Origin of the sequence: Neorhizobium sp. NCHU2750 (assembly GCF_003597675.1) — a bacterium.
In the GTDB taxonomy this organism is placed as follows: Bacteria; Pseudomonadota; Alphaproteobacteria; order Rhizobiales; family Rhizobiaceae; genus Neorhizobium.
The window spans coordinates 662661-719395 of sequence record NZ_CP030828.1 but is presented as its reverse complement, the minus strand read 5'-3'; the positions used below and the strand labels follow the sequence as shown (position 1 = coordinate 719395).

Genomic DNA, 56735 nt, shown 5'->3' with positions numbered 1-56735 from the left:
CGGCGCCAGCCTGAAGCCGCTCGGCGACGCCTTCATCAAGCTGGTCAAGATGATCATCGCACCGGTGATCTTCCTGACTGTCGCAACCGGCATTGCCGGCATGTCCGACCTGAAGAAGGTCGGTCGCGTCACCGGCAAAGCGATGATCTACTTCCTGGTGTTTTCGACGCTTGCGCTCGTCGTTGGCCTCATCGTCGGCAACATCCTGCAGCCGGGCGCCGGCATGAACATCGACCCCGCCTCGCTCGACAGCAAGGCAGTCGCGGCCTATGCCAGCAAGGCACACGAGACGACCGTTACCGGCTTCCTGATGAACATCATCCCGGACACGATCATCGGCGCCTTCGCCCAGGGTGACATCCTGCAGGTCCTGTTCTTCTCCGTCCTGTTCGGCATCGCGCTCGGCATGGTCGGCGAAAAGGGCAAGCCGGTCACCGATCTTTTGACCGCGCTCACCGCACCGATCTTCCGCCTTGTCGCGATCCTGATGAAGGCTGCGCCGATCGGCGCTTTCGGCGCCATGGCATTCACCATCGGCAAGTACGGCATCGGCTCGGTCGCCAATCTCGCCTTCCTGATCCTCACCTTCTACATCACGTCGCTGCTCTTCGTGCTGGTGGTTCTGGGCGCTGTTGCCAAGTATAACGGCTTCTCGATCCTTGCGCTGCTGCGCTACATCAAGGAAGAACTGCTGCTGGTTCTCGGCACCTCTTCGTCGGAAGCCGCCCTGCCGGGCCTGATGCAGAAGATGGAGCGCGCCGGCTGCCGGCGCTCGGTTGTCGGCCTCGTCATCCCGACCGGCTACTCCTTCAACCTCGACGGCACCAATATCTACATGACGCTGGCGTCGCTGTTCATTGCCCAGGCAACCGGCATCGATCTGTCGCTCACCGACCAGATCCTGCTGCTGCTCGTTGCGATGCTGAGCTCGAAGGGCGCTGCCGGCATCACCGGAGCAGGCTTCATCACGCTTGCCGCCACACTCTCGGTCGTTCCGGCAGTACCGGTCGCCGGCATGGCGCTGATCCTCGGCATCGACCGCTTCATGTCGGAATGCCGCGCTCTGACCAACCTCGTTGGCAATGCGGTCGCGACCATCGTCGTTGCGCGCTGGGAAGGTGAACTCGACAAGGGCATGCTGGATGCCGCACTTGCTTCGGGTTCCAGCGACGGTGCTACCGGCGGACTGCAGCCGGCAGAATAAGCCTCCCAAGGCTTGGATGGGACGCAAGTCCCGCCCCAATCTGCCGCCTCCGGGCGGCAGATCTGTTTTAGCGGCAAGGCTTTGCTCAGGAAAGGCTCTTGCCGTAGCGGGAGAAGCTTTCGGCAAGTACGGTCGTGCCGGCACCGGGGCGCTGCGGCCTTTTGTAGATCCCGCCGACCACATCCGCCGGTTCTTCGAAATGATCCTTGATCCAGGGGATATATTCGAGAATTGTCGAGGCCGGGTGCCAATAGCTCAGATGCACATGTACCTGGCTCATTTCACCCGCATGCGGCACAACCGGCAAGCGATTTGCCCGCGCCAGATCGGCAACCTGGATATATTCGGTTATTCCGCCGAGCCGCGTCACATCGGGTTGTACGTAAGCCACTGCGCCGGCATTGATGAAGCTGCGGAACGCATCGACCGTATAAAGCTGCTCGCCAAGCGCGACCGGGATGGTCGACGAGCGCGCCAACAGACGATGGCTTTCCACATCATCATACCACATGGGCTCCTCGAACCAGTAGATATCGAGATCGCGCGCCCGCTCGCAGAAACGCAGGCAGGTCGGCAGGTCCCATTTCCCGTTGCCGTCAATGGCGATGCGGACATTCGGGCCCAGTCGCTTGCGCACGGCTTCAAGCCTGCCCACATCGATATTCGGATCGTCGTGACCGACCTTCAGCTTGATCCGGGTGAAGCCATCCTGCTCGACGGCACGGACAGAGCCTAAAAGCAACTCCTCCAGCGAGAATGACAGCCAGCCGATATCGGTGTTGTAGGCCTCGAGCGCTTCGGTTCTTGCCCCACCAAGGTAGGCCCAGAGCGGCAGGCCTGCCTTTTTCGCCTTGAGATCCCAGATCGCCACATCGACCGCGGCAAGCGCGAGATGGGTGATCCCTGCCCGGCCGACCCATTGCAGCGAGGGATGGCGCGCAAGCTTGGTCCAGAGGCGTTGATGCTCACTGGCATCCTCGCCGATCAGCAGAGGTGCATAGCAATCCCGGATACAGGCCGTGATCAGCCTGTCCGAGGCCAGATGTGCGTGGGTACCGGTGAAGCCGTAACCCGTCAGGCCATCCGTCGTGGTGATCGCGACCCCAACCACGCCCCAATGGGTAATGCTGTGGGTCGAGTCGGAGATCGAAGCCGATGTCAGCGGCAGGTGAAGAATGAACGGTTCAAGCGACTTGATCTTCATATTGGCTCCTCCCAATGAAGTCTCTGTTCAACTGAAATCGATGTCGCGCAGGCGCTCCAGATAGGGAAGGTCCGGAAGCGAGAGCGTGCGCGCACGACCCGCAATGCGTTCGATTGCCCGCTCGCTGGATATCCGCAGATGGCTCGCCAGCTCCTGCGCCGCATCTCCCACCTTTCCAACCAGCAGGCACTCGAAGATCTTGAAATGTTCGAGCAGAAAGGGCTCCTCGGGGGCGCCGGAAGCCTTCGGCTGATAAAGCCGGTGGTGAGCGACAAGAATTGCCTGCGGCAGACTGATCGCCTGCATCAGCGGCGGGTTCCCACAATGACCGAGCAGCTGGCTATGAAGCTGCTGCTCGATACGATCCAGTATCTCCCAATCAGCTCCCTCGCCCGCCGCGATAGCCTGCTCCAGATCGGCCATCAATTGCGGAAGCAGCCCGTCCGGCAATCTTGGCAAGGCCTGTACGAGAGCCAGCGGCTCAAGCGTCCACCGCAGTTCATAAAGCTGGGCGATGTGGGTCGCAGTCAGTGCCGGTGCCTGCCAGCGCCCAGCCTCATCCTTGCTGACGATGCCGCGTTGCTGCAGCCTTGCAACCACTTCTCTTGCAACGGTACGGCTGACACCAAAGGTTTTGGCAAGCGTTGCCTCATTGACCCTCCAGCCGGCAAAAGACGTGCGGGAGGCAATATCCAGCTCGACCTGTCGGTAGATCAGCTCCCAACTGGCAAGGAAATTCAACCGCATATCTTCTGGTTGTCGATCAGCGACGCTCGATACAGTGGGACTGCCGGAACTCAATGACCCCATCGCGGCGACGACCTGATAACCCCTCCCCTCAGCCTTGCGGACGAGGCCGAGCGCTTCGAGCTCCACCAGGGCCTGTCGAGCCGGCGCCCGGCTGATACCGAAACGGGCCGCGACGGCGGTCTCATTCAATTTCGTGGCGTTGTGCCACCCGCCAGAACGGATCTCGGACGACATCACCTGCAACGCTCTCTGGTAGAGCCTCGGTGACCGCCCGCTGGAGGCGCCACCCGCCTTGCCTGCCATGAAGCCCTCCCGAAATGCCGCACCGGGCCAAAAAAGCTGTCCCTCAAGATCTCATTCAATTGCATCCCGCAAAAAGAATGTCTAGTGTACACAAAAGACATAAATTTCGAGGGAGAGTCATGGACGCCATTCATCAAGTCGTATCATTGTCGGATCTCGATCGCTTCTGCCGTCAGATCCTGGCCGCCTGCGGCGCCAATGACGAAACATGCGAGGCGACGACAAGAGCGATGATGCATGCGACCCGCTGCGGCGTCGACAGCCATGGCGTCCGCCTGCTCGACCACTATGTCAAAGCCCTGGAAGGCGGCCGGCTCAACAAGACCCCGGTGATGAAGAAGGCCTCGGGCTTCGGTGCGGTCGAGACCCTTGACGGCGATCACGCACAGGGAGCGGTACCCGCCTACGCAGCGATGAAAAAAGCGATCGAACTTGCCCGCCAGTTCGGCATCGGTGCGGTCGGCATCCGCAACAGTTCGCATTTCGGCGCCGCCGGTGCCTATTCGGTCGAAGCAGCACGACAGGGATTGATCGGCCTGTCCTTCTGCAATTCGGATAGCTTCGTCCGGCTGCATGACGGTGCCGCGAGATTCCATGGCACCAATCCCATTTCCATGGCGGTGCCGATTGCCGGCGAAGACCCGTGGTTCCTCGACATGGCGACCAGCGCCGTGCCCTTCAACCGGGTTCTGCTTTACCGCAGCACGGGCACGACGCTTCCCGAAGGCGTCGCCTCCGACGCCGCAGGCTTGGACACCACGGATGCAAATCTCACGGAGATGCTGGCGCCAGTTGGGGCCGCCTTCGGCTTCAAGGGTGCAGCACTTGCCGGCATAGCGGAAATCTTCAGCGCCGTTCTGACCGGCATGCGGCTCAGCTTCGACATCCCGCCGATGAACGGTGAGGATATGAAAACCCCTCGGCAGCTCGGCGCCTTCGTCATGGCCATTCTGCCGGAAGCCTTCGGTGATCGGGCGACGTTCGAAGCCGGCATGAAACGCTATGTCGAAACGCTGCGAACATCTCCTGCCCGGGAAGGCGCAACCGTCATGGCGCCCGGCGACCGTGAATGGAAAGTCGCGAGCCATCGGAATGCTCACGGTGTCGAGCTCGACCCGGTCACTCGCCAAGCCTTCCATGAGCTTTCCGGGCGATACGGCGTGCCGATGCCCGCCTGATGAACCCTTGCTAAAGAACCACTTGACGAATGATAATTGGTAAGACAATTTGACCAGACGGCGCGGGAGGAGAGACGCGCCTGGAGGTTTTCATGTTTGTCGCGCTAGAACCGCGCCGGCTTTATCGTCAGGCGGCGGAACAGCTTCGCACTTTGATCCAGTCGGGAGAAATTCCGGTCGGAGAAAGGCTGCCTGCCGAGCGTGAGCTCGCGGAGCGTCTCGGCGTGTCACGGCCCACGGTACGGGAAGCACTTATCGTGCTAGAAGTCGAAGGGCTGGTACAAATCCGAATGGGGTCGGGCGTCTACGTCAACCAGAAGGCAGATGTGACCAGTGAACCGCTTCCCGCCGATGACAGCGAGGGCCCGTTCGAGATCCTTCAGGCTCGCTGTCTGATCGAAAGCGCTATTGCTGAAGAGGCTGCAAGGCGCGTGGATGCCGACAGCATCAGACATCTAAATCAGATTCTTGAGGAGATGGAAGGCGTATTGGACGATAACACTCGGGCCCTGACGCTTGACCGACTTTTCCATACGACGATTGCCGAGATGATCGGCAATTCTGCGCTGAACCGGTTCACCGGCCTGATCTACGACGAGCGCTCGTCGCCCTTCTTCAAGAAGCTCGCCAGTTATTTCGAGGGACCGCATACATGGCGCGCGGCTCTGGAGGAGCACAAAGTCATTCGTGATGCGCTGGCCACGGGAGACCCGACAGCGGCGCGAGAGGCAATGCGCATGCATCTTACGCAATCGCAGAAGAGATTCTCGGAAAGCTTCGGAGAGGAGCCAACGAGAGAGGAGTGACCTCAGCCGCGAGGAGGCGGCCGGTCAAGGGAGCAATCTGAACGCTATTCGGGAGGACAGAATGAGTTCGAGATTCAAAGCACTGCTTGGGGCAGCAGCAATCGTCGTGGCGTCGGCATTGACGGCGCATGCCACGGAAACGCTGAAATGGGCGCATGTCTACGAGACATCCGAGCCCTTCCACACGGAATCGGTGTGGGCCGCCCAGGAAATCGAAAAACGCACCAACGGCCGCTATAAGATCGACGTCTACCCGGCGTCGCAACTCGGCAAGGAAGCCGATATCAACCAGGGCCTCAAGCTCGGTACCGTCGACATCATCATCTCCGGATCGAGCTTTGCCGCCCGCGACTACAAGCCGATCGGCGTCACTTATTTCCCTTATATCTTCCGCAACCCGGAACACCTGATCGCCTATACCAAGAGTGATGTCTTCAAGCGGCTCGCAAAGGGCTATGAAGACAAGACCGGCAACGTCATCGCAGCCGTCAGCTATTACGGTACCCGCCACACGACCTCGAATACGGCGATCACGAAGTGCGCTGATTTGAAGGGCGTGAAGATGCGCGTTCCTGACGTGCCTGCCTATCTCGCCATGCCACGCGCCTGCGGTGCCAACACGACGCCGATCGCCTTTGCCGAGGTCTATCTGGCCCTCCAGAACGGCACCGTCGATGCACAGGAAAACCCGCTGACCACGATCGAAGCCAAGAAGTTCTACGAGGTTCAGAAGAACATCGTGCTGACCGGCCATATCGTCGATCACCTCAACACGGTCATCTCCAAGAGCCGCTGGGCAAGCCTCTCCGAAGAAGACCGAAAGATCTTCATCGATGTCATGCAGGAAGCCGCCGCCAAGACGACGAAGATCATCGAGGAACGTGAAAACAAGCTCGTCGACGACTTCAAAAAGAAGGGCCTCAATGTCGTCGAGGTCGACAAGGCCGACTTCGAGAAGAACGTCCTCGATAAGGTGACCTTCGAGGAGTTCGGCTACAACAAGGCCGACTGGGAAGCCATCCGCGCCATCAAGTGATCCCGTTCGGCGCGGCTGAAACAATGCCGCGCCGGCTTCTCACGAATGGGACAAGCTCATGACGACAATTCAAGAAGTTCATACTCAGGTCACGCCTGAAGAACTGGCGCATACGTTCGACGATGCGCCGGCAGTGGTCGATCTGAAGGTCTATGCTTTCGAGGACTGGATCACGCTGGCGCTCTTCTGGCTGATGACCGGCTGCGTCTTCCTTCAGTTCTTCACGCGATACGTGCTCAACGACAGCTATGCCTGGACAGAGGAAATCGCGGTCAACTGCCTGATCGGCGTGGTCTTTCTAGGCGCCGTGATGTGCGTGCGCATGTCGCGGCACATTCAGGTCGATGTGCTCTACCACTACCTTCCGGCCAGGGTGACACGCGTGCTGGCAACACTTGTCGACCTCATCCGCATCGGCTTCTTTGCTTACGGCTCATGGCTGATGTGGCGCTACATGGAAATCGTTGCCGATGAGGAAATGGTGACGATCGCCCTGCCACGCGGCATCGTTTTCTACTCGGTACTAGCCGCCTTCGTGCTGATGCTGTTCCGCTCCATCCAGGTTTTCGTCGCCAATATGCGCCGGGGTTACTCGGTACTTGAGCGACCCGAAGCCTTCCAGAGCGGAGACTGAGCCATGCTGCTACTCGTTGGATCATTTCTCCTGCTGATGCTGATCGGCGTGCCGGTTGCCGTCTCCATGGCGACGTCTTCGCTCGCCTATCTTCTCGTCTATGGCATCGCGCCCGACATCATCGCGGCGCAGCGCCTTATCGCCGGCGTCGAGAGCTTTCCGCTGCTCGCGGTGCCCTTCTTCATCCTTGCCGGCAACCTCATGAATATTGCCGGCGTGACCGGACGCATCTACTCCTTCGCCGTTGCCCTTGTCGGCTGGATGAAGGGTGGCCTTGCCCAGGTCAACATCATCGGTTCGGTGGTGTTTTCAGGCATGTCCGGCACCGCCCTCGCGGATGCCGCCGGTATCGGCACGATCGAGATCAAGGCGATGAAGGATCACGGCTATCCGATCGAGGCCGCGGTTGGCGTTACTGCCGCCTCGGCAACGCTTGGACCGATCTTCCCGCCATCGCTCCCGTTCGTCATCTACGGCATGATGGCCAATGTCTCGATCGGCGCGCTGTTCATGGCCGGCATCCTGCCGGGCGTGGTGATGACCGTTCTGATGATGATCACGGTCGCCGTGTTCGCCTTCGTCAAGCGCTGGGGGTCGGATACGCCTTTCAGCCTCAAGAACCTGTCCGGCGCATCCTTCGAGATCCTCGTCGTCATGATGGTGCCGCTCGGCATCTACCTGCTGACATTGTTCGGGCTCTCGCTCAACTTAGCGGTTGGCATAGTCCTGGTGATCCTGATCGCCTGCGACTGGTATTTCGACTTTTCCGCCGTCATGGCCTTGATGACGCCGGTCATCCTCATCGGCGGCATGACGATGGGCTGGTTCACCCCGACGGAGGCAGCCGTGGCAGCCGTGCTCTGGTCGCTCTTCCTCGGTCTCGTGCGATACCGGACAATGACTTTCAGAACGCTCGCCAAGGCCACGATGGACACTATCGAGACTACGGCCTCGGTACTCTTCATCGTCGCATCCGCCGCGGTTTTCGCCTGGCTCCTGACGGCCAGCCAGACCGCTCAGCTTCTGTCGACGGCAATCCTGTCGATCACCGACAGCAAATGGGTCTTCCTCATCCTTGTGAACTTGCTGATGCTGTTCGTCGGCTGTTTCCTCGACACGATCGCTGCGATCACCATTCTGGTGCCGATCCTTTTGCCGCTGGTGCTACAGTTTCATATCGACCCGGTGCATTTCGGGCTGATCATGACGCTGAACCTGATGATCGGGCTTCTGCATCCACCGCTCGGCATGGTGCTGTTTGTCCTGTCGCGCGTTGCCAAGCTCTCGGTCGAGCGCACGACGATGGCAATCCTGCCATGGCTGGTGCCGCTGTTCATCGCATTGCTGATCATCACCTTCGTTCCCGTCGTCACCCTTTGGCTGCCGACCGAAATGGGCTTGATCCGCTGAGAAACCCGCCTGCGCCACAAGCTGGCGCAGGCCCAATATCACAATTGAAGGCATGAACCATGTCGACGAAGATCTTTCGTCTTTTCTGCAACCGTGACCTGACGGCTAAGGGAGAGACGCCCCCCAAGCCAGCAGGACAAGAGGTCGGGCTGAAAGTGGCGCATTACCGCACAGGCGGCACAGCAGAATTGCGCGGTATCGAAGGATCCTCGAACAATAGTCAATTCGGGATGAGACGATGACCAGCCAGCTTTCTGCCGATACCCAGTTCCCGCCCACCGTACTTCGCCCTGGCTATGACCGTAATGACCTTCAGCCCGGCATCCTGCATTTCGGGCTCGGCGCATTTCACCGAGCACATCAGGGCATCTACACCCAGCGCGCACTGCAGAGCGAATTCGGGCCATGGGGCATCGTTGCGGTGAACCTGCGCTCGCCCGAGCCTGTCGAAGCGTTGGCTGCGCAAGGCGGGCTCTATTCCGTCACAGTACGCGATAGCCATGGGGAGACCAGCGAGGTGGTCGGTGTTACCATAGACTGGTTATGTGCCGCCCGTGACCGCAAGCGGGTATTGGCCTACCTCGCCAACACCTCCATTCACATCGTGACGCTCACTGTCTCCGAAAAGGCCTATGGGCTGCATCCGGCTACCGGCGGCATCGACGAGACCCACCCGGCAATCGCCAACGATATCGCCAATCCAGACGCTCCCGTTGGCGCCATAGGTTATCTGGTGGCCGGTCTTGCCGCGCGTCGCAACAGAGGTATGCGCCCGTTCACCGTGCTCTGCTGCGACAACCTCCCGTCCAACGGCAAAGTGGTGCGCAAACTGGTTCTCGAAATGGCCGAGCGGCATGATCCGCGCCTGGCGCTCTGGATCGAGACGGAAGGTGCCTTTCCATCCTCCATGGTCGACCGCATCGTTCCTGCGGCTACCGACGACACACGCCTCCGTGCCCGAAGCCTGCTTGGCGTGAACGATGCGCTGGCGCTCGACACCGAACCCTTCATGCAATGGGTAATCGAGGACGAATTCATTTCCGCCCGTCCGTCATGGGAAGCTGGCGGCGCCCTGTTCGTCAAGAACGTTGAACCCTACGAGAAGATGAAGCTCAGGCTGCTCAACGGCTCCCATACCATGATCGCCCATCTGGGCCTGCTCAAGGGGCTGGACTGTGTGCGCGACGTCATGGCTGACCCGGAATTCGTCGCCATGACGAGAGACCATATGCGGGTGGCATCGGCAACGCTCGACCCGGTGCCCGACATAGATCTCGACCACTACATGAACCAGTTGATCGAGCGGTTCAGCAACCGTGCGATCGCCCATCGCAATATCCAGATTGCCATGGATTCCAGCCAGAAACTGCCGCAGAGGATCTTCTCTCCCGCAGTCGAGGCTCTGGCCGCCGGCGATGACGGTGCAAGCTTCGCCCGCGTCGTCGGCCTCTGGATTGCCGCACTGATACGCTTCAAGGACTGCAACGATCCGCGCCGCGACGAACTGCTGTCTGCTGCGCAGGGGGCGGATCCGCAAGACTACACAGCGAGCTTCGTGGCTATCGAAGGCCTCTTTCCCCGGCCGCTCGCAACGTCGCGACCATGGCGCGACCTCGTCAACCGGGAGGTCGCAGCATGGCTGTAACATTCACGTTCAGGACACCCCCAGATAATAGCAGGAGTTCATCATGAAGGCGCTCGTCTGTACCGAGCCCGGCCGGCTTGCACTCGAGGATCGGGCCGAACCCGCCCGAGGAGAAAATGAGGTGAAGGTACGCATCCGCCATGTCGGCATATGCGGCACCGACCTTCACATCTTTGCGGGAAAACATCCATTTCTCGAATACCCTCGCGTCATGGGGCACGAGCTTTCCGGAACCGTCGCCGAAGCACCCGCCGGCAGCAGACTGAAGGCGGGGGACCCGGTCTACATTGTCCCCTATATTACCTGTGGCCACTGCCAGGCGTGCCGGAAGGGCATTACCAATGCCTGCCAGAAGATCGCGGTTCTCGGGGTCCATAGTGATGGCGGCATGGCGGAATATCTCTGCATACCGGAAAAGAATGTCATTCCGACCGGCAATATTCCGCTTGAAGACGCGGCGATGATAGAGTTCCTTGCCATCGGTGCCCATGGCGTCAAGCGCGGAGCTATCACTGCCGAAGACCGCATCCTCATCACCGGTGCCGGTCCGATCGGTATGTCGGCCATCATCTTCGCCAAGGCGCGCGGTGCCCATGTCACGGTGATGGACACGCGCAAAGACCGCCTGGCTTTTGCCGTCGACCAACTTGGGGCCGACGAGACGATCTTTGCCGACGCAGACGCTGAAAAGACCGCCGAACGAATGACCGGCGGGGAGTGGTATGATGTCGTCATCGATGCCACCGGCAATGCCGTGCCCATGCAACGTGGTTTCAACTTTCTGGCCCATGGTGCGCGTTACGTGCTGTTGTCGGTCGTCCTGCAGGACATCACCTTTTCCGACCCGGACTTCCACAAGCGCGAAGTGACGCTGATCGCCAGCCGCAATGCGCAGCCGGATGATTTCGCCGAAGTCGTACGCCAGATAGAGGCCGGCCGTGTGCCGACCCGTGCACTCAACACCCACCGCGCGCCGCTTGCCGATGCCGTGGAGCTTTTCTCCGCCTGGTCGAAGCCGGAAGCCGGCGTGATCAAGGCCATTCTGGAGGTTTGATAGATGTCGGCCAAAACCCTGAGACTGAACACCCAAGACAACATCGTGGTTACGATCGCGGATCTGCCTACGGGATCGCCCGTCGAGGGCCAGATCCTGACCTCAAGCCGCGTCCCACGCGGCCACAAGGTCGCAAGCCGCCCGATTGCCAAGGGAGAGCCCATCCGCAAGTTCGGCCAGGTCATCGGCTTTGCCTCGACCGACATTCAACCGGGCGAGTGGGTGCATGAAAAGAACGTCACGATGGGCGACGACTTCGCGCGCGACTACGCCTTCGCCTCCGAAGCCGGTCCGCCGGATGCCTTGCACCAGGGCGAAGTGCCCGCCTTCTTCGAAGGCTATCGCCGCGCCGATGGCCGCGCGGGCACCCGCAACTATATCGGCATCCTGTCATCGGTGAACTGTTCCGCCACGGTCGTGGATTATGTCGCTGACGAGATCAACCGCTCCGGCATTCTCGACGACTATCCGAATATCGACGGTGTCGTACCGCTGCCGCATGGCCAGGGCTGCGGCATGGCCGGCAAGGGCGAGGCATTCGATGTGCTGTCGCGCACCCAGTGGGGCTATGCAAGCCATCCGAACTTCGGCGCTGTCGTGCTGATCGGTCTTGGCTGCGAGGTCTTCCAGATCCCGCGGATGAAGGATACCTACAAAATAGCCGAGGGCGAACATTTCCAGTCACTGACGATCCAGGAGATCGGTGGAACACGCAAGGCAGTCGAAGCCGGCGTTGCCCGCATCAAGGAAATGCTGCCCTTCGTCGCTCGCTCGAAGCGCGAGGCCCTGCCGGCCTCCGAACTGACCCTCGCGCTGCAATGCGGCGGTTCGGACGGATATTCCGGTCTCACCGCCAACCCGGCGCTCGGCGTTGCCGCAGACATGCTGGTGCGCCAGGGCGGAACCAGCATCCTGTCCGAAACGCCGGAAATCTATGGCGCCGAGCATCTCCTCACCCGTAGGGCAGAAAGCGTCGAGGTCGGCCAGAAGATCGTCGACCTGATCCATTGGTGGGAGGAATACACGACCCGCAACGGTGGCGAGATGAACAACAACCCCTCGCCCGGAAACAAGGCCGGTGGGTTGACCACCATCCTGGAAAAATCGCTTGGCGCGGTCGCCAAGGGCGGCAACTCGACGCTGCGCGGTGTCTATCGCTATGCCGAACGGATCGACCGCAAGGGTTTCGTCTATATGGACACGCCCGGATACGATCCGGTCGCGGCCACCGGTCAGGTTGCCGGCGGTGCCAATATCCTCTGCTTCACCACCGGCCGCGGATCGGCCTATGGCTGCAAGCCGGTGCCCTCGATCAAGCTTGCCACCAACAGCCAACTCTATGCCCAGATGCCGGAAGACATGGACATCAACTGCGGCGACATCATCGATGGCGTGACGCTGGAGGAGAAGGGCAAACAGATCTTCGAAACGATCCTCGCCGTCGCATCCGGCAAGCCGTCGAAGTCCGAAGCGCTCGGCTACGGCCGCAACGAATTCGTGCCCTGGCAGATCGGCGCGGTGATGTAAGCCGCGAACGTATAGTCATCCTCGGGCTTGTCCCGAGGATCTAATCATGTAGCAGATTTTGAAACGGGGCAGGTGCTCGGGACAAGCCCGAGCATGACGACCGAGTGTGGATCAAGCCGCCTTCGGCCTTCCGAACTGATATGCTTCAATCGACTGAGGCTTCATCTCGATCGAGAATCCCGGTCGTGACGGCGGCATATAGGCGGCGTCCCTGATGATGCAGGGATCGACAAAATGTTCGTGCAGATGGTCGACATATTCGATCACCCGGCCTTCCTTCGTACCTGACACAGCGATGTAGTCGATCATCGACAGGTGCTGGACATATTCGCAAAGGCCGACGCCTCCGGCATGCGGCCAGACCGCCTTGCCGAATTTTGCCGCCATCAGCAGCACTGCAAGGACCTCGTTCAGCCCGCCCATGCGGCAAGCATCTATCTGCACGATATCGATCGCACCTTCGGCGATGAACTGCTTGAACATGATACGGTTCTGGCACATTTCGCCGGTCGCGACCTTCACCGGGGCGATCGCCTCGCGGATCTTCTTATGTCCTGCCACATCGTCGGGGCTGGTCGGCTCCTCGATGAAATAAGGCTTTGCGAAGGAGAGTGCCTTCACCCAGTCTATGGCCTGATCAACGTCCCAGACCTGGTTCGCATCGATCATCATGTAGCGATCGGGACCGATCACTTCCCGGCAAATGGTGAGCCGGCGGATATCATCTTCCAAATCACGGCCGACCTTCATCTTCACATGACTGAACCCTGCATCGACGGCTTCCTGCGCCAGGCGCCGCAGCTTATCGTCGGGGTAACCGAGCCATCCGGCGGACGTCGTGTAGCAGGCGTAACCGTCCTTCTCGAGAATGGCGATCCGTTCTGCCTTGCCGGCTTCCGCCTTGCGCAGGATATCGATCGCCTCATCTCGGGTCAGCGCATCGGTGAGATAGCGGTAATCGACGATATCGGCGATCTCTTCCGGCGACATGGTCGCAACGAATTTCCACACCGGCATGCCCGCCTCCTTGGCGAGCGCATCCCAGAGCGCATTGACCACGGCACCGGTCGCCAGATGCATGGCGCCCTTATCCGGCCCGATCCAGCGCAACTGGCTGTCGCCGGTCAGGTGCCGCCAGAATTTACCGGGGCCAGCGCGCATCTCCGACAGATCCTTGCCGACGACCAGATGACGCATCGCCTCGATTGCCATGCAGCAAATGTCGTTGCCTCGGCCGATGGTAAAGGTCAGGCCATGGCCGGAAATGCCGTCACGATCGGTTTCGAGAATGACATAGGCTGCCGAATAATCCGGATCGGGGTTCATCGCATCCGATCCGTCGAGGCTTGCCGAAGTCGGAAAGCGCAGATCAAAGACACGAAGATTGGTGATGCGGGTCATGGGCGGCCTCCTCTGCCAGTAGTTTTCATGAAATCGGCGCGCCAGCCTCCAAACCGGCGCGCCGACCAATTCTCTTAGATGTCAGCCTTGAACGTCTGCTTCTGGGTGCCGAGGCCCTCAATGCCGAGTTCGACAACATCACCGGCCTTGAGGAAGCGCGGCGGCTTCATGCCAAGACCGACGCCCGGAGGCGTGCCGGTGGAGATGACGTCGCCCGGATGCAGCGACATGAACTGGCTGAGATACGAGACGAGGAACTTGACGCCGTAGACCATGGTCTTCGACGAGCCGTTCTGCATCATCTCGCCATTGACCTTAAGCCACATGCCGAGGTTCTGCGGATCGGCAATCTCGTCCTTGGTGACGAGCCAGGGGCCGAGCGGACCGAACGTGTCGCAGGATTTGCCCTTGGTCCACTGGCCCGAACGCTCGGCCTGGAAGGCACGTTCGGAAACGTCGTTGGTGAGGCAATAGCCGGCGACGTAATCCAGCGCATCGTCCTCCGAGACATATTTCGCCGTCTTGCCGATGACGACGCCGAGTTCGACTTCCCAGTCGGTCTTTTCAGAACCGCGCGGGATGACGACGTCGTCGTTCGGACCGACGATAGCCGAGGATGCCTTCATGAAGATGATCGGCTCCGGCGGAACCGTCGCGCCGGTTTCGGCGGCGTGGTCGGAATAGTTCAGGCCGATGCAGATGAACTTGCCGGTGCCGGCAACGCAGGGGCCAAGGCGTGGCGAACCTTCAACCAGCGGCAGGCTTTTCATATCGATGGCACCCAGCTTGGCGAGCGCATCGGGGGCGAGAGCCGCACCGGAAAGATCGGAAACATGTGCGGAGAGATCGCGGATCTGGCCGTCGGCATCCACGATTGCGGGCTTTTCAGCACCGGGCGCGCCATAACGCAGGAATTTCATCAGTATAGTCCTCTCAATTCAAACTTTGCTTGCCAAAATGGTTCAGATCGACCAGCCGCCGTCAATGCCGACTGCCTGACCCGTCGTATAGGTAGCGCCTGCGAGATAGACGGCGAGTTCCGCGATTTCCTCCGGGGCACCGAGGCGCCCCATCGGCTGACGTGCGATAAAGGCGGCGCGGGCTTCGTCATAATTGCCCTGGGCACGCATGCGGCCTTCGAGCGACGGGCTTTCGACCGTGCCCGGGCAAATCGCGTTGCAACGAATGCCGCGCGTCACATAATCCGCCGCGATCGATTTGGTCAGCCCGATCACTGCAGCCTTGCTCGTGCCGTAGGCGCAGCGGTTCGGCACGCCCTTGGAACTCGAGGCAATCGACGCCATGTTGATGATCGTACCGTCACCGCGCTCCAGCATACCCGGCAGGACCGCCTTGATGGTGCGCACCATGGCACGCACATTGAGATCGAAGGCGAAGTCCAGGTCCTTGTCCGCCATTTCAAGCACAGAGCCCGAATGGACGACACCGGCGCAATTGAACAGTACGTCGACGGCGCCGATCCTCTCGAAAAATGCTGTCACCGACGAGCTGTCGAGCACGTCAAGCTTGGCGGTCTCGATATTCACGGTCCCGTTCAAGGTTGCGAGCGCTTCTTCGTTGATATCGGTTGCCCAGACCTTGGCACCGGCGGCGGCATAGGCCAAGGCGCTGGCTCGCCCAATTCCCTGACCGGCAGCGGTCACCACGACCACCTTGCCTCCTAGCTTACCTGTCATGTCTTCTCCCTTTCAGTCGAGATGGAACACCTCATCCATCGATGCCCACCATTCCCCATCCTTTCGCGTTGCGAAAGGCCTTTGGCAAGGAATACAGTACGACCACCATTCCTGGTTCTTTTCGCTCGCCGCCATTTTCGCCATATCGGCAGCAAAATCAGTGCCGTGATATTCCCAATAACCGAATAGAAGGTTTTCGGGTTCGCGGAGATAGATCGAGTAGTTGCGGATATTGCAGCGCGATATAAGGTCGAGAATTTCCGGCCAGACAGCCGAATGCAACCGTTTGTAGGCTTCCACCTGACCGGGCTCGACACCGATCACCATTCCCATTCTTTGCATGTCCGACTACCCTTCCTTGAGGCGATAGACGCGCAACGCGTTGCCACCAAACACGAAATCGTGATCAGCCTCGGGCACGATCTGCCGGCATTGCGCGATCCAGCCTGCGTAACTGCCAGCGAGATTGACAACCGGCCAGTCGCTCCCCCAGATGAGGCGCTCGCGCCCGAATAATTCCAGCAGGGTTTCGGCATAGGGGCGAACCGCTTCCGCGCGCTGCTCACCGGCCTCGGTCAGCATGCCGGACAGTTTGCAGCATACATTCGGAAGTTCAGCGAGCCGCAGCATCTCGTGTCGCCAATCACGATAGTGGCCACCCGCGATCCGCGGTTTCGCGCCGTGGTCGATGACGATAGAAAGGCCCGGATGGCGGCGCGCAAAGGCGTGAAGTGCTGAAAGATGGGGTTCCAGCACGAGCGCATCGAAAACAAGGCGATGCGCCATCATTGCTTCCACCGCCGGTTCCAGAGCCGGATCGTCGATCCAGTCTGGATCGGCAATATCCTGCAACATCGGCCTCAGCCCCTTCAGCTTCGGCGACTTCGCAAGATCTGCAATCACCCTCGGCGCATCATCCGCCTTCATCTCGACCCAGCCGACGACACCCAGAATGGTTTCGCTCGCTTCGGCGAGACCGAGCATGAAACGGGTGTCCTCGACGCTCGGCAACGATTGCACGAGAACGGTGCCGGCCACTCCCGCCGCAGCAGTTTCCGGTGCCAGATCGTGCGGAAGGAAATCGCGGTGAATGGCAGCAAGTTCCGGCGGGGGCCAACCACCCTGCCGGTCCTTCATCAGCCAGAAATGCTGGTGGGCGTCGATGATCATCGTGTCAACCGCCAGCAACCGATGCGTCGGCCGAGATCACGCCCTTGTCCTTCAGACGCGCCCAAAAGGAGGCCGGGATATCCTGTTCGAACCAATCGACATTGGCCTTGATCTGCTCGGCATTGCGTGCGCCGGAAACAACGGTGACGACGGCCGGATGCAGCGCCGGAAAGGCGAGCGCTGCCGCCTGCATGGCGACACCTTCTGCTTCACAGGCTGCCTCAATCTCGCCGACGCGGGCGAGAATATCAGCGGGGGCTTCGGCATAATTGAACTTGCGGTTACCGGCCAGAAGTCCGGAATTGAAGGCGCCCGCCACGACGATGCCGACACCTTCGCGGTAACAGCGGTCCAGTAGCGGTAGGCTTTCCTGCTCCAGGAGCGTATAGCGACCGGCCAGCATCGAGACGTCGATGTCGCATTCATCCATGGCATCGGCGATGGCCTGCCATTCATTGACGCCAAGGCCGATCGCCTTGACCATGCCGCTGACCCGCAACTCTCCAAGCGCCCGGAAACCACCACCCTTCGTCAATTGGTCCCAGTAATGCTGGTGACGGTCGCCATGGGTGGCGCGGCCGATATCGTGGACATAAAGCACGTCCGGTTTGAAGATGCCGAGACGCTGCCGGCTTGCCTCAAAGGAACGCATGATCGCATCATAACTGTAATCGTAATGCGGCCGGAACGGCAGCGGCGCGACATAGGCATCCTCTTCCGGCCCGACCGTTTCATCCGGCACCATGATACGACCGACCTTGGTGCTCAGTACATAGTCGTTGCGCGCACGATCCGTGACCATCGTGCCAAGCCGGCGCTCCGATCGGGTATATCCATAGAAGGGCGCCGTATCGAAATAGCGGATGCCAGCATCCCAGGCGGCCTCGAAGGCGCCAAAGGATTCCTGATAGCTGGTCAGCCGATAGAGATTGCCCATCTGGGCGCAACCGAGCCCCATGAGCGTGAACGAGACGTCGCGATTGCGCAGCTTGCGCCTGTCCGAAACCTTCATGATGTCTTGAAATCCTGATCGTGCTCGAAATGAAGCGCGCGGGCGGTTCTCGCCCGCGCACCTGTCTTGTCAGTAGAGAACGTTCTTGGCTTCCGGCTTGTCGATATTGTCCTTGGTCACTACGACGACACCGGTGTCGACGGTCTTCTCGACCTTCTTCTTGGCGATGATGGAAAGAAGCGTCTGGATGCCCTTTTCGCCCATCTGATAGGAGCCCTGCACGACCGTTGCATCGAGGGTTCCGTCCTTGACGAATTCCTGCAGGTCCTGGTTTCCGTCGAAGCCGATTGCGACGATCTTGCCAGCCTTACCGGCCTGCTTGATGGCACGCCCCATGCCGATTGCAGTCGGTTCATTGGCACCGAAAATGCCTTTGAGGTCGCTGTTGGCAGCCAGAACGTCGGTCGTCTGGTTGAGAGCCGTTGCCATCTGCGACTGCGAATAATAGGGGCCGACGATCTCAAGCTTGGAGTGGGCCTTGATGTAGTCGGTGAAGCCGCCAACACGGCCGATTTCGGAACCTGCACCAGCGACATAGGACATGACAGCGATCTTGCCGGTGGTGCCGACCTTGTCGATCAGCGCCTTGGCCGCCAGTTCGCCAGCCTTGTGGTTGTCGGTAGCAAGGAAGGACTGGTAATATTTGTCGGCACCACTGGCGAGCTGACTGTCGATGACGACGACAGGGATACGGGCTTCCCACGCCTTCTTCACCGCCGGCACCAGCGCATCCGGGTCGGACGGTGCTAGCAGAATGGCGGAAACCTTTCGGTTGACGGCGTTTTCGACCATGTTGACCTCGTCGGCGATGGCGGATTCCGCCGCCGGGCCCTGGAACGTCATTGTCTGCTCGCCCTTGGCGGCGCCGATCGCAGCTTCCGCACCCTTCTGCACATTCTGCCAGTAGGTCGAATTGACCGTCTTGACGATGACGGCGATTTCGCCCGCCGATGCGGCGGATGCCCCGGCGAAGGCCAGTGCCGACGCCATCAGGACCGTTGCAAGTCTACGCATGTCTTTCCTCCTCGAATGACCCTGAAGGGTCCGTTTAAAGGGAAGGCTCCTCCCCCTCCCGTGGCTTCCATGGTAAGGTCCGGCCCCCGGCCGTTCCCTTGTCCTCAGCGGCGGTTGCGCAGCTGGTCGATCCAGACGGTGACCAGAATGACGAGGCCGATGATGATCTGCTGGGTGAAGGCTGAGACGCCGTTCATATTCAATCCGTTGCGCAATATGCCGATGACGAAGGCGCCGATCATCGTGCCGGAAATCGTGCCGACGCCACCAATCAGCGAGGTGCCGCCGATGACGGCACTGGCGATCGCATCGAGCTCGTAGGCAACACCCTCGTTCGGCTGAGCAGTGACGAGGCGGGACATCAGCACGCAGCCGGTCAGGCCAGCAAGCGTTCCGGATACGACATAGGTGAATGCCGTCACCCGCGTGACATTGACGCCGGACAGTCGCGCCGCATCGGAATTCGAGCCGATGGCGTAGATGTAGCGCCCTAGCACCGTGCGGTTCAGCACGAAGGCCGCGATGATGCCGATGACGATCATCAGCACGACCGGATATGGAATACCGGGAAAGGTAACGACCGGAAAACCCTGATCATCGAGCGACTCGATGCGGAAAAGAGAGCCGTTGCCCAGCTCGCCAAAGGCTTCGCCCAGCCCGGAAACAGCCCGCGCACCGGTGATTTCCAGCGCAACGCCGCGGGCAATCAGCATCATCCCAAGCGTTGCGATGAAGGGCGGCAGCTTCAACTGGGTGACCACGAGCCCGTTGATAAGGCCACAGAGCGAGCCGGTCAGAATACCGAGCAGCATGCCGACCCAGATCGGCAATTGCAGGTCCTTGACGGCGAGTGCCGCAACCACGCCGGCAAGCGCCAGAACCGACCCCACCGACAGATCGATACCGCCGGTGATGATCACATACGTGGCGCCAATGCCCAGAAAGGCGATCGAGGTCACCTGCAAGGCGATCGTCATTCCGTTGCCGACCGTCATGAAGGCACTGCTGGTCACCGAAAATATTACCGCCAGCACGACCAGACTGCCGAGGGCCGCAAATTTCTGGATGATATCCTTCTGCCGTTCGCTCAGGCGACGTCGCTGGCCTGCGGAAGCCTGGCCGGAAGCCGGAGCCGGCTGCTGCACCGGTTTTTCACTGGTCATGTCGGCCATTCTCAAATTCCCTGTTCGCTATGCCGGCCGCTGCCGGATGCGTAATGCATAATTTCTTCCTGGGAGGTCGCGCGCGTCGAAAGCGTCGCAGTGATCCGCCCGCCATGAAAGACGGCGATACGGTCGGACATGCCGAGCACTTCCGGCAGTTCCGAGCTGATCAGCACGATGCCGATGCCGCGGGCCGCAAGCTCGTCCATGATCTGGTAGATGGCGAATTTGGCGCCGACATCGATGCCGCGCGTCGGCTCGTCGAAAAACATGATGCGCGGCTCGCGGAACAGCCATTTGCCGATGATGATCTTCTGCTGGTTGCCGCCGGAGAGCAGACGCACCGGCTGGCTGAGGCTCGGCGTGCGGATATTGAGGAGATCGACATAGCGTTGACCGGCTGCGCGATGGCGCTTGCGATCGATCACGCCGGCACCGTTGCTCACGGCATCCATCCGCGCCATGACCAGGTTGGCATCGACCGGCATCTTCACCGCCAGCCCCTGCGCCTTCCGATCTTCCGACAGATAGGCGATCCCGGCCTCGATGGCGCTGCGCGGATCCGTGATCTTCAACTCGTTGCCGTCAAGCGTGATCGTACCCCCATCGAGCGGGTCTGCGCCAAAGATGGCGCGCGCCACTTCCGTGCGCCCTGCCCCCATCAATCCAGCGAACCCGAGAATTTCGCCGCGTCGGATCTCGAAACCGATATCGGAGAACACGCCGCGTCTGGTCAGACCGGTTGCCGAGAAAATGATCTCGGAGCCGGGCATCCGCGTCGGTTCGGGAAATTTGTCCTCCAGCGAGCGCCCCACCATGCGGGCAACAATGTCATCGACGGTAAGGGCAGCAAAGTCATCGGTGGAGATGTAGCGCCCGTCGCGCAGCACGGTGACGCGATCGACGATCTCCTGCATCTCATCCAGCCGGTGCGAGATATAGATGATGCCGGTGCCCTGCCCCTTCAGATCGCGGATCACCTTGAACAGAAGCTGCGCCTCCTGCTCGGTCAGCGAAGAGGTCGGCTCATCCATGATAAGCACGGTCGCATCGAGCGACAGCGCCTTGGCGATCTCCACCATCTGACACTGGGCCACCGAAAGCGTCCGGACCTGCACATTCGGATCGATGTCGACGCCGAGCCTGTCGAGACAGCGTTTGGCATCGGCAAGCAGGCGTTTCCGGTCGACCAGAAAGCCGCGCCGCGGCTCGCGGGCGAGATAGATGTTTTCCGCCACCGTTAAATGCGGAACGAGATTGAGTTCCTGGTGGATGATGGCAATGCCGGCGGCTTCCGACTGGAGCGTCGAGGCAAACTGTACCGGCTCACCCTTGAAGGTGATCGATCCGGAATTCGGCTGATAGACACCACTGATGATCTTCATCAGCGTCGACTTGCCGGCACCATTCTCACCGCAGACGGCATGAACTTCACCCGCACGCAGATCGAAACTGACGCCCGACAGCGCCTTGACGCCCGGAAATTCCTTGGACACGCCTTCCAGCTTCAACAACACTGCAGGCGCAGTGCTTCCGGCAAAGCCGACAGGTTGCGGCATTCCTCCCATCGCGATCTCCTCTTCGCGCAAGGGCTTCCCAGGGCCCTTGCCGATTATCAAATCTCGCTCGGAAGATTTGGTCAAGCCAATTTGCAGATTTTTCTTGCGCCTTGCCAAAATTTGACGCCAATTGGCGACAATTTGCTTATAAAATGCGCAATTGGCCTGACCTCAATGACGGATACACGACGCCTTTACCAGCAAACAGCAGACCGAGTACGGCATCTCATCGCCAAGGGCGTCTATGAGACCGGCTCCCGGCTGCCGGCCGAACGGGATCTCGCCCAGCAGCTTGGTGTTTCACGCCCCTCGCTGAGAGAAGCGCTGATCGCACTCGAAATCGACGGCACGATCGAGATCCGGATGGGATCGGGCATCTATGTACTCAACACGGCCAAACCGAGCAATGCTGGCCGTTCGCTCGGAGAAAGTCCGTCGGAACTGATGCAGGCGCGAGCAGTGATCGAAAGCGCCATCATCATTCAGGCTGCGGCGATGATAACGGAAGAGACCCTCGCCTCTCTCCGGGCGATACTCAATGCGATGGCTGACGACATTGCCAACGCGCGCAAGCCGATCGAGCAGGACCGTGCCTTCCACCTGACGATCGCCCAGAGCGCGGGTAACATATTGCTGGCTGAGATTGTCGCGAACCTGTTCGACGAGCGCCACAGCCCGCTTTCGGCCGGCATTCGCGGCCATTTCGAGACAACGGACAGCTGGACGGCCGCGCTTACCGAGCATCGAGCCATTCTTGCGGCCCTCGAAGCAGGTGACCCGCTGGCGGCACAGGCCGCCATGCATTCGCACCTGACCGCCTCCGGTCGCCGTTGGCTCGAAAACTAGCTCAGTCAGCGAGCGCGGATATAGTTGCTCAGCCGCTCGGCTGCGTCCTCGATCTGCTTCGGATCACGCAGATAGCAGGCGCGCATGAAGGTTTCCCCGCCCGGCCCGAACGCCGTGCCCGGTGCTAGGCCGACACCCGTCGCATCGACGATCTTGAACGCCTCCGCACGCGCATCGGTGACGCCGTCTATTTTCAGGAAGGCATAGAGCGCGCCCGGCGGCCTGCGAGTCTCGACCCTGTTCGTGGCGACCAGCGCATCGCAGAGAATGTCGCGGGAGGTTCGCGCCCGCTCGACGTTGGTTCGAATGAAATCATCGCCATGGTCGAGTGCCGCGATCGCGCCCTTCTGCATGAACTGGGCCACGCCGGAGGTGGAATACTGGATGAGATTGGTCAGCGTCTGGCCGATTTCCGCTGGCGCCACCATCCAGCCGACACGCCATCCGGTCATGCACCAGTTCTTCGAAAAGGACTGGGCAAAGATGATCCGGTCCTCGGGATCCATGATGTCCATGAAGGACGGCGCGCGTCCACCTTCGAAATGATAGAGGCCGTAGATCTCGTCCGCGATGATCCAGAGGCCGTGCTTGCGGGCGAGATCCAGCATGGCCGCCAGATCTTCTTTCGTCGCAGTCCAGCCGGTCGGGTTCGAGGGGGAGTTGATGAACAACGCCTTCGTCTTCGGCGTGATCGAGGAGGCCAGGCGATCGATATCGATCTTCCACTGCCCATCGACGAAATCGAGCGTTACCGGTTTCGGTTTCACATCGGCAACCAGTGCCGCGTTCATCGCATTCGGCCAGGAGGGTGAGAAATAGATGATCTCGTCACCGGCATTCACGGTTGCCTGCAATGCCAGCACGATCGACTGCATTCCCGATCCGGTCACATAGATGTTGTCGACCGACAGTGCGTTGCCGTAGTGGCGCTCATAATAGCGCACGATCGCCTGCCGGAGCTCGGGAATACCCTGCGTCCAGGTGTAGAAGGTTTCGCCCGCAGCCAGCGCCTCTCCGGCAACCTTGGTGATGAAGTCCGGCGTCGGCAGATCGCCCTCCCCGATCCAGAGCGGCAGCAGATTGTCGCGGCCTCTGGCATAGGCCACGATTTCACCAATGCCGCTGCGCGGCGCAGCCGCAGCGCGGGCGCTGATATCCGGTCTGATAAAGGTCATGATGGGTGTCTCGGCTTGAAGAAAATCAAATTGCAGGGCGAAAGGACTAAGCGCGTCAATTGTGGCCGTCAACGGGTCATATCTAAAATGCTCAGAGCCTTGCCTTGGTGCTACGCGGTGTGGCCAGCAGCAGGTTGGTTTCGCTGGCGGTAATCCCCTGCACCAGACGGATACGGCGCAGCACGTTATCGAAATCGGCGAGCGTCGCGGTGCCCAGTTCGACGACAAGATCCCAGCGACCATTGGTCGTGTGGATCTCGGAAATTTCCGGAAACCCGCCAAGCGTCTGGATCACCCGGTCTGCCACGCGCCCCTCGATTTCCACCATCATGATTCCACGCACGGGGAGTTCCACCGCATCGGCCCTGAGGATGACCGTGTAACCCAGCACGTCGCCGTTCTTCTCGAGCTTTTCCATCCGCGCACGGACCGTCGCCCGCGATGTACCGAGGTCTGCCGCAAGGTCCGATATGCTGCGCCGCGCATCGTGACGCAAAAGCGTCACCAGCTTGTGGTCGAATTCATCCATGGTCACATTGATAAATCATGCCACCAAAATGAAAAGCCATTTTGTCACTTTTGGCAAATCGATCTATTCAATCCGCCAGACAACCATGATCTTTTTCACGCAAATGGAGTGAACACATGCATTGCAGATTGATCGGCATCCCGCTTCAGGATGGAGCATCGCAGCTTGGCTGCGAAATGGGTCCGAGCGCCCTTAGGGTCGCAGACCTGAAAGGCGCGCTGGAGGAACTTGGTCACGACGTAACCGATATCGGCAATGTGACGATCAGCGCCCTGCCGGATGTGCGCCATCCGAATCCCTCCGTACGCAATCTGCCGGAGATCGCCGCCTGGACAAAGCTGCTAACCGAAGTTGCTTATCGCGAAAGTGGCGCAGGCATGCCGATCTTCATGGGCGGCGACCATGCGCTTTCGGCCGGCACCGTCGCCGGCATCTCCAGGCGGGCTGCGGAGAAAGGCCGTCCGCTCTTCGTGCTCTGGCTCGATGCCCATACGGATTTCCACACGCTCGATTCGACGAAGAGCGGCAATCTTCATGGCCTGCCAGCCGCCTATTACACGGGCCGTCCCGGTTTCGACGGTTACATGCCGCAGCTTTCCCATCCGGTTGATCCGGCCAATGTCTGCATGATCGGCATCCGCAGCGTCGATCCGGCCGAGCGCGCGGCCTTGAGCGAAAGTGCGGTCACCGTTCACGACATGCGCACGATCGATGAACATGGCGTCGCCGTTCTTGTCCGGCAGTTCCTTGAACGAGTTCATGCCGCAAACGGCATGCTGCATGTCAGCCTCGACGTCGATTTCCTCGATCCATCGATTGCTCCGGCAGTCGGCACCACGGTTCCGGGAGGCGCGACCTTCCGCGAGGCGCATCTGGTCATGGAAATGCTGCATGACAGCGGCCTCGTCACCAGCCTCGATCTGGTCGAGCTCAATCCTTTCCTCGACGAGCGCGGTCGCACCGCGACGCTTCTCGTCGATCTCACCGCCAGCCTGATGGGCCGCAAGGTCCTCGACCGACCGACAAGGAGCTATTGATGCCGGCCGAACAGAACCTCAACATCGTCCCCTTCGTCAGTGTCGAGAACATGATGGATCTTGTGCTTTCAACCGGCACTGAGATTTTTCTGAAAGAACTCGCCGCCTATGTGGAAGAGGATTTCCGCCGTTGGGATCTGTTCGATAAGGTCGCCCGCATAGCCTCTCATTCGCGTGATGGCGTGATCGAACTCATGCCGGCAAGCGACGGAAAACTCTACGCTTTCAAATACGTCAACGGTCATCCGAAAAACACGAAAAGCGGTCGCCAGACGGTGACCGCCTTCGGTGTGCTTTCGGATGTCGATAGCGGCTATCCGCTGCTCCTGTCGGAAATGACGATCCTCACGGCGCTACGGACCGCCGCCACTTCGGCGGTCGCAGCAAAGCATCTGGCACCAAAGGGTGCGAAGACCATGGCGCTGATCGGCAACGGCGCCCAGAGCGAATTCCAGGCACTGGCCTTCCGCTCGCTTCTCGGCATCGAGAACCTGCGCCTCTACGATATCGACCCGGCCGCCACGGAGCGCTGCCGCCGCAACCTCTCGCATCTCGGCCTCTGCATCACCGCCTGCCGTTCTGCCGAAGAAGCGGTCGAGGGTGCGCAAATCATCACCACCGTCACAGCCGACAAACAGAATGCAACCATTCTCAGCGACAACATGATCGGCCCCGGCGTGCATATCAACGCCGTCGGCGGCGATTGCCCGGGCAAGACCGAGCTTCATCGCGACATCCTGCTTCGTTCGTCGATCTTCGTCGAATATCCGCCTCAGACCCGGGTCGAAGGCGAAATTCAACAGCTCGCCCCCGATCATCCGGTGACAGAACTGTGGAAGGTCATCACCGGCCAGGCGACCGGCCGCGAGAGCGATACGCAGATCACCCTGTTCGACAGCGTCGGTTTCGCCACAGAAGACTTTTCCGCTCTGCGTTATGTCTATGACAAGCTGAAGGACAGCACCCGTTTCGAAAAGCTCGATCTCCTGGCGGACCCCGACGAGCCGCGCGACCTTTTCGGCATGCTGCTGCGCCGGCAGGCAGCAGCGCAGAATTCACCGAAAGCGGTTACCGCTTAACCCCGATTGGTCGGGTTGCGGCCCATATCGATCTCACCTGGCCGGCCATCGAGCTGAAGATGCGAAATCTTCGGCTCGGTGCGGGCGATCACCTTGCCGCGACGGATCACGGCAAGCCGTGTCGGCTTCAACCTCAGCGCTTCGAGCACGTCTTCGGCCTGCAGCATGACGAGATCGGCATTGCAGCCGACCGATAGGCCGTAATTTTCCAGCCCCATCGTCCTTGCTGAATTGACGGTCAGCGCGTCGAAGATTTTCTTCTTATCCTCGACGCCGGACATCTGCGCCACATGGATCGCCATGTGGCCGACTTCCAGCATGTCACCTGAACCCATCGAGTACCAGGGATCCATCACACAGTCATGGCCGAAGGAGACGTTGAGGCCCGCCGCCATCAGCTCGCGCACCCGCGTCATCCCACGCCGTTTCGGATAGGTGTCGTGACGACCCTGCAGCATGATGTTGATCAGCGGGTTGGGGATGACGTTGATCTGAGCTTCCGCCATCAGCGGGATCAGCTTCGAGACGTAGTAATTGTCCATTGAATGCATCGAGGTCAGGTGCGAACCGGCAACCCGGCCCTGCAGGCCGAAACGCACGGTCTGGGCTGAGAGCGTCTCGATATGGCGAGACATCGGATCATCCGTCTCGTCGCAATGCATGTCGACCGGAAGGCCGCGATCGGCCGCGATACGGCAAAGCGCTTCCACCGAAGCGGCGCCGTCCTGCATGGTCCGCTCGAAATGCGGGATGCCGCCGACGATATCGACGCCCATGTCGAGCGCCCGTTCCAGAGACTTCACACCATCGGCTGCACGATAATAACCGTCCTGCGGGAAGGCGACGAGCTGCAGGTCGATATAGGGCGCAACGCGCTTCTTCACTTCCAGCATGGCCTCCGCCGTCACCAGCCGTGGATCAGAAGTGTCGACATGCGTGCGGATATGCAGAAGCCCCTGAGAGACGGCGAGATCGCAGTAGGCAAGCGCCCGCTCGACCAGCGCTTCCTTCGTCAGCAATGGTCGAAGCTCGCCCCAGAGCGCGATGCCTTCCAGCAGCGTACCGGAAACATTCATCCGTGGCAGGCCGAGCGACAGGGTTGCGTCCATGTGGAAATGCGGATCGACGAAGGAGGTGCTGACCAGCCGGTTCGTAGCATCGATCGTTTCACGCGCTTCGCCTGCAATATTAGCCTCGATCGCGGCGATCTTGCCCCCCGAAACGGCGATATCGACGCCCTTGCGGCCATCCGGCAGATTGGCTTGTCTGATGATGAGATCGAACATGAAAAACTCCTCGGAATTAAATCGTCAGCGCTCGCCGCGCCTGTAGGGCTGCATCAGCGCCTGTGGCACACGGGCGCGCCGCGCCATGACGGCAAGCGCCACGATCGACAGCAGATAGGGGATCATCAGGAAAATCTGGTAGGGCACGACACCGTTCAGGACCGTCTGCAATCGAAGCTGGAAGGCATCGAACAGAGCAAACAATATCGCGCCGAGCAGCGCCCGCTCCGGCTTCCACGAGGCGAAGACGACAAGCGCGATGCAGATCCAGCCGCGCCCCTGCACCATGGTCGGGAAGAAACTATTGAACGCAGAGAGCGTCAGGAAGGCCCCGCCGACAGCCATCAGGGCACTGCCCGCGATCACAGCAGCATAGCGGATTGCCAAAGGGTTCAAGCCCTGTGCGTCGGCCGCATGCGGGTTCTCTCCCGTCATGCGGATCGCGAGCCCCACCGGCGTGCGGGCAATCAGATAGGCAAGCGCGATGGCGAGCCCGATGGCCAGATAGGTCGGTGCCGTCTGGGTAAAGAAGGCCGGCCCGACAAAGGGCAGCGACGAAAGGCCTGGAATATCGAGCGGCTGGAACGGAACGATCGTCGGCGGCGTGCCGGCAACCGGCACCATCAGCCGGAAGAGGTAATAGGAAAAGCTCGAGGCAAACAGGGTCACGCCGAGACCCGAAACATGCTGCGACAGGCCGAGCGTTACCGTCAGCACCGAATGCAGCAGGCCGAACACCGCGCCGCAAAGGGCCGCCACCAGCAGCCCCAGCCACAGGTCTGCGCCATTATAGACAGCAAGCCATCCAGCCATCGCACCGAAGGTCATGATCCCTTCGATGCCGAGGTTCAAGACACCGGCACGCTCCGAAAGCAGCGCCCCGAGCGTGCCCAGGATCAGCGGTGTTGCGATACGCAGCACGGCAGCCCAAAGGCCGGCAGAGGCGAGGATATCGAAAAGCGCGCTCATCGGCGTATCCTGTATTGTGTGAAGAACACCGCGACCAGCATGGATAGCAGCGACAGCGCCACCGTCACGTCGGCAATATAGGTCGGGATGCCCATGCTGCGGCTCATCCCGTCCGCACCGACGAACATTGTCGCTGTAAACAGCGCCGCCAGCACGACCCCGAGCGGGTTCAAGTTGGCGAGCATGGCAACGACGATGCCGGAATAACCATAGCCCGGCGAAAGATCGGTCGTGACATAACCCTTGACGCCCAGAACCTCGATCGTGCCGGCAAGGCCAGCCAGACCACCGGACATCATCGCGACGATGACCAGCGTGCGGCCGAGCGGCACACCGGCGAATATCGCACCGGAGGGGTTCAGACCGGCAGCGCGAGACTGTACGCCGAAGACGGTGCGTGTCTGGACGAAATGGATCACGAGGGCGATCACGACAGCAATCACCAGCCCGATATGAAGCCGCGAACGGGCAAGCAGCTTTGGCAGCCGGGCGGCTGCATCCACCGCTTCCGACTGCGGCCAGCCGAAGGCTGCCGGATCCTTCAGCACGCCATCGATCAACATCGAGACGAAGAGCAGTGCGACGAAATTCAGAAGCAGCGTCGTCACCACTTCATCGACGGAAAAGCGCAGACGCAGCCATAGAGGCACAAGCAGCAGGATCATGCCGGCAAATGCACCGACGATGAAGAGAAGCGGGATTTGCAACAGCGATGGCAGCCCTGCGAGAAGATGGGCGCTCGCGGCAGCCGAGGCAATCGCGCCGAGATAGAACTGCCCTTCTGCGCCGATATTCCAGAGCCGCGCCCTGAAGGCCACGGCTGCTGCCAGCCCGGTCAGGATCAGCGGCGAGGCGCGGGTCAATGTTTCGGTCGCCGAAAGGCGCGAGCCGAAGGCGCTGGTCAGAATCTTCCAATAGGCCTGGAACACCGGTGCACCGGCAAGCGCGATCAGCACACCGGCAATAGCAAGGGCTGCGATGACAGCAAGGATCGGAGTGGCAATCACCAGCAGTGTCGAGCGATGTTCGCGCCTCTCAAACCGCATCGGTCGCGTCCTTCATCCCCAGCATATTCCATTCCCCGGCCATCATCAGGCCGAGCCTTTGTGCAGCGACATCCGAGGCATTGACGGAGGGCGACAGCCGTCCGCCGACGATCGCCTGGATGCGATCGGCCAACGCCATCACCTCATCGAGATCCTCGGAAATCAGCAGCACGGCGGTGCCGGCTTTGCGCGCATCGAGAATACGTTCATGCACCGCCGCGACAGCACCCTCGTCCAGTCCGCGCGCAGGCTGCGCCGCGAGCAGGATTTTCGGGTGTTCAATCAGGTTGCGGCCGAGGATCAGCTTCTGCATGTTGCCGCCGGAAAGCAGCCGGATACGGCTGGTCGGCGTTCCACCGCGCACATCAAAACCTTCGATGATCCTTGTCGCAAAGGCGATGCCCGCCTTGCGGTCGACAAGTCCAGCCTTGGAAAACTCCGGCAACCGTTCCAGGATCGCATTTTCCCAGATCGCCATCTCGCCAATGGCGCCGTCGCGGTTGCGATCCTCGGGAATGCGCCCGATACCAGAAGACACGGCATCCGCCACGGTCAAATCGCCGACACCCTTGCCGAACAGAACCAGATCGCCGGCGCTGCGGCCGATCGTGCCACTCAAAAGCTGAGCCAGCACCGCCTGCCCGTTGCCGGAAACACCGATAATACCGAGCACCTCGCCGGCCCTCAGCTGGAAATCGACGGATTTCAGCCGGTCCACGCCGCCCGAACGCACGCTAATACCGGCGGCTTCCAGCACGATCTCTCCCGGCGTTGAAACCTCCCGCACCGGCCGCGTCACCTTGCGGCCGACCATCAGTTCGGCAAGTTCGGCCTTGCTTGTATCGGCCACCTTGCGTTCGGCGACTTGTCTGCCGCCGCGCAGCACGACTATGCGGTCGGCGGTCGCCATTACCTCATCCAGCTTATGGGAAATGAAGATCAGCGACAGGCCTTGCTGCGCCATGTCCTTCAAGGTCGAAAACAGCGTCTCGGCTTCGAGCTTGGTCAGGACCGCCGTCGGCTCATCAAGCACCAGAATGCGCGCATCATTATAAAGCGCCTTCAGGATTTCCACCCGCTGCTGCTCGCCGACCGAAAGATCGCCGAGCCGCGCATCCGGATCGACCTTCAGGCCGAAACGCCCGGAAATCTCGATAAGCTTTTTCCGCCCGGCCGATACATTGGAACCGAGAGACCAAAGACTTTCCGTTCCGGTCATGACGTTTTCAAGCACGGTGAGGTTCGGCGCCAGCGAAAAATGCTGGTGCACCATGCCGACACCAGCGCGGATCGCGACGCGCGGCTTACCTGGCGCCAGCGTCTGCCCCATAACCGAAACGGAACCCGTATCCGGCACATAATGGCCGAAGAGAATACTCATCAGCGTCGTCTTGCCGGCGCCGTTTTCACCGAGCAAGGCGACGATCTCTCCCTTCGCCAGCGACAGCGAAATATCGTCATTGGCGAGGTTGTCGCCAAAACGTTTGCTGACATTTTTGATGTCGAGAACGGTGTCCGTCATCGGTCGAGACCTGCGATAGGGAAACGGTGCGACCAGCGCTCCTCACCCTCAAGCCTTGCGGCAAGGGCCAGAAGCAGCGCCTCATGCCCCATAGGAGCTATCATCTGCACCGGCAAGGGCAGCCCCCTCTTATCCACCCCGAAAGGTAGGGTTATCGCAGGAAAGCCAGAGATGTTGGCAATCGATGCAAGCGGTGCAAAAGAACCCATGCGGGCAAAATGCAGGTCGGTATCGCGGTGATCACTGGGGAAAGATCCAATCGACCTTGGGGCAGACGCCAGCATCGGTGTCAGCAAGCAGTCAAAGCGATTAAACAGCGCATGGAGATCGCGGCCGACATAGACGATGGCCTGCACCAGATCCCAAACCGCAACGCCGCTCATCCGGCCACCCTCTTCGGCAACTGCCTGTGTCATCGGCTCCCAGCAGGACGGATCGATGCCGGGCAGTTTCGCCAGACTTGCAAGATTGATGGCAATCACATCGCGAAACGCCTTGCCCGACGCTTCGACGACCGCACGGATATCGTCCCAGTTCAGCGAAACGATCTCATGCCCTTCCGCCTCCAAGGCACGTGCTGCCTCCTCCACAGCTTCGGCACGAACGGGCTCGATCGCAAAATCCGATCCAAGATCGGCCAGCAATCCGATCCGAAGCTTTCCGGACGGCATGCTCGCCTGTTCGACAGGTGGATAGGGCCCGGATGTGGAGCCGGACAAAGCCGAGAATGCCAGTTCCGCATCCCGTACTGATCGGCAGACGGCGAGTTCGCTGGCAATTCCACCGAGATGATTGGTGAAAAGCGGTCCGGCAGCCATCGCCCCTCGTCCGGGCTTCAATCCGACAAGACCACAGCAAGCCGCCGGAACACGGATCGAGCCGCCAGCATCCGTAGCATGGGCGATCGATACAATCCCCGCAGCAACCGCGGCAGCGGCACCACCGGAAGATCCGCCGGAGGTCAAGATAGGATCGAGCGGATTGCGCGATATCGGGCCAATCGCCGGCTCGCTCGCCAGGGACAGACCGAATTCCGGGGTCGTGGTGATGCCGAACAGACAAAACCCAGCACTTCGAAACCGGGCAGCGAGATCGGAATCGGCCCGACCGTCCTGCCGCAAAAGAGATTTCGATCCGGCCGCGACAGGAAAGCCTCGGAACGGCCCACCGAGATCCTTGGCAAGCGTCGGGACGCCGCCGAACGGCATGGATTTGCGCTGCTCGGCCGGCAGGGCATCAAAGGCCTCGGCCGAAGCCAGCCCCTGTTCGGCATCGAGATGACATATGGCGCCGAGCGCCTGATGTTTTTCGGCGGCGGCAAGCGATCTTTCCATCGCCTGCCGCGCCGTCAATTTTCCACGGCCGATCGCTTCGGCAAGAGCTGTCGCGTCGGCCTGCACGGCTTACTTCGGCTCGTTCATGTTGCGCGGAACTTCGAACGTGCCGGCCTTGATCTCGGCGCGCTTTGCCTCCATCGCAGTCTCCGCATCGGCCGGAGCCACACCCTTGGTGTAGGAGATATCGCTGCCGCCTTCCTTCAGAAGACCGAAAGCCGTGTAGTCCTTGCCGACCGGCTTGCCGGCGTTCACATCGGCGATCGCAGCATTGAGGATCGGACGGAAGCCCCAGAGTGCGTTGGCAAATACCGTGTTGGGATAGCGTGGCGTATAATCGATCAGCGAGCCGACAGCCTTGATGCCGCGCTCTTTGGCGGCATCAGCCGTGCCGATGCGTTCGCCGAACAGGATATCCGCGCCCGCATCGATCTGGGCAAGACCGGCTTCGCGTGCCTTCGGCGGATCGAAGAAGGTGCCGATGAACGAGACGAGCAGCTTCGCATCCGGATTGACCGCCTTCACGCCTTCGCCGAAGGCATTGATCAGCATGTTGACTTCCGGGATCGGCATGGCGCCGACCGAACCGACGACGTTGCTCTTGGTCATCTTGCCGGCCAGCATGCCGGCCAGATAAGCACCATCATGGTTCCAGGTTCCGAAGACGCCGAAATTGTCGCCGGCTTGTTTACCGCTGGAGCCCAGCACGAATGCCGTGTCCGGGTATTCGGTGGCGACTTCGCGCGCCTCGTTTTCGACAGCATAGGCCTCGCCGATGATGAGCTTGTTGCCCTGTTCGGCATATTCGCGCATGGCGCGGCCATAGTCGGTACCCGAAACGCCTTCGGAGAAGACATATTCGATGACGCCTTCCTTGGCAGCCTGCTGCAAGGCGGCATGCAGAACCGAGTTCCAGGCGTTTTCGACCGGGGACGCATGGATGCCGGCGACCTTCAGCGGGGCCGCGGCGCGGGCCGCCGGAATGAAGGCACTTGCACTAAAGGCAGCAGCGGAAGCGATCAGTGTGCGGCGAGACAAGCTGAAGTCATTTGTCATGGAAAATCCCCTCTTTACCAATTGGTCAATTCTGTAGGCAGCGCCCAAAAGCGTGTCAAGCGACTGACGCGCCTAGAAAATAAGCATTGTCGATTTTACACCGAAAAACGGCAGCCTTCAGCCACCTGTTGGCCATAGAAAACGAAAGCCAGACGCACCAGATCACGCCTTCGTGATCACTGACGACAGGCTTCCACATACAGGGCCGAACACACTGCAAACGCGGCGTTAAATGTATATATAAACCGCGAACGCGACAGCCGGTGATCAATAGAAATTGGATTTTTTTATGGACATTGTGGCCGCCCGACCCTAACTTTCGCGCATATCGGGCGATCAGGGCGCAAATCTGGCTACGGATTGCGACCAAAAGACCCCTACTGCTTGACGCATATTCTCTGATATCTGGACTTCACTGAGAATGATGCGCACCCACAGCGGAAATACTGTAATTTTCGCATGTTATTTTATAGATATCCTTTGGCGCCGGATAATACAGGCGCCATTTTCAGGACATCACAGAAGGAGAATGTCCGTACTATCGAGTACGGGCCCAGGATTGAATGGCTTTTGCAACTGAAACCGCCGCGTCGGCAGAACCGACTTCGACCAAGATCAGTCTCAAGAACGTCTACAAGATTTTCGGTGAGCGGCCCGACAAGGCTCTGGACATGATCCGTGCCGGAAAGACGAAATCTGAAATCCACGCTGCCACCGGATGCTCGGTCGGCGTCAACGATGCGAGCTTCGACATCAAGGCCGGCGAGATCTTCGTCATCATGGGCCTTTCAGGCTCGGGGAAATCCACACTTCTTCGCCTGTTGAACCGGCTCATCGAACCAACCTCCGGATCGATCGAGATCGATGGCCGCGATATCACCACGATGTCCCGTCGCGAGCTCATCGACGTTCGCCGCCGCGACATCAGCATGGTGTTCCAGTCCTTCGCGCTTCTGCCCAACCGCACGGTTTTGAACAATGCAGCCTTCGGGCTGGAAGTGGCCGGAATCAGTGAGGCGGAACGCAAGACCAAGGCGCTCGCGGCACTGAAAGCAGTTGGTCTCGACGGCTATGCCGACAGCATGCCCGACCAGCTATCCGGCGGCATGAAGCAGCGCGTCGGCCTTGCCCGCGCGCTAGCCAGCGAGCCAACCATTCTGCTGATGGACGAAGCCTTTTCGGCGCTCGACCCGCTGATCCGTACCGAAATGCAGGACGAACTTGTCCGCCTGCAGGCCGAGCAGAGCCGTACCATCGTCTTCGTCAGCCACGACCTCGATGAGGCCATGCGGATCGGCGACCGGATCTGCATCATGCAAAACGGCAATGTCATTCAGGTCGGCACCCCGGACGAGATCGTCATGAGCCCCGCCAATGACTACGTCCGCTCCTTCTTCCGCAATGTCGACGTCAGCCAGGTCTTTAAGGCCGGAGATGTCGCGCGCAAGACGCAGATCACCATCATCGAGCGACAGGGCACGACCGCGGCGGCGGCGCTGGAGCGGATGAAGAACTTTGACCGCGAATACGCGATCATTCTCGGCCGCGACAAGACCTATCATGGCGTGGTCAGCCAGACCTCCCTCGTCGACAAGATCCGCAGCAAGGCTGCCGATCCCTATCGCGGCGCCTTCCTGCCGGACATCGAGCCGATCCCGGCCGATGAGCCTCTGTCGAATGTGCTTGGCAAGGTGGCCGCCAGCCCATGGCCGGTTCCCGTCATCGACGAGAGCAAACGCTATCTCGGCTCCATCAGCAAATCGACGCTTCTCGAAACGCTCGACCGCGCCAGCTGATCCCGACGCAGTATCCTGAGCCTCTCCAAATAACCGGCCAACCACCGGAGACAGATCATGAATTTCGATATCGGTGACGGCATCGACGCCGCCGTCAACTACGTTCTTGACAATTTTTCGCCCGCACTCGACGTCATCGCCGCCGTTATCGGCTTCGTTACCGGCTCCATTCAGGATGCGCTGGCAGCGGTCCCGATGCCATTGGGTATTGCCATCTTCGTTGCTCTTTCGCTTTGGCGCGTAGGGCTCGGATTCGGCGTGCTGACGGCCGCATCCCTCTGGCTCGTCAACCATATGGGCCTGTGGGGTGACATGATGCAGACCCTGTCGCTGGTGATCGCCTCGACGCTCATGGCGATGGTCATCGGCCTGCCGCTCGGCATCGCCATGGCGCGGCGGGATTCGATTGCCGCCATCGTACGGCCGATCCTTGACCTGATGCAGACCATGCCGGCCTTCGTCTACCTCATACCAGCCGCCATGTTCTTCGGGCTTGGCGCTGTTCCGGGTGCGATCGCGACCGTCATCTTTGCCATGCCGCCGGTCGTTCGTCTCACCAATCTCGGCATCCGCCAGGTGCATGCGGAATTCATCGAGGCAGGCAACGCGTTTGGCTGCACGTCGGCCCAACTGCTCTTCAAGGTGCAGCTACCCAACGCCATGCCCTCCATCATGGCCGGCATCAATCAGACGATCATGCTGTCCCTTTCGATGGTCGTAATTGCCTCGATGATCGGTGCCGGCGGCATCGGCAACACGGTTCTAACCGGTATCCAACGTCTCGATGTCGGCACCGGTTTCGAAGGCGGCCTCGCCGTCGTCATCCTGGCGGTCATTCTCGATCGACTGACCCAAAGCCTCGGAAAGCCCCGCGCCGCCTTCTGGTCGGTACTTTTCAGGAAGAATGAGCGCGAGGAACTAGCAACGGCAACCGCCTGAGCCAGCCCTTACGCCACCCATGGCGGGCGCTGAACCCGTCGATCCCCAACCTCCCAAAAGGAGCAGGAATGCTGAAGACTTTCTCGACCACCGGCCTGACCCGCCGCGCCACACTGACCGCCACTCTGGGCTTGGCCACGGCCCTCTTCGCCGGCTCCGCCTTGCCAACCATGGCTGCGGATGCCAAGCCGGTGAAGATCGGCTGGGCCGCATGGTCGGACGCCGAATTCGTCACCAAACTTGCGGCAAAACTGATCACAGACAAGCTCGACACCAAGGTAGAACTGGTGCAGACCGATGTAGCCCCGCTTTATCAGGGCGTCAGCCGTGGTGATCTCGACGCAATGATGATGGCCTGGCTGCCGGCCACCCATGCCGACTATTTCGCCAAGGTGAAGGACAAGGTCGAGACACTCGGAACCATCTACGATGGCGCCAAGCTCGGCTGGATCGTTCCCGACTATATTCCCGAAAGCGAGATTGCCTCGATCGAGGACTTGAAGAAGCCCGAGGTTCAAAAGAAGCTATCTGGCACCGTGCAGGGCATCGATCCTGGCGCCGGCCTGACGCGTTTGTCGCAGCAGGCTCTGAAGGACTACGGCCTTGATGTTTACAAGCTGCAGATCTCCAGCGAGGCCGGCATGTTGACGACGGTAGATCGGGCCGAGCGCGGGAAGAAATGGTTCGTCGCCACCTCGTGGAGCCCGCACTGGATGTTCGGCAAGTACAAGCTACGCTACATCGCCGACCCGAAGAAGTCGCTCGGTGAAGCCGAACATGTCGACATCCTGGCCCGCAAGGACTTCAAGACCGACAACCCGAAGGTCGCCGCCTTCCTGTCGCGCATGAAGCTGCCGCTGTCTGACCTGGAAGCCGCGATGTTCGACGCCCAGCAGACATCTTATGACAAGGCGATCGACAAATACATCAAGGATCATCCGGACCAGATCAAAGCCTGGGTCGGTGACGAAGGCTAAGAGGTTAATGTGCCGCCGCCCGTGAAGGCGGCGGCATCATTGGCTAAGGGGATAACCTTGATGAGCAATAGAAAGTTCGAGCCGTTCTACGGGGTGGACGATACGTTGGGCGGCCGCATATCGCTTGCGCGTGATGCCCGCGACATTACCATAGATGAAGCGGCAAAGGTCCTCGGCGTCCAACCGGACACATGGTCGGCCTGGGAAAACGACAGGGACGAGCCGCGTGCAAGCCGCATTGACATGATGGCAGGACTGCTTCAGGTGAGCGTAACATGGCTCTTGAGCGGGAGGGGCAGCGGCCCGCAGTGGCACAGCCGCTCGGCGGAAAACCGATGACACGCGCAATCATTCGACTTGATTGCCATTGCGTTACATTCAAGCTTGCCCGTCGCGGAAGCTCGAGAGCATTCGCCTGACCTTGTCGCTCCCTTCGGCGACCAGGTCGAATTTCTGGCCGAAAAGCAGCCAGTCCCAGCAGATACCTTTCATCATCCATTTGAATGCCTTGCTGGCAGATTGAGGCGTCCAGCCATCCGCAAGAGCCCCCAGCCGCGCAACGCGCGCCAGAGAAGCTTCAAGATGAAGCGTATGCTCGCGATCGAGCGCCTCAAGCGCTTGTCGTACGGGTTCGAATTCCTCGGTAAAATTGGTTCTGAGCAGGATTGAGATGAGGCGTTGGCGGTGATCGTCAGTGACGAGCATGTCCAGCCAGTCGCACGCCATCTTCTCCACCCTGGCGAAAGGATCTTCGCCCACATCGAGCGGATCATCGATGTCCGCCATATTGACCCGGGGCAATTGGGCTGCGTTGTAGAGTTCGAGGAATAACTCGCTCTTGCTTTCAAAATGCCAGTAAATCGCGCCACGGGTAACACCTGCGACATTGGCGATCTCATCGAGCGGACTGTTGGCCACGCCCTTTTCGAAAAACAGCTGCTCTGCCGCGGACAGAATGGAACACCGCGTTTCCGCCGCTTCGGCCTTGGTACGTCTCATGCCTCCTCCTTCTTATCCAGCCTGCGGTGCCCCCAACCCCAGGCGGAATAATGACCGAACCCGAAAGCTTGAATGCTTTCGGGTTCAACATCGTTCAATGTTTCGGCATCTCGCCCTTTACTTCGCCTCTGTCGCGGGTCAGCGGCTCTTTCCGCGCGCCGCCGAACAACCTCATGATGAACATGAAGAAAGCCGGGACGAAGAAGATCGCCAGAATGGTTGCGGAAATCATACCGCCAAGCACGCCTGTGCCGATCGCATTCTGGCTTGCGGCACTCGCGCCCGTGGCAATAGCCATCGGCACGACACCCAGCGTGAATGCCAGTGACGTCATCAGGATTGGCCGGAAGCGTAGATGCGCGGCCTCGACCGTCGCCTCGAAGGTCGTGCGCCCCTCCGCCCGCAGGTCCTTGGCGAACTCGATGATCAGGATGGCGTTCTTCGCCGACAGGCCGATAATGGTGATCAGCCCGACGAGGAAGTAGACGTCGTTCGGCATGCCACGCAAGGTGACCGCAGTAACCGACCCGATCACGCCGAGCGGAACCACCAGCATGACCGAAAGCGGGATCGACCAGCTTTCATAAAGGGCTGCCAGCAGCAGGAAGACGAACAGGATCGAAAGTGCGATCAGCGCCGGGGCCTGCGAACCCGACTGGATTTCCTGCAGCGACTGGCCGGTCCATTCGTAGCTGAAGCCGCTCGGCAATTGCTTGGCAAGCCGTTCCATTTCCGCAATCGCGTCACCCGTCGAATAGCCAGGCCCCGCCTGTCCGGCGATGCGGATCGACGGATAGCCATTGTAGCCGACGATCTGCGACGGGCCACGCATCCATTCGATGGAGGCGAAGGACGACATCGGCACCATGCCCCCGCTCGCATTGCGCACGTTGAGGTTCAGAAGATCAGCGGTCTGCATACGCTGCTTGCCATCCGCCTGGACCGTCACGCGCTGCATGCGGCCGTTATTGGGGAAGTCGTTAACGTAGCTTGAACCGAGATTGGCGGTGATCGTCTGGTTGATGTCGGCAAAGGTGACACCGAATGTGTTCGCCTTTTCGCGGTCGATGATCAGGTTGACCTGCGCCGCATCCGGCATGCCTTCGATACGCATCCCGGCAAGAACGGGGCTCTTGCGCGCCTCCGCCATCAACTGATCGCGGGCAGCAGACAGCGCCGCCTGGCCGTTGCCGGCACGGTCCTGAAGGCGGAAAGTGAAGCCGCTCGAATTGCCGAGGCCCTGAATGGGCGGCGGCGACAGTGAGAAGGCGATTGCATCACGGATGGCGAAGATCTTGGCATTGATGCGCTGGGCTATCGAGGCCGCGGAATCTTCCGGTCCACGCTCGCTCCAGTCCTTCAGGGTGATGAAGGCAAGGCCGGCATTCTGGCCGGTACCGGAGAAGGAATAGCCGTTGATGGCGATGATGCGGTCTGCAGCCTTCTCGCCCAGCGCGATCTTCTCGACGCTCGATATCACATCGATGGTGCGGTCGGTGCTGGCCTCGGCCGGCGCCTGCATGTCGACGATCAGAAAACCCTGGTCCTCGTTCGGCAGGAAGGATGTCGGCAGGCGCGTATAGGCCCAGCCGAGCCCCACCAGCAGGGCAACATAGATGATCATGAAGCGCCCGGAGCGCTTGATGATCGCTCCGACCGTCCCGGAATAGCCGTGTGAGGCCTTGTCGAAGCCACGGTTGAACAGGCCGAAGAAGCCGCGCTTTTCATGATGGCTCTGCGTTACCGGCTTCAGGAACGATCCGCAAAGGGCCGGAGTCAGAGACAGCGCCAGGAAGCCCGAAAACAGGATCGACACGACCATGGTCAGCGAGAACTGCTGGTAGATGATGCCGACCGCGCCGGGGAAGAAGGCCATCGGAATGAACACCGCGCTCAACACCAGCGTGATGCCTATGATAGCGCCGGAAATCTGGCCCATCGCCTTGCGGGTAGCTTCCTTCGGCGGCAGCTTTTCTTCCGCCATGATGCGTTCGACGTTTTCAACAACGACGATCGCGTCATCGACGAGAATACCGATCGCAAGCACCATGGCAAACATCGTCAACACGTTGATCGAGAAGCCCGACGCATACATGACGGAGCAGGTCCCGAGCAGCGCGACAGGCACAACCAGTGTCGGAATGATCGTGTAGCGGATATTCTGCAGGAAGACGAACATCACCACGAAGACGAGGATCATCGCTTCGATGAGCGTATGGATGACCTTCTCAATCGACACCTTGACGAACGGGCTGGTGTCATAGGGAATTTCATAGGTCACGCCGGGCGGGAAATATTGTGCCAGCTCCGTCATCACCTGACGGACGCCTTCCGACGTCGCCAATGCGTTGCCGGTCGGAGCCAGCTGCACGCCGATGGCCGCACTCGGCTGGCCATTCAGCCGGCTGGAAAAGTTGTAGCTTTCCCCGCCGATTTCGATGCGGGCGACATCGCGCAGCCGCACCGAAGAACCGTCAGGGTTTGCCCTCAGCACGATCGCACCGAATGCCTCCGGCGATGTCAGCTGCCCCTGAACGTTGATCGTCGCCGAGATCTGCTGGCCGATCGGGTTTGGCGTCGCGCCGATGCGACCCGCCGCTACCTGCGCATTCTGCGCCTCAATGGCGTTGACCACGTCTGCCGATGTCAGGCTGAGGCCGACCATCTTGTCGGGATCCATCCAGATTCGCATCGAGCGCTGGGTGGAAAACAGCTGGGCGCTGCCGACACCCGGCACACGGCGAATTTCGCCGATGACGTTGCGCTGCAGGTAATCGCCGAGGCCAATCGCGTCCGTATGCCCGTCTTCCGACTTCAACGACACGACCATCAGGAACGATGTCCCTGCCCTCTCGACACGGATACCCTGGGCGGTCACCGCGCTCGGAAGGCGTGGTTCTGCACGTGCAATGCGGTTCTGAACTTCAACCTGTGCCTCGCCGATATTGCTGCCGGGAGCGAAGGTGACATTGATCGAGATGCGGCCGGATGATTCCGAAGTGGATTCGAAATAGATGAGACCGGGCACACCATTGAGCTCGTCCTCGATCAGGCGTGTCACACTCTGATAGATGTTTTCGGGGGATGCGCCGGGATAGTTGGTGGAAATGGTGATCTGCGGAGGCGCGACATTCGGATATTGCGCGATCGGCAATAGCGGAATGGTGATCAGGCCCGCCAGCATGATGAAGATTGCCACGACCCAGGCAAAGATCGGCCTGCTGATGAAGAAACTTGCCATGAGAGCCGATCCTTACTGCTTGGCCGGCGCAGCGGCTGCACCATTCGCGGCCGGCTTGTCCGGGCTCCAGGGCTGCGGCTGGACGCTGGCGCCCGGTGCCGTCTTCTGGAATCCGTCGGCGATGACCCGATCGCCCGCGGCAAGGCCCTGCGTGATGACCCAACGATCACCGATGGCACGACCGACGGTGACCCGGCGCAGTTCCACCTTGTTGTCCTGATTGGCGATCAGGACGTTGGCCTGGCCGCCGGCATCGCGCTGGACGGCCTGCTGCGGCACGGCAAAGGCGCTCTTCTCTACGCCCTGCTGGATCTGGACGCGAACATACATTCCCGGGAGAAGGTCGCCATGCGGATTGGGAAATTCGCCGCGCAGCGTCACCTGGCCGGTGGTCTCGTCGACGGCGGCTTCGGAGAACAAGAGCTTGCCCGGCAGGTCGTAAGGCGTGCCGTCATCCAGCATGAGCTTGACTTCCGCCTCGTTGTCGCCGGTCATCAGCTTGCCATCCTGCAGCGCCTTGCGAAGACGGATGAGGTCCGCCGCCGGCTGGGTGAAGTCGGCATAGATCGGATCGAGCTGCTGGATGGTTGCAAGGTTTTCCGTGCTGTTGGCGCTGACCAACGCACCTTCGGTGATGAGGGCACGGCCGATGCGGCCGCTGATCGGCGCCGTCACATGCGAATACTGGAGATTGAGCCTGGCGTCGGCAAGACCGGCATTCGCGACCGCAACCTCGGCATCAGCCTGGGCAAGCTGGGCGACGGCCGTATCATATTCCTGCTGCGAGGCGACGTTCGACTTGCGAAGCTGGATCTGGCGATCGGCAGTCTGGCGCGCCTGAAGCTGGGCTGCCTTGGCGCGGGCTACCGTTGCCTCGGCACTATCCACCTGAACCTGGAACGGCGCAGGATCGATACGATAGAGCACATCGCCTTCCTTGACCTGCGACCCCTGCTCGAACACCCGCTCCACGACAATGCCGGAAACACGCGGACGGACTTCGGCGAGCCGCGTCGGCGCGATACGCCCCGGCAGATCGTTGACGATCGGCAGCGCTTCGGCAGCGACCGTCAAAACGCCGACCGGCATCGGCGGCGGAGCCTGCTTGGCCTGTCCCTGGTCCTCCTTCTGACACCCGGCCAGAAGTGCGAGACCGGACAAAAGGAAGAGCGCGCGCAGCGGCGTGTTTTGCATCGAATAGCCCCAAGCAGAAGAATGAAATTATACATACATACAGATACGTATATAAACGCGCTCGTGGATTGTGAATAGCCCGTCGGTTGCGCGCAGGTGGTATGAAATCTCTCGCGCTCGAGCGCGAAACCCGCATCCGCTGGACATCCTCATACTGGCAGCGCCCGTGCCAAATCAGAACGTCTCAAAAGCTGGAATTTTATTTACATATTAATTTACAGATACTTATCCATATTTCTTGACCCAGTGACTACGGGCAAAAGTTCGCTGGTCGATGCTTGATACGCGAGACGTCGATGCCGCCACCTCACCAAATTCCATTCAAAGGGAAATTTCTAGAAGTTGTATTTGATCATTTTTTTGATCGAAATCCAGAGATAAATGCGGCCGTCACTACCGAGGGCTTCACGGCACATGGAATCATCACCACGACAACAACCATCTTTGCATGATCGGAGCGACCGTGGTGACGAGTTTAAAAACATGAGCATTACAGTTGACTTTATATCTTACCCGTAGAATGGCTCCGGCGGCAACATACAAGCTTCACACGGCACCAGCGCGACGGTGTCGATTGACCTAAGCCTCTTGCGATCACACACCCGTCATCCTCGCGCGATGACTTCAAGGCTCGACCATGGCTTACTTTCGACCCACCCTGCAGATCATAACTTTCCTCGTCACCTTGCTGGCCATAGCTGGAGCATCGGCCCAGGATGCACCTCCACTGCGGATCGCCCTTGCCACCAGCATTTCCAATGAAGCAGCCGAGATCGCAGCTGCGGAAGCGGAAAAAGCGGGCCTCAAAGTCGAACTGATTGAATTCAACGACTGGAACATGCCGAACATGGCAGTCGCCGACCGTGAGGTCGATGCGAACCTCTTCCAGCACATCCCCTATCTTGAATTCACCAACGAGAATGGCGGCCGCAACCTTGTGGCCATCGCGCCAGCCTTCAGCACGCCATTCGGGCTCTACTCGAAGAGATACAAGAGCCTGGAGAAACTTCCGGACAACGCGCAGATCGCCTTCTCCGGAGATGCCGTCAACACGGCCCGCTCGTTGCTCTTGTTGCAGCAGGCCAAGTTGCTGGACCTAAAACCCGGTGTCGGCCACCGCGCAACACTGGAGGACGTGGTAAAATGGTACAAGCCCCTTCGTATCGTGCAACTGGATGGTCCGCAGATTGCCCGAGCCCTCGACGATGTGGACGCCGCCGCTACCTATCCGACGTTCGCTAAACTTGCGGGCCTCGATCCCGCCTCGGGGCTGATATTCGAGAACGATCCGATCTACGCCTTCCAGTTCGTTACCCGCCCGGACATGCGCGACGATCCGCGACTGCGCAAATTCATTGACATTTACCGCAACTCGGACGCTGTAAAGGCCAAGCTTCGCTCTCTTTATGGAGACCTCGTCTCCTTCCCCTGAGCGCGACAGACAAGACAACGGGTAACGGGTAACGGGTATTGAACGGGAAGTAAGCCATGCATGGTGAATACAAGGTCCAGGGCGGAAAGCTCGTCGTCGTCGATCTGGAGGTCCGGGACGGCGTTCTTGTCGATGTTCAGGTCTCCGGCGATTTCTTCCTCGAACCGGCGGAGGCGCTGGACGACATCCGTGCCTCGCTTCAGGGCATCGCCGCCTCCTCCACGGTCGAGGATATCATCGCGGCCGTCCGCACCGGACTGCGTCCCGGCGCCGAGATGATCGGCTTTAGCCCGGAAGCGGTGGCGATCGCCATCCGCCGGGCACTCGGCGTGACCGGAACCTGGCGCGACTACGAATGGCAGATCATCGAAACACCGGCGCTTACCCCGACCATGCATCTGGCAATGGATGAGGTTCTGGCAAAGGAAGTCGGCGCGGGACGGCGCGGCCCCTGCCTGCGCTTCTGGGAATGGGAGCGTCCTGCGATCATTATCGGCGGCTTCCAGTCGCTGAGAAATGAAGTGGATATGGAAGCCGCAGCCAAGTTTGGCGTCGAGACGGTCCGTCGCGTGACGGGCGGTGGCGCCATGTTCGTCGAGCCGGGCACGACGGTCACCTATTCACTTTACGCACCAGCGGAACTCGTCCGTGACATGAGCTTCGCCGATTCCTACGCCTTCTTGGACGACTGGGTGCTCAAAGGACTGCAGTCGCTTGGCATCGACGCCTTTTACAAGCCGCTTAACGACATCTCCAGTTCCAAGGGCAAGATCGGCGGCGCGGCACAAAAGCGCTTTTCGTCTGGTGCAGTGCTGCATCATGTAACCATGGCCTACAACATGGATGCGGAAAAGATGGTCAAGGTTCTGCGCATCGGCCGCGAAAAGCTGAGCGATAAAGGCACCACTAGCGCCGTCAAGCGCGTCGACCCCCTGCGCAGCCAGACCGGCCTGCCGCGTGAAGAGATCATCCGTCGCCTGAAGGAAACTTTTGTTTCCCTCAACGGCGGCACCCCCGGAACCATTTCAGCCGAAGAGTATGCGGAAGCCGAAAAGCTAGCGACGGAAAAATTCGCGACGGAGGAATGGCTAAGGCACATTCCCTGACTTCAAGCTCCGCTCGAAACTTATCGGCTCACGGTCAGGACTGCCAGGTTTTCGGGCATCTCGACGCCGCTCATGATGGCGTCGAGATGCACATGCATGGCCTCGGTCGCACGATCCGGCTCGTGGTCCCGGATGGCGTTGTAGATGGCGGTATGTTCCTTGATCAGCCGCGAGATCCTGCCTGGCTTCGGCAGGCTGAGATGACAGTAGCGATCAACCTTGATCTTGACGGACTTGATGATCTCCCAGATGCCGGGATAGCCGGCCGCCTCGGCAATCAACGTATGGAACGTGTCGTCGGTCTTGCGGAAGCCTTCATAATTGGCCTCTGCCGCCTCGACCTTCTGTAACTCGAGATTGGCTCTCAGTGTCGCGATCTGCGCACGCGTTGCCTTTTCGCACGCTGCGCGCACGGTTACCTCCTCGAGCGCCTTACGGATGATGATCGCCTCGGGCAGCGTATCGAGCGCGATACGTGCAACAAACGTGCCCGATTGCGGCAATATCTCCACCAGTTTTTCGTTCGCCAGCCTCAGGATCGCCTCGCGCACCGGCGTCCGGCTGACGCCGAACTGGCTCGCTATCTCCTTTTCCATGATCGGATCTCCGGGATAGCGTCGGAGCGAAACGATATCGTTCCAAAGCACCTGATAGATCAGCGCAGACGTGCTCGCGGTCCGAAGGTCGAGCTCATCACGGATGCTCGCCAGCGTCTTCCTCTGATCTTGCGGGGGCGTTGCGTCCTCCATGGTCACCTTCTCGCGAATGCGGAACCAACGGAAAAACCGAAGGTTGAACTTGCTGATACGAATCCCGTCTACGTATTGCCGATACATGAACCGGTAGTGGCCGGGTTGTCAAAAGGCACAATTGGACACTGTCCGACGCTGCCTCTCTTGACGCGGGGTAATGTGGTTCTTTACGACGTCGAGAGAAGCCGGGCACGTGCTGTGCCATATGCCTGAAATCATATGATGCGTAGCGCTTGCATACGACTTGATGCGCATCCTTCGCTACGGCGTTGAAGCTGCGGGCGGGCAGGCCGAAGCATCGCTCCGGCCTGAAAGTCATCCATTACAGCATCGTTTCTAGAATTTCGATCATCGTCTCCTCCGTCAATGGCCGAGGATTGAACGCCGTCGAACGCCCGACGCCGTTCTTCACGATTTGCGGGATAGCCGCCCGCTCTACGCCAAGTGCCGACAACCGCGTCGGTGCATCAAGTCTTTGCATCAGCGCCTCGAACCCTGCCGCGAACTCTTCGATCGTCCGCAGGCCCAAAACAGTCAACAGGTCGCTGAATCGCGCGTCGATGGCGGGCTGATTGTAGCGCAGGAAGGCCGGAACATAGATCGCGCAGGCCAGGCCGTGGCGGAGATTGTAATCGAGCGTCAACGGATAAGACAGCGGATGCAACGCGGTGTTGCCGATCATCGCCATCTGCGTTCCCCCGATGACACTGCCGAGCGTCACTTTCTCGATCGCATCACGGTCCTTTCCCAGGCAGGCCGCTTCGAGATTGCGATAGATCAGCGTGATCGCACGGAATGCCATGGCGCGCGTCATTTCGGTCGCCCGGGTGGACCAGAAACCTTCCAGAGCCTGCGTCATCGCATCCAGGCCGGTCGAGACCGCGACAGGCGTCGGCATGCTGATCGTCAGCGCAGGATCGACGATTGCGTGATCCGGGAAAGTTTCCGGATAGGAGATCGCCGGCTTGGCATTCTTTTCCGGATCGGTAATGACCGCAAACGGCGTCACCTCGCTGCCCGTTCCAGCCGTGGTCGGTACGGCGACCAGCGGTAAGCCTCGACGTTCGGGTTTTCGCACCTGATAGAGGTAGTCGCGAATCGAGCCGTCGTTCTTCTGCAGGAGCGCCACGCATTTTGCAGCATCTAGAACGCTGCCGCCACCGATCGCAACGATGACATCGGCACCAGCTTCGCGGCAACGCGCGGCTGCCGTATCGACCGTATTGATAGACGGATTTTCCTCGATGTCGGTGAAGACGGTCAACTCGACCGGCCCCAGCAGATCCTTCAATCCGGTCTCACCGACCCTGTTGAGGAAACTGCGCCCAATCATCGCGAAGACATGACGCCCGCCCAAATTCGTAAGGACTGCGGATAAGGTTGATAGCCGCTCCCAGCCGAAATGGATTTCGGTCGGCAGCCTGAAATCCCAGTTTGAACCCGTTGTCATGGCCACTCCAAACTTTTCTATACACATCTGAAAATGAAACTGCGTATCGGCTGATACGCCCCCCGACAATTCAAAGGAGCGGATGTAGAACGAGGTGATCAAGCCCAGTCTATTCCGCTCCTCCGATCAAGCCTTCGACGTGCTAGGGGTCACTAAAGAAGGCTTATTGAATTTTAATATATCACTTAGGCCCCTCGATTGGAAGGCCGTGCTTGAGCATCAGCTGCAGGTAGTCTTCCCGCGGCGGAACGAAGATATCGATACCACGGAAGCCCGTCGTCGTGCGCCCGCCATGCGGGACGTTCGAGGGATGCACGCAGACATCGCCGGCTTCCATCAGGAAGGTCTCATCACCGCACATATGCTCTTCCGTGCCTTCCAGGATGACAAGGATCTGCACGGCCTCATGGCTGTGGACCGGGAACACGCATCCGGGAGGGTTGGTGATGAAGCTGAGCAGCGCGGGGCCGGCCGAAACGAACCGGGTGCTGGACTGTTCCGTCAGCGGGACGAGCGGGATTTCCTCGATCGTGTAGCAATATTTCGACTTCTTGGTTGCTTGGTAAACCATAGCTATTTCTCCTATTTCTCAACCAGGTCCAAACTTTATGGAAGCATCCATGCAAGGATTGGCGTCGTTTGAAGGTAGACGATCGCGCAAAGAACGAGCGTCAGTACGAGGCTCCAGGGAAGTGTCTTGCGGAAAATATCCCCTTCGCGTCCGATGATCCCGACCGCCGCAGCGCCGATCGTGAGGCTTTGTGGCGAGATCATCTTGCCAAGCACGCCGCCAGAGCTGTTGGCTGCAGCCAAGAGCGATGGAGACAGGCCTGTTTCATGAGCCGCAGCGACTTGCAGAGCACCGAAGAGCGCGTTGGCTGAATTGTCGGATCCGGTAATCGCCACCCCGATCCAGCCGATGGCCGGCGACAGGAATGCAAAGGCATGTCCAGTCGTGGCGAGCCAGCGCCCGAGGGTGATCGTCTGTCCGGAAAAGTTCATGACGAATGCGACGGCAAGCACGCAGAGCACCGTCGGGATTGCCCAGCGCAACTGCCTGAGCGTCTCACCGTAAGTTTCGATCGCTGAGCCAGGCGAAACCTTCAGGAAGGGCATGGCGAACAGGCCGGCCACGCCGAGAAGCGTTGCGGTACCGGGCAGCCAGGGCAGGACCAGCGATGTTCCGATCGGGGCACCCGACGGGCTGGCGATGGCGAGGCCCGGCCAGTTGAATTTGCTGACACCAGCCGACAGAAGCTGGGCAATCGGGCCGAGCTGCGACAGCGTGAAGATCACGATGATCGCAACATAGGGCAGGAAGGCGATAGCGACCTTGCCGCGGCTGGATGGAATGGCAGCCGTCTCGCTTTCATTGACGATGGCGCACTCGACGGTTTCCTTCGGCTTCCAGAACTGGAGGAAGATGACGAGCGCCAGCGCCCCAGCCAGCGCGCCGAGCACATCGGTCAGCGGAACCGATATCCAGGACGAGCTGACGAACTGGGTCAGAGCATAGGCGACACCGGCCACCATGGCAGGCAACCATGCCTGGCGCAGGCCCCGGCCGCCATCGACGATCCAGACCAGAACCAGCGGTATGAACATTGCCAGCAGTGGCGTCTGACGGCCGATGATCGCACCGAGTTCGTCATAAGGAAGGCCGGATACGGCCGCGAGTGTGGTAATCGGTACGCCCAGCGCACCGAAGGCGACCGGCGCGGTATCGGCGACAAGCGCGCAAAGTGCCGCTTTCAACGGATCCATGCCGATAGCGACCATCATCACACCAGCAATGGCGATCGGCGTTCCCGCGCCGGCGAGAGCCTCAAGCAGGCCGCCGAAGCAGAAGGCGATGATGATCGACTGGACGCGAAGGTCCGTGCTGATCACGCCGAAACTACGCCTAAGGACGTCGAAATATCCCGACTTCACCATCATGTTGTGGATCCAGATGGCGTTGATGATGATGAGGATGATCGGAAGAATACTGAAGGCTGCGCCATAAAGCGCGGAATTTACGGTGACCGAAACGGGCATGCCGTAGATCGCGACCGCCACGATCATGGCGACGACGAGCGAGCAAAAGCCTGAAAGCTGTGGCGATAGCCTGAAGCCCCCGAGCATGACGAACATTGTAAGAAGCGGCAACGCCGCAAAGATGGAACTCAGCCCGAGCGACTGAGCGACCGGATCATAAACCTGTTGAAACATTGTCGGTGCGTCTCCCCACGCAGCCCGCATCGGCGGGCAAAAACCCAAGCCCTCGCACCCGCCAAAAACGCCTCCCCTAAAAGCGGTCCAGGTAGAACGAGAAGCTCTCGTTCGTGCGATGACGTGTATACTTATATATCAGTTTGGATCGTGAGCAAGTCACAGATTGGGGATCGGCGATGGGACAAGTTGACGCTTGGAAGGATTGCCGGATTACGCCGGCCACGCACCATGCTTCGGCCGGAGACAGATTTGCAGCCATCAGATCTGCGGGACGATGACGGGCAGATGATTTATTCCCGCGCACGGGAAAGCGCTGGCTTACGATCAGCCAGCGATGCTGCTATGCTCGACGGATGCAGATTGGCCACCTGTTATCCGCCGAAGAATTTGAAGCGTGTTTTGCTCGCCCGATGCGCGATGTCACGGAAGACGCTGAGCCGGCAGCAGATATCTGGCCCTATGTCGATGGGCTTGATCTCGATGCGATGCGGCTACCCCACCTCACCGACGTCCATTACGTTTATCGGGATGCTCATGGGCGTTACGATCAGGTCCTGATCGGCACAGGCCGGTACAACACGCTGCTGGTCATAGTCGTCGACCGAAAGCTACGGAGCGTGCTAGGTCACCATCTGCTTGATCTCAACGAGATATATCATAGACGCGGCGATCATCTCAAACCCGTCCGCTGACTTACGCCATTCGCCGATTCTGTATATTTCACCGCACCCGACAGCGGGCGCTGTTTCAGCGGCCGCGGTAGACGAAGGGTGGTGGCTCGGCAAGGCTGTCTGCCTCTGCCTGCTCGGTCAGAAGCTGGCGAAGCGGCGAGCGAATGCAGACGGGGTCGGTCGCCGAGGCATCACCGGCCAGCGCCATCGCCTGGCAGCGGCAACCACCAAAATCGATCGCCTTGCGGTCGCAGCTGCGGCAGAGTTCCGGCATCCAGCTATCACCACGATAGGCGTTGAAGGCCTGGCCTTCGTACCAGATCTCCGCCAGCTTGCGGTCGCGGACATTGTCGAATTGCAGGGACGGGATCGTTTCCGCTGCATGGCAGGGCAGAACCTTGCCGGACGGCGTGATATTGAGGCCGGTTCGTGCCCAGCCACCCATGCACGCCTTGGGATAGGAAGCATGGTGGTCTGCGCCGACATAATCGATGACGATAATGCCTTCGAGGCGCTTGCGGGCTTCCGCCACGAAAGCGTTGGTGCGCAGGAACTGCTCCTTCGTCGGCATCAGGGCCTTGCGATTCTTGTCCGCCCAGCCGTGGAACTGCACCGTGGCGATTTCGATGCGCCGGGCGCCGAGCTTGACGGCGAGGTCCAGCATATCGCCCATCTGGTCCATGTTCTGCTTGTGGCAGACGGCATTGACGGTGAGCGGAATACCAGCCGCATGGGTCCATTCGGCAACCGCAATCTTGCGGTCATATCCGCCCTTGTAGCCACCGACGCGGTCAGCGAGCTCGGGCGTTGCTCCCTGGATCGAAAGCTGCAGGTGATCGAGCCCGGCGTCCGAAAGCTCTCCAATCCGCTTTTCCGTCAGGCCGATGCCCGAGGTGATCAGGTTGGTGTAAAGGCCGGCCTTGGCGGCGGCGCTGGTCAATTCGACAAGATCGCGACGGGAAGCAGGTTCGCCCCCGGACAGATGAAGGTGAAGCACGCCAAGCGAGGCGGCCTGTTTGAAAACGTCGATCCATTCTTCGGTCGAAAGCTCGGACTTGACACCTTCCAGCTCCAACGGGTTGGAGCAATAGGGACAGGCAAGCGGGCAGCGGTGTGTCAATTCGGCGAGCATGGCGATCGGCGCCGGGATGCGGATGCGCCCCCCGTCCCATTCGCTCGTCGGCCTGACACTCACATGCTCGTTCACGATTTCAGCTCCAGCATCCTGCGCTTCGAAAACTCGTCGACGAAGGCGATCACGTCGGCAAGCACCTGTTCTTTAGGCGCCTCGAATTTCTCCGCGAAATCCTGGGCAATAGCGTCGAGGCTGCGCTCGCCATCGAGAGCGTTGACGATCATCACCGCAATCTCGTCAAGCGCCAGCGCCCGCTCCGGCGCCAGAAGCACGTTCTGCCCACGTACCGGATCTTCCCGCAGCCGAACGCCGCGCGCCAGCTTGGCGATTGTCTGCCCTGTCACGACAACGGCGGCAGGCTCGGTCATTCGGCAGCTCCCTTGATCTCCTGCTTGAGCGCGGGCTGGTTGAGGTCACCGATCACGCCTTCCTTGCCATCCCAGCCGCCCGGCGGCAGCAGGGCCGGCGAAACATAGGCGTGATGGAGCGCGTCGAGTTGCGCCCACAGGACATCCGTCTTGAACGTCAGGGCGGCCGCCGCCGTATCCTGCTTTTCCTTCGTGTCGGCATGATCGAGTACATAGTTTAGGCCGAAGGCGACATCGACCGGCGCCTCATCGAGACGCTTGCGGAAATAGGAAAGCGCCTGCTCGTTGGCGAACGCGTAATGCTCGAGCAGTCCGGCGATCCGGTTCTTGTGGATAGCGGGCGCGAAAAGTTCGGTCAGCGATGCGGCGACCGCATCGATCATGGGCATGTCACGGACGAAACGCACATAGGCATCGCAGGCAAACCGGGTACCGGGCAGCACGCCGCGGTTGGAGGCGACATAGTCGGGATCAAGGCCGACTGCTTCGGCAAGCTTCAGCCAGCGACGGATGCCGCCACCTTCTTCCACACCACCATCATGGTCTTCGATCCGTTTGCGCCAGGCTCGGCGGATTGATGCATCCTCGCACCGCGACATGAAGGCTGCATCCTTCACCGGAATACGGCTCTGATAGTAGAAGCGATTGATCACCCAGGCCCGTACCTGCGTGATGTTGCAATGGCCACCATGCAGCATGCCGTGGAAAGGATGCTTATCGTGATATCGGGCATCGCCGATGGCGCGCAACCTAGCTTCGAAATCGGTTCTATTCTGCGCGGCAGTCTGAATGTTAGGCAAGATCGATCTCCATACCGTCAAATCCCACGGCAAATCCGGCCGATTCGACGGCAGCCCTTTCCGGCCCGGAACGCCAGATCGGGTTGGTGTTGTTGATATGGACATAGACCATCCGGCCAATATCCAGCTTGGACAATTGTGCAAGGCTGCCATCCGGCCCGGAAATCGCCATATGGCCCATGCGCTGTCCGGTCTTAACGCCTGTCCCGACCCTGATCATTTCGTCGTCGGTAAAGACTGTACCGTCGAAGAATACGAGATCAGCGCCGCGAATACGCTCCGCCAGCCAGTCCGGAAGCGTCGCGCAACCGGGTATATAGTAAGCCCTTCGGCTTCCGGCCAGAAATTCCACGCCGATCGTCTGCTCGCCTTCGAGCCCGAGTTCCGGTTCGCCTTCCTCGAGAAATAGCGCAACCTTGCCGGGAACGGCGAATATCCGGGCCTGAAGGCCATCCAGCGGAGCGAAATCCTCATCAAGGCGAATTGTCTGACGCTTCACGTAATCGGGATCAAGCACCTTGAAGACCGAATTGGCATCCAGCACCTTTTCGATCGCAGATGTGGCAAAAAGACCGAAAGGCTGCTTTTCACGAACCGTCAGAAGGCCGCCGATATGATCGACATCGGCATTGGTGATGACGATGCTGTTGATCGGGCTGTGGCGAAGGGTCTTGGGGTGAAGTGCCGGCGTCTCGAAGATCTGCTGGCGGATGTCGGGAGACGCATTGAAGATCGCCCAGTTCTCACCATCAACGCTGACGGCGAGAGACGATTGCGTCTGAGGACGCAGTCCGGAAGCTGGATCACGGGCAGCAGCGCAATTTGCGCAGTTGCAATTCCATTGAGGCAAACCGCCGCCGGCGGAAGTGCCGAGCACGAGAAACCTGAGATTAGCCATGAATCCCGTGCTCTGCAGTCTTAGAACAGGACAGGTTCGTCGCCATCCGGCGGAGCATAGCGATTGATTTCCATGCCGCAGGTGACTTCAACAAACTTAGGTGCTGACCACTTCATAGTGAGACTCCTTAATCAAGGTTGAGATCACAGAGATCTCTAACACAGGGTTTGGCGCAATACTTGATCGTTTTCAAGCCTTGCAGCCCGGATTGATCCTGCTCAAACGAAGGACCACCCCTGCAATTATTGAACATCTCTCGCGTTTTAAGGGTAAACCACGTGAACAAGCGGCTCAAAGTTGCCAAAAGTAGACATATCCAGCTGAGTTCGCGCCTTTTTCGATTAACGAGACAGCCCGAGCACACATTGCCGCCAGCAATCAATTTATTGCGAGTCCGACAAAGGGTGACGGTCACTGACCATTTTGTGCGCAGGCAATGCGCACCATGACAGGTCAGCCTTCAAGTTGGTGACGGAGGTGGCGGGAAACCCGGCAGCTCGCCTCCCAGACAGCACCGATCTTTTTCACAAATGATGCAAAAAGCAGCATGGCGGCGCGCGCGCTATTGTTATTTCTATGAAATTTGGATTTCATGGAAATTGGCATGAAATCTGCTTCTCCTTTTTCGACTGGGCTGGCGCTCAGTGCGTTATAGAAAAAGGGGATTGAATGAAGATGATTTTAGGAACCCGTTTCCGCCGCATGCCTCTTGCATCCAGCCTGCGCAATCTTGCCTTGGCCGGCGCGGCAGCACTCGTCATGAGCGCCTCACTGCCAGTTATCAGCCAAGCCGCCGGCGTTCTGCGCATCGGCATGACCGCATCCGATATCCCGCTCACCACCGGCCAGACGGACCAGGGCGGTGAAGGTCAGCGCTTCATGGGCTACACCGTCTACAATTCGTTGATCGAGTGGGACCTTTCCAGCGCCGACAAGCCCTCCGTCCTGATCCCGAGCCTTGCCACATCATGGTCGATCGACCCTGCCGATCACACGAAGTGGATTTTCAAGCTCCGGCCGGGCGTGAAGTTCCATGATGGCAGTGAATTCAATGCCGACGCCGTGGTCTGGAACCTCGACAAGTTGCTGAAGCCGGATGCGCCGCAATTCGACCAGCGCCAGTCCGCCCAGGGCAAGTCACGTATCCCGGGTGTCGTCAGCTACAAGGCGATCGACCCGCTGACGGTCGAGATCGACACCAAGACGCCGGATGCGACCTTCCCCTACCAGATCAGCTGGATCGTGATGTCTTCGCCGGCCAACTGGGAAGCACAGGGCAAGAGCTGGGACAAGGTTGCCCAGCACCCTTCCGGCACCGGCCCGTGGAAGATGGAAAACGGCTTCACGCCTCGCGAGCGTGCGGAACTGACCCCCAACAAGGACTATTGGGACAAGGCCCGTATTCCGAAGCTCGACAAGCTGGTGCTGATCCCGCTGCCGGAGCCGAACACGCGCGTTGCCGCGCTCCGTTCCGGTCAGGTCGACTGGATCGAAGCTCCAGCGCCCGATTCCGTCAACTCTTTGAAGGACGCGGGCTTCAAGATCGTCACCAATTCCTATCCGCATAACTGGACCTGGCATCTGTCGCGCGTTGAAGGCTCGCCGTGGAACGATATCCGCGTCCGCAAGGCCGCAAACCTCGCAGTCGACCGCGACGGCATCAACGAATTGATGCAGGGCCTGTCCATCCCGGCCCAAGGCTACCTGCCGCCCGGCCACCAGTGGTTCGGCCATCCGACCTTCAAGCTCGAATACAATATCGAGGAAGCCAAGAAGCTGATGGCGGAAGCCGGTTACGGCCCCGACAAGCCGATCCACACCAAGGTCATCATCTCGTCCTCTGGTTCGGGCCAGATGTTGCCGCTTGCGATGAACGAATATATCCAGCAGACGCTTGCCGAGATCGGTATCGACGTCGAATTCGAAGTCATGGACTGGAATACCGTCATCAACGTCTGGCGTGCAGGTGCCAAGGATCCGAGCGCCAAGGGGGCGACCGCGATCAACTACAGCTACTTTATCCAGGACCCCTTCACCGCACTCATCCGCCAGTCGCAGTGCAATCTCGCGCCGCCGAACGGCACGAACTGGGGTTATTATTGCGACAAGGAGATGGACGCCCTGTTCGACAAGGTGCGCACGACGTTCGATGCCGCCGAACAGGACAAGATCCTGCAGCAGATCCACGAGAAATACGTCAACGAAGCGTTGTTCCTGATGGTCACGCATGACGTCAACCCGCGTGCCATGAGCACCAAGGTCAAGGGTTTCGTGCAGGCGCAGAACTGGTTCCAGGATTTCTCGCCGATCACCGTCGATCCCTGATCTTCATCGTCAGGACCGCGCCCTTTCGGGCGCGGTCCATCTCGTTCAGGTTTCCCGGAGAAGCTCATGCTCGTCTACGCCCTGAAACGGCTGCTGCATGTCATACCCGTCGCGATCGGGGTCAGCATCGTCTGCTTCATGCTCATCCATATCGCCCCCGGCGACCCCCTCGCCGCGATCCTGCCGACCGATGCCTCGCTCGAAATGCAGGCACAGATGCGCTCATTCTACGGCCTTGATCAGCCGCTGCCGATCCAATATGCGCTCTGGGCCTGGCATGCACTTCACGGCGACCTCGGCACATCGATCGCCACCGGCCGACCGGTCCTGTCGGAAATCCTCGACGCCTCGGTCAATTCGATCATCCTCGCCGTCGCGGCTACCCTGATCGGTTTCACCTTCGGCTCAGCTCTCGGCTTTCTCGCCGGCGTCTTTCGCGGCGGCTGGATCGACCGGATCGCCTCCGGTGTCGCCATGCTCGGCGTCAGCGTGCCGCATTACTGGCTTGGCATGGTGCTGGTCATCGCCTTTTCCGTCTCGCTCGGCTGGCTGCCGGCCATGGGCGGTGGCCCCGGCGGCTCGGATGGCCGCAGCTTCAGCTGGGACTATATCCAGTACCTCATCCTGCCGGCAGTCACCATGTCGGTCATCCCGATGGGGATCATCGCCCGCACTATCCGTTCACTGGTCGCCGACATTCTCTCGCAGGATTTCGTCCAGGCGCTGTCCGCTAAGGGCCTGATGACCAAGCACGTGATGCGCCACGTAATCCGCAACGCCGCGCCGACAGCT

At 60.0% G+C, this 56735-nt stretch carries 53 protein-coding genes (2 of these 53 cut by a window edge); 21 read left to right on the top strand and 32 right to left on the bottom strand.

Annotated features, from left to right (window positions below; translation table 11 throughout):
- Positions 1-1204 carry the 3' portion of a dicarboxylate/amino acid:cation symporter gene (locus tag NCHU2750_RS23980; protein WP_119944256.1) on the top strand. It extends 122 nt beyond the left edge of the window, so the window shows 1204 of its 1326 coding nt (coding positions 123-1326); its start codon lies beyond the left edge, outside the window; its stop codon occupies positions 1202-1204.
- A gap of 85 nt (positions 1205-1289) precedes the next feature.
- On the opposite strand, the gene NCHU2750_RS23975 is transcribed toward NCHU2750_RS23980, so the two are convergent.
- A complete protein-coding gene (locus NCHU2750_RS23975; protein ID WP_119944255.1) occupies positions 1290-2408 on the bottom strand; it encodes a mandelate racemase/muconate lactonizing enzyme family protein in 1119 nt (372 codons plus the stop codon).
- A 27-nt stretch (positions 2409-2435) separates the two neighbouring features.
- The gene (locus NCHU2750_RS23970) at positions 2436-3461 is read right to left on the bottom strand and encodes a GntR family transcriptional regulator (RefSeq protein WP_119944254.1); all 1026 of its coding nucleotides are present in this window, start codon (positions 3459-3461) and stop codon (positions 2436-2438) included.
- Positions 3462-3580: 119 nt separating this feature from the next.
- On the opposite strand from NCHU2750_RS23970, the gene NCHU2750_RS23965 reads away from it, so the two are divergent.
- From NCHU2750_RS23965 to NCHU2750_RS23930, 8 genes are all read left to right on the top strand, one after another.
- Positions 3581-4639 (top strand): Ldh family oxidoreductase, encoded by a 1059-nt coding sequence (locus NCHU2750_RS23965; protein ID WP_119944253.1) that lies wholly within the window; start codon positions 3581-3583, stop codon positions 4637-4639.
- Between the two features lie 92 nt (positions 4640-4731).
- The gene (locus NCHU2750_RS23960) at positions 4732-5445 is read left to right on the top strand and encodes a FadR/GntR family transcriptional regulator (protein ID WP_119944252.1); all 714 of its coding nucleotides are present in this window, start codon (positions 4732-4734) and stop codon (positions 5443-5445) included.
- Between the two features lie 61 nt (positions 5446-5506).
- On the top strand, positions 5507-6481 hold the full coding sequence (locus tag NCHU2750_RS23955) for a sialic acid TRAP transporter substrate-binding protein SiaP (protein ID WP_119944251.1): 975 nt from the start codon (positions 5507-5509) through the stop codon (positions 6479-6481).
- Positions 6482-6539: 58 nt separating this feature from the next.
- On the top strand, positions 6540-7115 hold the full coding sequence (locus NCHU2750_RS23950) for a TRAP transporter small permease (RefSeq protein WP_119944250.1): 576 nt from the start codon (positions 6540-6542) through the stop codon (positions 7113-7115).
- A 3-nt stretch (positions 7116-7118) separates the two neighbouring features.
- The gene (locus tag NCHU2750_RS23945; protein WP_119944249.1) at positions 7119-8525 is read left to right on the top strand and encodes a TRAP transporter large permease; all 1407 of its coding nucleotides are present in this window, start codon (positions 7119-7121) and stop codon (positions 8523-8525) included.
- Positions 8526-8763: 238 nt separating this feature from the next.
- Positions 8764-10170 (top strand): mannitol dehydrogenase family protein, encoded by a 1407-nt coding sequence (locus NCHU2750_RS23940; RefSeq protein ID WP_119944248.1) that lies wholly within the window; start codon positions 8764-8766, stop codon positions 10168-10170.
- Positions 10171-10213: 43 nt separating this feature from the next.
- Positions 10214-11224, top strand: coding sequence for a zinc-binding alcohol dehydrogenase family protein (locus NCHU2750_RS23935; RefSeq protein WP_119944247.1), 1011 nt, complete (start codon positions 10214-10216; stop codon positions 11222-11224).
- 3 nt (positions 11225-11227) lie between these two features.
- Positions 11228-12751, top strand: coding sequence for a UxaA family hydrolase (locus NCHU2750_RS23930; protein ID WP_119944246.1), 1524 nt, complete (start codon positions 11228-11230; stop codon positions 12749-12751).
- A 111-nt stretch (positions 12752-12862) separates the two neighbouring features.
- Here NCHU2750_RS23930 and NCHU2750_RS23925 read toward each other — a convergent pair whose 3' ends face one another.
- The 9 genes from NCHU2750_RS23925 to NCHU2750_RS23885 form a co-directional block, all read right to left on the bottom strand.
- Entirely contained in the window at positions 12863-14152 is a 1290-nt protein-coding gene (locus NCHU2750_RS23925) for an L-fuconate dehydratase (protein WP_119944245.1), read from the bottom strand.
- A gap of 74 nt (positions 14153-14226) precedes the next feature.
- On the bottom strand, positions 14227-15072 hold the full coding sequence (locus NCHU2750_RS23920; protein ID WP_119944244.1) for a fumarylacetoacetate hydrolase family protein: 846 nt from the start codon (positions 15070-15072) through the stop codon (positions 14227-14229).
- Between the two features lie 42 nt (positions 15073-15114).
- Positions 15115-15849, bottom strand: a complete 735-nt coding sequence (locus tag NCHU2750_RS23915; RefSeq protein ID WP_119944243.1) for an SDR family oxidoreductase — start codon at positions 15847-15849, stop codon at positions 15115-15117.
- A 12-nt stretch (positions 15850-15861) separates the two neighbouring features.
- The gene (locus NCHU2750_RS23910) at positions 15862-16191 is read right to left on the bottom strand and encodes an L-rhamnose mutarotase (protein ID WP_119944242.1); all 330 of its coding nucleotides are present in this window, start codon (positions 16189-16191) and stop codon (positions 15862-15864) included.
- 6 nt (positions 16192-16197) lie between these two features.
- Positions 16198-17019, bottom strand: a complete 822-nt coding sequence (locus NCHU2750_RS23905; RefSeq protein WP_119944361.1) for an amidohydrolase family protein — start codon at positions 17017-17019, stop codon at positions 16198-16200.
- 4 nt (positions 17020-17023) lie between these two features.
- Positions 17024-18031 (bottom strand): aldo/keto reductase, encoded by a 1008-nt coding sequence (locus tag NCHU2750_RS23900; protein WP_119944241.1) that lies wholly within the window; start codon positions 18029-18031, stop codon positions 17024-17026.
- Between the two features lie 69 nt (positions 18032-18100).
- Positions 18101-19045 (bottom strand): ABC transporter substrate-binding protein, encoded by a 945-nt coding sequence (locus tag NCHU2750_RS23895; protein ID WP_119944240.1) that lies wholly within the window; start codon positions 19043-19045, stop codon positions 18101-18103.
- Between the two features lie 104 nt (positions 19046-19149).
- Positions 19150-20217 carry an ABC transporter permease gene (locus NCHU2750_RS23890; protein WP_119944239.1) on the bottom strand — a complete coding sequence of 356 codons (1068 nt, stop codon included), beginning with the start codon at positions 20215-20217 and terminating at the stop codon, positions 19150-19152.
- A gap of 2 nt (positions 20218-20219) precedes the next feature.
- Positions 20220-21776, bottom strand: a complete 1557-nt coding sequence (locus tag NCHU2750_RS23885; RefSeq protein WP_162939769.1) for a sugar ABC transporter ATP-binding protein — start codon at positions 21774-21776, stop codon at positions 20220-20222.
- Between the two features lie 165 nt (positions 21777-21941).
- Between NCHU2750_RS23885 and NCHU2750_RS23880 the strand changes: the two genes are divergently transcribed.
- Positions 21942-22613, top strand: coding sequence for a FadR/GntR family transcriptional regulator (locus tag NCHU2750_RS23880; RefSeq protein ID WP_119944238.1), 672 nt, complete (start codon positions 21942-21944; stop codon positions 22611-22613).
- A 5-nt stretch (positions 22614-22618) separates the two neighbouring features.
- Here the strand turns inward: NCHU2750_RS23880 and NCHU2750_RS23875 are convergent, their stop codons facing one another.
- Both NCHU2750_RS23875 and NCHU2750_RS23870 read right to left on the bottom strand, forming a co-directional pair.
- Positions 22619-23788: a pyridoxal phosphate-dependent aminotransferase gene (locus NCHU2750_RS23875; RefSeq protein WP_119944237.1), complete on the bottom strand. Its 1170-nt coding sequence runs from the start codon at positions 23786-23788 to the stop codon at positions 22619-22621.
- A 91-nt stretch (positions 23789-23879) separates the two neighbouring features.
- Entirely contained in the window at positions 23880-24317 is a 438-nt protein-coding gene (locus NCHU2750_RS23870) for an Lrp/AsnC family transcriptional regulator (protein ID WP_119944236.1), read from the bottom strand.
- A 116-nt stretch (positions 24318-24433) separates the two neighbouring features.
- Here NCHU2750_RS23870 and rocF point away from each other — a divergent pair, with 116 nt between their 5' ends.
- The gene (gene rocF / locus NCHU2750_RS23865; protein WP_119944235.1) at positions 24434-25354 is read left to right on the top strand and encodes an arginase; all 921 of its coding nucleotides are present in this window, start codon (positions 24434-24436) and stop codon (positions 25352-25354) included.
- Positions 25354-26433, top strand: coding sequence for an ornithine cyclodeaminase (ocd, locus tag NCHU2750_RS23860; RefSeq protein WP_119944234.1), 1080 nt, complete (start codon positions 25354-25356; stop codon positions 26431-26433). Before rocF ends, ocd begins: the two co-directional genes overlap by 1 nt.
- Here the strand turns inward: ocd and NCHU2750_RS23855 are convergent.
- Genes NCHU2750_RS23855 through NCHU2750_RS23830 form a run of 6 tightly spaced genes read right to left on the bottom strand, consistent with a single transcriptional unit; the run spans position 26430 to position 33646 of the window.
- The gene (locus tag NCHU2750_RS23855; protein ID WP_119944233.1) at positions 26430-27719 is read right to left on the bottom strand and encodes an amidohydrolase family protein; all 1290 of its coding nucleotides are present in this window, start codon (positions 27717-27719) and stop codon (positions 26430-26432) included. The two genes, ocd and NCHU2750_RS23855, sit on opposite strands and share 4 nt — an antisense overlap.
- A 24-nt stretch (positions 27720-27743) precedes the next feature.
- On the bottom strand, positions 27744-28688 hold the full coding sequence (locus NCHU2750_RS23850; protein WP_119944232.1) for an ABC transporter permease: 945 nt from the start codon (positions 28686-28688) through the stop codon (positions 27744-27746).
- Entirely contained in the window at positions 28685-29734 is a 1050-nt protein-coding gene (locus NCHU2750_RS23845; protein ID WP_119944231.1) for an ABC transporter permease, read from the bottom strand. Before NCHU2750_RS23845 ends, NCHU2750_RS23850 begins: the two co-directional genes overlap by 4 nt.
- The gene (locus tag NCHU2750_RS23840; RefSeq protein ID WP_119944230.1) at positions 29724-31256 is read right to left on the bottom strand and encodes an ABC transporter ATP-binding protein; all 1533 of its coding nucleotides are present in this window, start codon (positions 31254-31256) and stop codon (positions 29724-29726) included. The genes NCHU2750_RS23845 and NCHU2750_RS23840 overlap by 11 nt, the downstream gene beginning before the upstream one ends.
- Positions 31253-32656, bottom strand: coding sequence for an amidase (locus NCHU2750_RS23835; protein ID WP_119944229.1), 1404 nt, complete (start codon positions 32654-32656; stop codon positions 31253-31255). Before NCHU2750_RS23835 ends, NCHU2750_RS23840 begins: the two co-directional genes overlap by 4 nt.
- A gap of 3 nt (positions 32657-32659) precedes the next feature.
- Positions 32660-33646 carry a BMP family protein gene (locus tag NCHU2750_RS23830; RefSeq protein WP_119944228.1) on the bottom strand — a complete coding sequence of 329 codons (987 nt, stop codon included), beginning with the start codon at positions 33644-33646 and terminating at the stop codon, positions 32660-32662.
- Positions 33647-34209: 563 nt separating this feature from the next.
- Between NCHU2750_RS23830 and proV the strand changes: the two genes are divergently transcribed.
- The 4 genes from proV to NCHU2750_RS23810 all read left to right on the top strand — a co-directional run bounded on the left by proV (position 34210) and on the right by NCHU2750_RS23810 (position 37697).
- On the top strand, positions 34210-35442 hold the full coding sequence (proV, locus tag NCHU2750_RS23825; RefSeq protein WP_119944227.1) for a glycine betaine/L-proline ABC transporter ATP-binding protein ProV: 1233 nt from the start codon (positions 34210-34212) through the stop codon (positions 35440-35442).
- Positions 35443-35499: 57 nt separating this feature from the next.
- Positions 35500-36381 (top strand): ABC transporter permease, encoded by an 882-nt coding sequence (locus NCHU2750_RS23820; protein WP_119944226.1) that lies wholly within the window; start codon positions 35500-35502, stop codon positions 36379-36381.
- Between the two features lie 68 nt (positions 36382-36449).
- Entirely contained in the window at positions 36450-37358 is a 909-nt protein-coding gene (locus NCHU2750_RS23815) for a glycine betaine ABC transporter substrate-binding protein (protein WP_119944225.1), read from the top strand.
- 60 nt (positions 37359-37418) lie between these two features.
- Complete coding sequence (locus NCHU2750_RS23810) at positions 37419-37697, top strand: helix-turn-helix domain-containing protein (protein ID WP_119944224.1); 279 nt, start codon at positions 37419-37421, stop codon at positions 37695-37697.
- A 39-nt stretch (positions 37698-37736) separates the two neighbouring features.
- Here NCHU2750_RS23810 and NCHU2750_RS23805 read toward each other — a convergent pair whose 3' ends face one another.
- The 3 genes from NCHU2750_RS23805 to NCHU2750_RS23795 all read right to left on the bottom strand — a co-directional run bounded on the left by NCHU2750_RS23805 (position 37737) and on the right by NCHU2750_RS23795 (position 42792).
- Complete coding sequence (locus NCHU2750_RS23805) at positions 37737-38357, bottom strand: TetR family transcriptional regulator (protein ID WP_119944223.1); 621 nt, start codon at positions 38355-38357, stop codon at positions 37737-37739.
- A gap of 94 nt (positions 38358-38451) precedes the next feature.
- On the bottom strand, positions 38452-41598 hold the full coding sequence (locus tag NCHU2750_RS23800) for a multidrug efflux RND transporter permease subunit (RefSeq protein WP_119944222.1): 3147 nt from the start codon (positions 41596-41598) through the stop codon (positions 38452-38454).
- A gap of 12 nt (positions 41599-41610) precedes the next feature.
- On the bottom strand, positions 41611-42792 hold the full coding sequence (locus NCHU2750_RS23795) for an efflux RND transporter periplasmic adaptor subunit (RefSeq protein WP_119944221.1): 1182 nt from the start codon (positions 42790-42792) through the stop codon (positions 41611-41613).
- A gap of 637 nt (positions 42793-43429) precedes the next feature.
- Here NCHU2750_RS23795 and NCHU2750_RS23790 point away from each other — a divergent pair.
- Positions 43430-44224 carry a MetQ/NlpA family ABC transporter substrate-binding protein gene (locus NCHU2750_RS23790; protein WP_119944220.1) on the top strand — a complete coding sequence of 265 codons (795 nt, stop codon included), beginning with the start codon at positions 43430-43432 and terminating at the stop codon, positions 44222-44224.
- Positions 44225-44280: 56 nt separating this feature from the next.
- Positions 44281-45330: a lipoate-protein ligase LplAB gene (lplAB, locus tag NCHU2750_RS23785; protein ID WP_119944219.1), complete on the top strand. Its 1050-nt coding sequence runs from the start codon at positions 44281-44283 to the stop codon at positions 45328-45330.
- 20 nt (positions 45331-45350) lie between these two features.
- Here the strand turns inward: lplAB and NCHU2750_RS23780 are convergent, their stop codons facing one another.
- The 4 genes from NCHU2750_RS23780 to NCHU2750_RS23765 all read right to left on the bottom strand — a co-directional run bounded on the left by NCHU2750_RS23780 (position 45351) and on the right by NCHU2750_RS23765 (position 49743).
- Positions 45351-46079 (bottom strand): GntR family transcriptional regulator, encoded by a 729-nt coding sequence (locus tag NCHU2750_RS23780; protein ID WP_119944359.1) that lies wholly within the window; start codon positions 46077-46079, stop codon positions 45351-45353.
- A gap of 325 nt (positions 46080-46404) precedes the next feature.
- Complete coding sequence (locus NCHU2750_RS23775; RefSeq protein WP_119944218.1) at positions 46405-47634, bottom strand: iron-containing alcohol dehydrogenase family protein; 1230 nt, start codon at positions 47632-47634, stop codon at positions 46405-46407.
- A gap of 79 nt (positions 47635-47713) precedes the next feature.
- Positions 47714-48103, bottom strand: coding sequence for a cupin domain-containing protein (locus NCHU2750_RS23770; RefSeq protein WP_119944217.1), 390 nt, complete (start codon positions 48101-48103; stop codon positions 47714-47716).
- Positions 48104-48138: 35 nt separating this feature from the next.
- Positions 48139-49743 carry an L-lactate permease gene (locus NCHU2750_RS23765; RefSeq protein ID WP_119944216.1) on the bottom strand — a complete coding sequence of 535 codons (1605 nt, stop codon included), beginning with the start codon at positions 49741-49743 and terminating at the stop codon, positions 48139-48141.
- Positions 49744-50099: 356 nt separating this feature from the next.
- On the opposite strand from NCHU2750_RS23765, the gene NCHU2750_RS23760 reads away from it, so the two are divergent.
- Positions 50100-50438: a hypothetical protein gene (locus NCHU2750_RS23760; RefSeq protein WP_119944215.1), complete on the top strand. Its 339-nt coding sequence runs from the start codon at positions 50100-50102 to the stop codon at positions 50436-50438.
- Between the two features lie 55 nt (positions 50439-50493).
- On the opposite strand, the gene pqqE is transcribed toward NCHU2750_RS23760, so the two are convergent.
- From pqqE to NCHU2750_RS30665, 6 genes are all read right to left on the bottom strand, one after another.
- Positions 50494-51549 carry a pyrroloquinoline quinone biosynthesis protein PqqE gene (gene pqqE / locus NCHU2750_RS23755; RefSeq protein ID WP_502703874.1) on the bottom strand — a complete coding sequence of 352 codons (1056 nt, stop codon included), beginning with the start codon at positions 51547-51549 and terminating at the stop codon, positions 50494-50496.
- Between the two features lie 71 nt (positions 51550-51620).
- Positions 51621-51920: a pyrroloquinoline quinone biosynthesis peptide chaperone PqqD gene (gene pqqD / locus NCHU2750_RS23750; RefSeq protein ID WP_119944213.1), complete on the bottom strand. Its 300-nt coding sequence runs from the start codon at positions 51918-51920 to the stop codon at positions 51621-51623.
- Positions 51917-52711, bottom strand: coding sequence for a pyrroloquinoline-quinone synthase PqqC (gene pqqC, locus NCHU2750_RS23745; protein ID WP_245480486.1), 795 nt, complete (start codon positions 52709-52711; stop codon positions 51917-51919). The genes pqqD and pqqC overlap by 4 nt, the downstream gene beginning before the upstream one ends.
- Position 52712: 1 nt before the next feature.
- Complete coding sequence (pqqB, locus tag NCHU2750_RS23740; protein ID WP_119944211.1) at positions 52713-53618, bottom strand: pyrroloquinoline quinone biosynthesis protein PqqB; 906 nt, start codon at positions 53616-53618, stop codon at positions 52713-52715.
- A gap of 20 nt (positions 53619-53638) precedes the next feature.
- Positions 53639-53734, bottom strand: a complete 96-nt coding sequence (pqqA, locus tag NCHU2750_RS23735) for a pyrroloquinoline quinone precursor peptide PqqA (RefSeq protein WP_119944210.1) — start codon at positions 53732-53734, stop codon at positions 53639-53641.
- A 337-nt stretch (positions 53735-54071) separates the two neighbouring features.
- The gene (locus NCHU2750_RS30665; protein WP_162939767.1) at positions 54072-54224 is read right to left on the bottom strand and encodes a hypothetical protein; all 153 of its coding nucleotides are present in this window, start codon (positions 54222-54224) and stop codon (positions 54072-54074) included.
- Between the two features lie 153 nt (positions 54225-54377).
- On the opposite strand from NCHU2750_RS30665, the gene NCHU2750_RS23730 reads away from it, so the two are divergent.
- Together NCHU2750_RS23730 and NCHU2750_RS23725 are read left to right on the top strand one after the other, a co-directional pair.
- Entirely contained in the window at positions 54378-55943 is a 1566-nt protein-coding gene (locus NCHU2750_RS23730) for an ABC transporter substrate-binding protein (RefSeq protein ID WP_245480485.1), read from the top strand.
- A gap of 66 nt (positions 55944-56009) precedes the next feature.
- A protein-coding gene (locus NCHU2750_RS23725; protein ID WP_119944209.1) for an ABC transporter permease crosses the window boundary here: on the top strand, positions 56010-56735 show its 5' portion. The gene runs 228 nt beyond the window's last position; only the first 726 of its 954 coding nucleotides appear in the window; the start codon lies at positions 56010-56012; its stop codon lies off the right edge, out of view.

Excerpts from the sequence above, each read along its gene's own strand:
- NCHU2750_RS23790 (WP_119944220.1), top strand. The coding sequence starts at position 43,430 with ATGGCTTACTTTCGACCCACCCTGCAGATCATAACTTTCCTCGTCACC.
- NCHU2750_RS23975 (WP_119944255.1), bottom strand. The coding sequence starts at position 2,408 with ATGAAGATCAAGTCGCTTGAACCGTTCATTCTTCACCTGCCGCTGACA.
- NCHU2750_RS23955 (WP_119944251.1), top strand. The coding sequence starts at position 5,507 with ATGAGTTCGAGATTCAAAGCACTGCTTGGGGCAGCAGCAATCGTCGTG.
- NCHU2750_RS23830 (WP_119944228.1), bottom strand. The coding sequence starts at position 33,646 with ATGACAAATGACTTCAGCTTGTCTCGCCGCACACTGATCGCTTCCGCT.
- NCHU2750_RS23925 (WP_119944245.1), bottom strand. The coding sequence starts at position 14,152 with ATGACCCGCATCACCAATCTTCGTGTCTTTGATCTGCGCTTTCCGACT.
- NCHU2750_RS23760 (WP_119944215.1), top strand. The coding sequence starts at position 50,100 with ATGCAGATTGGCCACCTGTTATCCGCCGAAGAATTTGAAGCGTGTTTT.
- NCHU2750_RS23950 (WP_119944250.1), top strand. The coding sequence starts at position 6,540 with ATGACGACAATTCAAGAAGTTCATACTCAGGTCACGCCTGAAGAACTG.
- NCHU2750_RS23870 (WP_119944236.1), bottom strand. The coding sequence starts at position 24,317 with ATGGATGAATTCGACCACAAGCTGGTGACGCTTTTGCGTCACGATGCG.
- NCHU2750_RS23920 (WP_119944244.1), bottom strand. The coding sequence starts at position 15,072 with ATGAAATTCCTGCGTTATGGCGCGCCCGGTGCTGAAAAGCCCGCAATC.
- NCHU2750_RS23965 (WP_119944253.1), top strand. The coding sequence starts at position 3,581 with ATGGACGCCATTCATCAAGTCGTATCATTGTCGGATCTCGATCGCTTC.
- NCHU2750_RS23880 (WP_119944238.1), top strand. The coding sequence starts at position 21,942 with ATGACGGATACACGACGCCTTTACCAGCAAACAGCAGACCGAGTACGG.
- NCHU2750_RS23905 (WP_119944361.1), bottom strand. The coding sequence starts at position 17,019 with ATGATCATCGACGCCCACCAGCATTTCTGGCTGATGAAGGACCGGCAG.
- NCHU2750_RS23730 (WP_245480485.1), top strand. The coding sequence starts at position 54,378 with ATGAGCGCCTCACTGCCAGTTATCAGCCAAGCCGCCGGCGTTCTGCGC.
- NCHU2750_RS23845 (WP_119944231.1), bottom strand. The coding sequence starts at position 29,734 with ATGCGGTTTGAGAGGCGCGAACATCGCTCGACACTGCTGGTGATTGCC.
- pqqE (WP_502703874.1), bottom strand. The coding sequence starts at position 51,549 with ATGCTCGCCGAATTGACACACCGCTGCCCGCTTGCCTGTCCCTATTGC.
- NCHU2750_RS23935 (WP_119944247.1), top strand. The coding sequence starts at position 10,214 with ATGAAGGCGCTCGTCTGTACCGAGCCCGGCCGGCTTGCACTCGAGGAT.
- NCHU2750_RS23810 (WP_119944224.1), top strand. The coding sequence starts at position 37,419 with ATGAGCAATAGAAAGTTCGAGCCGTTCTACGGGGTGGACGATACGTTG.
- pqqD (WP_119944213.1), bottom strand. The coding sequence starts at position 51,920 with ATGACCGAGCCTGCCGCCGTTGTCGTGACAGGGCAGACAATCGCCAAG.
- NCHU2750_RS23780 (WP_119944359.1), bottom strand. The coding sequence starts at position 46,079 with ATGGAGGACGCAACGCCCCCGCAAGATCAGAGGAAGACGCTGGCGAGC.
- NCHU2750_RS23940 (WP_119944248.1), top strand. The coding sequence starts at position 8,764 with ATGACCAGCCAGCTTTCTGCCGATACCCAGTTCCCGCCCACCGTACTT.
- NCHU2750_RS23855 (WP_119944233.1), bottom strand. The coding sequence starts at position 27,719 with ATGTTCGATCTCATCATCAGACAAGCCAATCTGCCGGATGGCCGCAAG.
- NCHU2750_RS23930 (WP_119944246.1), top strand. The coding sequence starts at position 11,228 with ATGTCGGCCAAAACCCTGAGACTGAACACCCAAGACAACATCGTGGTT.
- NCHU2750_RS23795 (WP_119944221.1), bottom strand. The coding sequence starts at position 42,792 with ATGCAAAACACGCCGCTGCGCGCGCTCTTCCTTTTGTCCGGTCTCGCA.
- NCHU2750_RS23970 (WP_119944254.1), bottom strand. The coding sequence starts at position 3,461 with ATGGCAGGCAAGGCGGGTGGCGCCTCCAGCGGGCGGTCACCGAGGCTC.
- NCHU2750_RS23910 (WP_119944242.1), bottom strand. The coding sequence starts at position 16,191 with ATGCAAAGAATGGGAATGGTGATCGGTGTCGAGCCCGGTCAGGTGGAA.
- NCHU2750_RS23875 (WP_119944237.1), bottom strand. The coding sequence starts at position 23,788 with ATGACCTTTATCAGACCGGATATCAGCGCCCGCGCTGCGGCTGCGCCG.
- proV (WP_119944227.1), top strand. The coding sequence starts at position 34,210 with ATGGCTTTTGCAACTGAAACCGCCGCGTCGGCAGAACCGACTTCGACC.
- NCHU2750_RS23765 (WP_119944216.1), bottom strand. The coding sequence starts at position 49,743 with ATGTTTCAACAGGTTTATGATCCGGTCGCTCAGTCGCTCGGGCTGAGT.
- NCHU2750_RS23820 (WP_119944226.1), top strand. The coding sequence starts at position 35,500 with ATGAATTTCGATATCGGTGACGGCATCGACGCCGCCGTCAACTACGTT.
- NCHU2750_RS23815 (WP_119944225.1), top strand. The coding sequence starts at position 36,450 with ATGCTGAAGACTTTCTCGACCACCGGCCTGACCCGCCGCGCCACACTG.
- pqqB (WP_119944211.1), bottom strand. The coding sequence starts at position 53,618 with ATGGCTAATCTCAGGTTTCTCGTGCTCGGCACTTCCGCCGGCGGCGGT.
- NCHU2750_RS23915 (WP_119944243.1), bottom strand. The coding sequence starts at position 15,849 with ATGACAGGTAAGCTAGGAGGCAAGGTGGTCGTGGTGACCGCTGCCGGT.
- NCHU2750_RS23945 (WP_119944249.1), top strand. The coding sequence starts at position 7,119 with ATGCTGCTACTCGTTGGATCATTTCTCCTGCTGATGCTGATCGGCGTG.
- NCHU2750_RS23885 (WP_162939769.1), bottom strand. The coding sequence starts at position 21,776 with ATGGGAGGAATGCCGCAACCTGTCGGCTTTGCCGGAAGCACTGCGCCT.
- NCHU2750_RS23960 (WP_119944252.1), top strand. The coding sequence starts at position 4,732 with ATGTTTGTCGCGCTAGAACCGCGCCGGCTTTATCGTCAGGCGGCGGAA.
- NCHU2750_RS23895 (WP_119944240.1), bottom strand. The coding sequence starts at position 19,045 with ATGCGTAGACTTGCAACGGTCCTGATGGCGTCGGCACTGGCCTTCGCC.
- NCHU2750_RS23840 (WP_119944230.1), bottom strand. The coding sequence starts at position 31,256 with ATGACGGACACCGTTCTCGACATCAAAAATGTCAGCAAACGTTTTGGC.
- NCHU2750_RS23890 (WP_119944239.1), bottom strand. The coding sequence starts at position 20,217 with ATGGCCGACATGACCAGTGAAAAACCGGTGCAGCAGCCGGCTCCGGCT.
- NCHU2750_RS23800 (WP_119944222.1), bottom strand. The coding sequence starts at position 41,598 with ATGGCAAGTTTCTTCATCAGCAGGCCGATCTTTGCCTGGGTCGTGGCA.
- NCHU2750_RS30665 (WP_162939767.1), bottom strand. The coding sequence starts at position 54,224 with ATGCCAATTTCCATGAAATCCAAATTTCATAGAAATAACAATAGCGCG.
- pqqA (WP_119944210.1), bottom strand. The coding sequence starts at position 53,734 with ATGAAGTGGTCAGCACCTAAGTTTGTTGAAGTCACCTGCGGCATGGAA.
- NCHU2750_RS23850 (WP_119944232.1), bottom strand. The coding sequence starts at position 28,688 with ATGAGCGCGCTTTTCGATATCCTCGCCTCTGCCGGCCTTTGGGCTGCC.
- NCHU2750_RS23805 (WP_119944223.1), bottom strand. The coding sequence starts at position 38,357 with ATGAGACGTACCAAGGCCGAAGCGGCGGAAACGCGGTGTTCCATTCTG.
- NCHU2750_RS23770 (WP_119944217.1), bottom strand. The coding sequence starts at position 48,103 with ATGGTTTACCAAGCAACCAAGAAGTCGAAATATTGCTACACGATCGAG.
- rocF (WP_119944235.1), top strand. The coding sequence starts at position 24,434 with ATGCATTGCAGATTGATCGGCATCCCGCTTCAGGATGGAGCATCGCAG.
- lplAB (WP_119944219.1), top strand. The coding sequence starts at position 44,281 with ATGCATGGTGAATACAAGGTCCAGGGCGGAAAGCTCGTCGTCGTCGAT.
- ocd (WP_119944234.1), top strand. The coding sequence starts at position 25,354 with ATGCCGGCCGAACAGAACCTCAACATCGTCCCCTTCGTCAGTGTCGAG.
- NCHU2750_RS23900 (WP_119944241.1), bottom strand. The coding sequence starts at position 18,031 with ATGAAGGTTTCGGACAGGCGCAAGCTGCGCAATCGCGACGTCTCGTTC.